This is a genomic window from Rhizobium leguminosarum, from assembly GCF_010668065.1.
Taxonomy (GTDB): domain Bacteria; phylum Pseudomonadota; class Alphaproteobacteria; order Rhizobiales; family Rhizobiaceae; genus Rhizobium; species Rhizobium leguminosarum_S.
Genome location: NZ_WUEN01000009.1, coordinates 227,971 through 277,734 on the forward strand (window position 1 = coordinate 227,971; position 49,764 = coordinate 277,734).

Below are 49,764 nucleotides of genomic sequence, written 5' to 3' on the forward strand. Positions count from 1 at the left end.
GCGGCATCGATTTGCGTGAGGACCCCGCGCTTGAGGTCGAGCCTTTCCGGCACGCTTTCCTGAACCCAGTCGGCGCCGGCGACAGCTTCCTGCAGCGTCTCGCAGAAGGTGAGCCTGCCGCGCGGCGGCAGAGGTGCGCCGGTCAGCATGGCATAGGCTTTTTCGGCGTTGGCGATGACTTCGCCGACGATGCGGCTCGCCTCCGGATGCGGGTCGAACACATCAACGTCGATACCGGCCAGCAGGAAACGCGCGATCCATCCGCCGCCGATGACGCCGCCGCCGATACAAGCCGCCTTGTTGATCCCAGTCATGCCGTCCTCAGCGCTTCGTCAGTTTGAGTTTCTTGCGAACGTCATCAGGCCCGATAATCCGGGCACCCATGCCTTCGACCACCTGCACGGCCTTTTCGACGAGCTCAGCATTGGTGGCGAGCCGGCCCTTGCCGACAAAGAGGTTGTCCTCCAAGCCGACGCGCACGTTGCCGCCGGCGAGAACGGCTGCCGCCGGATAGGCCATGGCGTTGCGGCCGATCGAAAAGGCTGAGAAGGTCCAGCTCTCAGGCACGTTGTTGACCATCGCCATGAAGGTGTTGAGATCGTCGGGCGCCCCCCATGGAATACCCATGCAGAGCTGGATCAGCACCGGGTCTTCGATCAGGCCTTCCTCGGCAAGCTGCTTGGCAAACCAGAGATGGCCGGTGTCGAAGGCCTCGATCTCGGGGCGCACGCCGAGATCCGTCATCTTCTTCGCCATCGCACGCAGCATGGCCGGCGTGTTGGTCATGACATAATCGCCGAGGTTGAAGTTCATCGTGCCGCAGTCGAGCGTGCAGATCTCAGGCAGGCATTCGGCGACATGGCTGACACGCTCGGTTGCGCCCGCCATATCGGTGCCCTTGGGATTGAGCGGAAGGGGGTTTTCGACATCCCCGAAGATCAGGTCCCCGCCCATGCCGGCGGTGAGATTGAGGACGACGTCGACATCGGCCGAGCGGATGCGGTCGGTGACCTCCTTGTAGAGATCGTTACGGCGGCTGGCGGCACCCGTTTCCGGATCGCGGACATGGCAGTGAACGACCGCAGCACCGGCCTTTGCCGCGTCGATGGCGGAATCGGCGATCTGCTTGGGAGTGATCGGCACGTGGGTGGATCTGGAAACCGTATCGCCGGCACCGGTGACGGCGCAGGTGATGAAGACATCGCGGTTCATCGCAAGAGGCATGTTTTTGTTCTCCCTCGTCTTATCCGCATTACGCGACAGGATGGATGGCGATGCGTTGCAATTTCGGAAGCAATCGATACATTATCGGAACTCACAGGAGGGGATCTTGCTGCAGCGATCGACGGAACGGCTCGATATCGACCTTCTCGTCCTGCCGGACGCGAACCTGATCCTGATCGCCTCGGTCATCGAGCCGCTGCGTGGCGCCAACCGCATCTCCGGCAGCGAACTCTATCGCTGGCGGCTGCTGACGCCGGACGGAGCGCCGGTTCTGACCACCAGCAATATTGCCGTGCCCGCGCAAGGCACTTTCATGGCGACGACCGAGGATGCGCCGTTGTTCGTGCTGGCCAGCTACAACTGGCGCCGAAGTGCTACGCCGGCGCTAAAGATGCAGCTCTCCCAGGCCGCCCGCTATCGCACGGTGATTGCCGGCATCGAGTCCGGCACCTGGCTGCTGGCCGAAGCCAGCCTGCTCGACGGACTGCCGGCGACTGTCCACTGGGAGGACTACGAGGATTTTGCGCTGGCTTATCCTGAGGTGCGAGCCGTCAAGGATCGTTTCGTCATCGACGGCAAACGGCTGACGACCTCGGGTTCGCTTCCGACCGTCGACCTGATGCTGGAGGTGATCAGGCAACGGCAGGGTTATTCACTGGCGCTCGAGGTCAGCCGGCTGTTCCGTTACGAGCAGCCTTCCTTCCATGCCGATGAGCCACTTTCCGCAGCCTCAGCCGGGTTGCGCATGCACGATCCCCGCGTGACGCAGGCAGTACGGCTGATGGAGGAGCATATCGAGCAGCCTCTGGTCCTGGCACGGCTGGCCCGCCGGGTGGGCATCAGCGCCCGGCATCTGCAGGATCTCTTCCAGCAGAGCATCGGCGCGCCGCCGCATGTGCACTATCTGGCGCTGCGCCTGAATGCGGCGCGCCGCAAGGTGATCGAGACGACAGCCTCTTTCGCCGACATCGCCGCCGCGACCGGCTTCAACTCTGCGTCGGCCTTTGCGAGAAGCTACCGGGCGAGTTTTTCCGAGAGCCCGTCGGACACCCGGCGCCGCTTGCGCCGCCGCATCACGTCATCGCAGATGCTGGGATAGGCTGGAACGCGTCCCGTATCATCTCAGCAAGTTCCCGAACGGCCTCGCTGGAACGGTAGGTGCTTCGGCGGAGCACGACCTTGGAGGAATCGACCGGCGGGAAACCGTCTTCGGCGGTCAGCTCCCGGCAGCCGGGCGGTATGTTGCTGCGGGAAAGCGTGGTCACGGCAAGGCCGGCAATCACGGCATTCTTCAGCCCTGAGCCGGTATCGGCGATGAAGGCGATCCGATAGTTGCGGCCGATCTGTTCCAGCGACCGAAGCGCAAAATCGCGCGACCAGGTGGAATTGCGATAGGTGGCAATCGGCAGGGGATCAATGTCGTGCAGCCGGTGGACCATCGACGTCACCCAGACTGTGGGATCAATACAGATGACCTCGCCTTTCGTCTCATCGCTCCAGTCGAAAACGACGGCCAGATCGAGCTCGTCCCGCTCGAGGGCGGCGAGATTGCGGACCGTATAGTCGCAGGACACGGTGACCTCGACGGCCGGGTGGCGGACAGCGAAAGCCGCAAGTGCCGCCGGCAGCACCGTCTGGCTGTATTCCTCGGGAATTCCGATGCGCACCGGCCCATCCAGCGGTTTGCTGCGGATCGTCGCGGCGGCCTCGTTCAAAAGATCGATGATCCTGCGGGCATAGGGCACCAGCTGTATGCCCTGGCGTGTGAGCAGCACGCCGCGGGCGCCGCGCTCGAACAGCGTTTCGCCGATCGTCTGCTCGAGCCGCTTGATCTGAGTGCTGACGGCCGATTGCGTCCGCCCGATGCGTTGGGCGGCGGCCGAGAAATTGGAGGTTTCGGCAACGACCAGGAAGGTTCTCAGCAGGTCGCTTTCAATCGGCTCGTGCATCGGAATAGCCATAGAAAAAATCAATGGTAGTCATCTCTACTATTCGTTTGTCTGATGTCAATTCTGGGCGCACAAAAGAGCCGCGTTCGACTTCCTTCTTTGAGAATATCTGCGTGACCATTGAAAATCCGGCCAGACGCCTCGCAGGCAGCGAGCACGAGAAGGGTGTGCTTCTCATCATTGCCGCGACGCTTGCCTGGAGCGCGAGCGGTGTTTATTCGCGGCTGCTGACCACCGACGTATGGACGGCGATCGCCTGGCGGTCGTTGTTCGGCGGCTTGTTCCTGCTGATCCCCTGCCTTTTCCTCGAAGGGGGCATCTCGCGGCAGCAATGGCGTTCCGTCTTCCATCCGTCCGGACTTGCGATGATCGCATGCCAGACCTTCAGTCAGGTATGCTTCATCGGGGCGCTTTACATGACCACCGTCGCCAATGTGACGATGATCTATGCGACCGCGCCTTTCATCGCAGCGTTGCTCGGCTGGGTCATCCTCAGGGAGAGGGTCTCCAGGCGGACGCTGATTGCCGGCGGCATCTCGCTCTTCGGCGTTGCGGTGATCGTCGCCTCGTCGATCGGGGGCGGCACCGGTTGGGGCGACCTTTTGGCGCTCGGCATGACGGCGTCCTTTGCGCTCGTCATCATCATTCCGCGCATCAATCCCGGCGTGCCGAGCCTGCCGCCGACCGTCGTCAGCGCCTTCCTGACGCTGGCCATCTTTGCCCCGTTCGGTTCGGTCGGCTCGCTCGACCTGCACAACTGGATCGTTCTCGCCGCCTTCGGTGCGACCAATTTCTCCCTGGCGCTGGTGCTCTTCCTTGCCGGGGCGAAACGAATGCCGCCGGCGGAAGCGGCGCTGATCGGCACGATGGAAATCGTGCTCACGCCCTTCTGGGTCTGGCTGCTGTTTTCCGAGCAACCGCCCGTCGCCACCTTTTTCGGCGGGGCGATCATCCTCGGCGCCGTGCTCTGGCACACGGCCATCGACGTCAACCGCAGCCGGCGACCGCATCGCGCCCAAAGCCTTTAGGCGGCGATCAAATCTTCCCGGACGATCCGGAAAACCGCCGTATTCGCGGGATCAATTATTTCCGCTACGCAGCGCTATTGCGACTTTGCCGACTGTCGTCTTTGGGTTGCGCCCATGTCGCTTTCTTGATCGCTGTTTTCCGTCAGGCATGGTTTGTTTGTGGTGTTCAAGGCGCTATCTCGCAAACTGGCGAAATGAACCAATATCCTGTGTTGTGGACACCGGGCTGCGGAGGAGGCAGTCCGGAGGGAAGGTTGCCATCGACTGCATCGGTTGCAGATCGAGGCATTCAAACAAGTGGGAGGAATCCATGAGCAAAAATAGAGGCGTCGTTTATCTCCGGCCGGGCAAGGTCGAAGTCCGCGACATCGACGATCCGAAGCTGGAAGCGCCCGACGGCCGCCGCATCGAACACGGCGTCATTCTGAAAGTGATCTCGACCAATATCTGCGGCTCCGATCAGCATATGGTCCGCGGCCGCACGACGGCGATGCCGGGCCTGGTCCTCGGTCATGAAATCACCGGCGAGATCATCGAAAAAGGCATCGACGTCGAGATGCTCGACATCGGCGATATCGTCTCGGTGCCCTTCAATGTCGCCTGCGGCCGTTGCCGCTGCTGCAAGTCTCAGGATACCGGTGTCTGCCTGACGGTAAACCCGGCCCGCGCCGGCGGTGCTTACGGTTATGTCGACATGGGCGGCTGGATCGGCGGACAGGCGCGCTACGTCACCATTCCCTATGCAGATTTCAACCTGTTGAAAATCCCCGATCGGGACAAGGCAATGGCGAAGATCCGCGATCTCACCATGCTCTCCGACATTCTGCCCACCGGCTTCCATGGCGCGGTGCGTGCAGGCGTTGGGGTCGGCTCGACCGTCTATGTCGCCGGCGCCGGCCCGGTCGGCCTTGCGGCTGCGGCTTCGGCTCGCATTCTCGGCGCTGCTGTCGTGATGATCGGTGATTTCAACAAGGACCGTCTGGCGCATGCGGCAAAGGTCGGTTTCGAACCGATCGACCTGTCCAAGAGCGACCGTCTTGGCGACATGATCGCGCAGGTCGTCGGTACCAACGAAGTGGACAGCGCCATCGATGCGGTCGGCTTCGAGGCACGCGGCCACTCGGGCGGCGAACAGCCGGCGATCGTGCTCAATCAGATGATGGAGATTACCCGAGCCGCGGGTTCGATCGGCATTCCCGGCCTCTATGTCACCGAGGATCCAGGCGCCGTCGACAACGCCGCCAAACACGGCAATCTTTCGCTCCGCTTCGGCCTCGGATGGGCCAAGGCACAGTCCTTCCACACCGGCCAGACTCCGGTGATCAAATATAATCGTCAGCTCATGCAGGCGATCCTCCACGACCGACTGCCAATTGCCGATATCGTCAACGCCAAGGTCATCCCGCTCGACGATGCCGCCAATGGATATGAGAGCTTCGACCAGGGAGCGGCGACGAAATATGTCCTCGATCCGCACGGAGAGGTGGCGAAAGCCGCATAGCGATTACGACTGAGGACTTTACCTAATAGGAATGGCCGGCGGAAAACCGGCCATTCAGCACTCACCACATGACAATTTGATTGACGAACTACTGGATGCTGAACGGGAAATATTTTGCGTTGATCATATCGTAGGTTCCGTCCGCCTTGATGCTCTTCAGCGCTTCGTTCAGGCGCGTCAGACGCTCCTTGTCATCCAGGCGCAGCGCGATACCGGCACCCTCACCGAAGTATGTGACGTCGACCAGATCCGGCCCTTTGAACTCGCAGCAGCTTCCTGCCTTGGTATTGGCAATCCAGTCATAGATGGCGAGTTTATCCTCGAGGATAATGTCGACGCTCCCATCCGCCAGACCCTTGTACAATTCAGGCGAAGACCGAAAAATCGTCTTTTTCATCTCCGGATAGAGATGGTTGGCAAAGGACTCCTGCGCTGTCGACGATGTCACCCCAAGTTTTTTGTCGCTGAGGGCGGCGGGGCTGATGTCGTTGATCGACGTATCCTTGCGAACGATGAACACCGACGGGCTGTTGTAGTATTTTTCAGTGAAGGCAACCTTTTGACGCCGCTCGAGGCTCATCGACATGGATGAGATGATCGCGTCATATTTGTCGGCAACGAGATTGGGAATGATGTCGTCCCACTTCTCGATGATGAATTGGCATTCGAACTTGCCGACCTCGCACAGCGCATTGGCAATATCGATATCGAAGCCCTGAAGCTTGTTATTTGCATCGAGATAGTTGAAGGGCGGAAACGCACCTTCGACGGCAATTCTGATCGGCGTGCGATCTTGGGCAGCCACCTCGAGCGGCGAGGCCGCCAAAAAGATACCGATCCCGCCCGCCATCAGCGCTCCGCGCAATATAGTCTGAATGGATATGCGCAACATCGTCGGGAGCTCCTTGGGGCATAGTCGATCTCGCGCCATAGTGGATCACAGCTTTTAATTCTACGTGAACGCTTCTTTGTTAGCATCGACGAATGCGCCCGCGTCGTGGTGTTCAGGGGTCTACGCTTGCACATCGTTCTTCCTTCCAGCTCCAACACGTTTCAGCAATCCTGGATCGCTTCGGGAAGAATTCTGTTTCTTATTGCCGTCAGCGGGCTTGGAGCGATCGGACTTGTCGTGCTTTCGGCGCTCTGGGCGGGAACGGAGAGCGACGCTGCCGCCCTTGATCGACAGCGTCAGCTTGTGAACGCCCGCCTGCGGGAACAGGTCGATCAAGTCGCGCATGTTATCGGCCAGTTCGGCAATGGTTACCTCGCACGTGTCTATCCTGCCGCCCTGCCGACCGAAGGCTCCTCCAGCCTCGATGCCGTTTTGACGGCGGCAGCCGGGAGTGCGATCAGCCAGACGGCGATGTCCGCGTTCGGCTACGATCAGGCCTTTGTCGTCGACGAAAAGGCGCAACTGCTCATGCTGGCGGACGCCCAAACGGAGAAGCGGTACCGCTGGATGAAGCCTCTCTTCTTGCCTCTCCTTAAGGATGCCCGCTTTGGCGTCAGGCGAAGCACGGCTTTGAACGAACGAACGCCATCCTCAATGGAAGCCCGCCTTGTCAATGCCGCGCGTTCCAACCGTGCTCTGGCCAATCTGATGCGGCTGGAGGGCCGGCCGACCATCGTGGGCGTCGTCGCCATTAACGAGGCTGCCGGGGGACAGCAGCAGCCGATGCGGCAATTCTTGATCGTCGTGCGCTTTATCGATGGCGCGGCGCTGGACGAATTGAGCCGGGAGCAGGGCCTCAATGGTGCCCGCTTCGCGCGCACGGCCGATGCAGACGAAAACGAGGTTGCGTTCCAGATCGACGCCACGGCAAACGGCGAACCGATCGGCTTCATCGTATGGCGGCCCGATCTTCCAGGTTCGAGGGTAATCGGCCGATTGATGCCGGCGCTTTCGATTGCCGCCTTGGTAATCGCGATCCTGTTCTCGGTCTTGCTGGTGCGCCTGCGAAGCAGTCTCGGCGAGCTGAAGAGAAGCGAGCTGCATGCAAGGCAGCTTGCCTTGCATGATGTGCTGACCGATCTTCCCAACCGCGCCTTGTTCGCGATGAGGTTCGACGAATGCCTGGCCGAGACGCAGAATTCGCCCGAGCGCTCGGCAGTCGCGCTTCTCGACCTCGACCGCTTCAAGGCGGTGAACGACACGTTCGGCCATGCCGCCGGCGATGAACTCATCAGGATGGCTGCGGAGCGGATCCGCTCCCAGCTTCGTCCGGGCGACACGCTTGCCCGGCTCGGAGGGGACGAATTCGCCCTGCTTCTCCGTGACATCAAAGATCATGACCACGTTTTGCCGGCAATATGCGAGGCGATCGTTGCCGAACTTGGCAAGCCCTTCCCGCTTTTGAGCGGCGAGGCGGTCGCGCGCGTCGGCGGCTCGATCGGCGTGACCGTCGTGCCGGACGCCGGCCGGAATGCCGATGACATCATGCGCTACGCCGACGTCGCACTGTACGAGGCAAAGATGGGGGGCAGGGGCCAGTGGCGTCTCTATTCACCGTCCATGGACGGTGGCCGGAATGCGCGCGACATTCTCAAGAATGAATTGCGGGAAGTTCTGGCCAAAGACGCGGCCTCATCCGCCGACGGTCCGCAATCCGATCCGATTGTAAACAGGCCGGACTTCGGATCGCTTGAGGTCTATTACCAAACGGTACATCGCGCTGAGGCAGGATACGCAGCGTCGGGCGCGGAGGCTCTGGTGCGTTGGCGTCACAGCCAGCGCGGGCTCTTGACGCCTGCGAGCTTCATCCCTGTCGCCGAGGAGGGCGGCCTCATCGACGCTCTCGGTTTCTGGGTCTTGCGCGAAGCCTGCAGAGCCGCCCGCGAATGGCCGGAGGAGACATTCGTTGCGGTCAACGTGTCTCCCGCCCAGTTGAGAAGACCAAATTTCGCCGAGGAAGTCTTCGCCGTACTCGAGGAGAGCGGCCTGCAGCCGTCCCGGCTCGAGCTCGAGCTCACCGAATCCTCGCTCATCGAGGACAGCTCGGATGTTTATACGGTGCTGAAGTCGCTGCGCAGCCGGGGTGTTCAGGTTTCGCTCGACGATTTCGGAACCGGCTTTTCATGCCTCAGCCATCTGGTGCGCTTCGATATCGACCGCATCAAGATCGATCGTTCGTTCGTCTCACAGCTCGGCACCAAAGCCAACGGGGCAGCAATCATCGGCGCCATCGTCGCGCTCAGCCGCAACCTCGGTATCTCGACGACGGCTGAAGGGGTCGAAACCGAATATCAACGCGACTTTCTGGCCGCCCTCGGCTGCACCGACCTCCAAGGCTACTTCTTCTCCAAACCCGTTCCTCTTGGCGACCTTGATAGTTTCCGGAACGCTGAGAGCGCCACTGGGTTACTTACGACCGCCCGAGGCGCCGTCGCGTGAGAGGCTTCGGATCTTCCGCAGATTAGGGGAACTTTCGCCCCGCGTCGCGGTTGACGCCCGAAGACCGGATGGAGGATCTGATGGGCGAGGTCGGGGAATGGCGGCACCTTTGCGTCGACATGCAGCGGATGTTTGCCGAAGACACGCCGTGGCACGTTCCCTGGATGGCACGGATCTCTCCCCAGATCGAGGAGCTGGCCGGGCGGCATCCGTCCCGAACGTTCTTTACCCGCTTTCTGCCGCCCGAACGTGCGGATGACATGCCGGGGAAATGGCGGGATTATTACCGGAAATGGTGGATGATGACGGGTGAACATCTTCCGCCCGGCCTCATCGATCTCGCTTCATCGCTGGCATCGCTGGTTCCGCCGGCAAGGCACTTCGACAAACGCACCTATTCCCCTTGGATCGACGGCCGCCTTCATCCGATCCTTCAGTCGGAGCGGGTCGATACGCTTGTGATAACGGGCGGTGAAACGGATGTCTGTGTGCTTGCCACGACGCTCGGCGCAATCGATCTCGCCTATCGTGTCATCGTCCTAAGAGACGCCGTGTGCAGCGGCGCCGACGATACGCATGACGCGTCACTGGAACTTCTGCACGATCGGTTTTCCGTGCAGCTCGAACTCATGGAGACCGAGGAATTCTTAAGCGGGGTTGGTTAGAGCCTGGTGTGGCGATACAACCTTCGCAGCAATACTGCTCATCGCCACGAATGACATGGAGATGACCGCGAGGTCGGCCTTAGCGTTTGCCGATCGAGGGACTAAACACCGTGAGGCTCAGAATCTCAAAGAGCACTTGTGCTGCGGCGTGCGCGGTGTTGGGGTCATATTGCGGAGCCACTTCGACGACGTCCCCGCCCACCAGGTTGATCCCTTTCAGCCCGCGCTTCACGTGTGGTCAATCCACCGACCTCGGGCGTGCCTGTGCCGGGCGCAAAGCTCGGATCGAGGCTATCGACGTCGAAGGAAAGATAGGTCGGGCCGTCGCCGACGATGGATTTTGCCTTGGCAATGACGGCAGGAATCCCCATTCCGTTGATGTCCTCTGTGTGGATCACTGTCATTCCCGAGGCATAGGATCCATGGGGATCCCGGTAATCGCAACCTGGAGATTGCCGAAGTCCGGATCATGGGCTGCGACCTGCATGTAAGGCGTGTTGAGGAAGGTGCACTCCGGCGTATGGCGCCAGTCTCGTGCCGCTCTTGGAGATGATCTTCTCCGCCACTTTGGGAAACTTCTCATCGAATATCTCGCCGCCATTGGCGTCTGCAAATTCTGCGCGCAGATGTTCCAGCCGCGTTTTGCCCCACACCATGCGCATGTGTCTCCGCTTCAGGTCCGTCTCGCCAGACAAAGAGGTTGAGAAATCAATTGGTATCGTTGTAGCAATCGGTATCAAAGAGAAATCGATATGATTGCTGCAAAACCCAATACCCTCGTTGCCCGCCTCTCTGCTCCGCCCATTCCTTCCGTCGTCGCCTGGAGCCGCGAGTATAAAGGAGAAAAAGGGCCGCTCATCGATCTGTCGCAAGCCGTGCCTGGCTATCCCGCTCATCCGGAGATGCTTCGGCTTCTTGGCGAGGCGGCTGGGCAACAGGCCATGACGGGTTACGGGCCGATCGAGGGTGAACCTTTATTGCGCAAGGCCTACGCGGCTCATCTTGCCGAGCTTTACGGCGCCGACCTTTCCGCCGGCAATATCCACATTACCGCCGGCTGCAATCAGGCGTTCATGTGTACGGCGATCGCGCTTGCGGGCGCGGGCGATACGGTGGCGCTGACCAATCCCTTCTATTTCAACTACGACACGACGTTGTCGATGCTTGGGATCGGACGCCGATTGGTCGATTGTGACCCCGCCAGCGGGTTTCTTCCCGATCTAAATTCTGCTGAGGCGGCCCTTGCGGCCGGCGCGAAGACGCTTGCCGTCGTGACACCCAACAATCCCACCGGGGCAGTGTATCCACCGAGCCTGCTGCATGAGCTTTTTGTGCTTTGCCGGAAATATGGCGCCTGGCTGATCCTCGATGAAACCTATCGCGATTTCCTTGGCGAGGGTTACGGACGGCCGCACTCTCTTCTCTCGGAGCCGAACTGGGAGGATACGCTCGTCCTTCTCTACAGCTTTTCGAAATCCTTCTGCATCCCCGGTCATCGGCTGGGTGCAATCACGGCAGGCCCCAAACTTGTCGCCGAGATCGCCAAGGTGATGGACAATATGCAGATCTGCGCACCGCGCCCGCCTCAGATCGCCGTTGCATCGGCGATCCCGGCGCTCGCCGATTGGCGGGCCGGCAACCGGCTGGAGATCGCTCGCCGGGCGGACGCTTTGAGGCAGGCCCTTTCCGGGCTGGCGGATTGGGAGATCGGAGCGATCGGCGCCTATTTCGCCTTTGTCCGCCATCCCCACGCCGATCGATCGTCTTCCGAGGTTGCCGAAAAGCTCGCCAAGGAATCCGGCATCGTTTGTTTGCCCGGCGCCTATTTCGGCGAGGGCCAGGAGCGTTACCTCAGACTTGCCTTTGCCAATGCGGATGTCGCCTCGATAGGGCTATTGTCCGAGCGCCTTCGCTAGACCGTTTTGATCAACCTCCGCCGGAAGTTCATGATAGCCGCCGCGCCAGTAAAGCAGCGGCCCTATGCCCTGCCGGATTTCCATCGCGCAGACATGTCCGACCAAAACGGCATGGGAATTGTAGTGGAATGCGGTTTCGAGCTTGCAGTCCAGGACCGTCAGGGCATTTTCAAGGACCGCCGCGCCGGTCTTGAGGCGATACCATCCTGCATCGCCGTAGCGTTCGGCGCCCTTTCGCCCGTCAAGACCGGCAAAGGATTGTGCCACCTGCTGCTGGTCGGCGGCGAGCACGTTGACGCAGAAGCAGCCGTACCGCTGCAGCGCCGGCCAAGAGGAAGATGCTCGGTTGACGCTGACGATGACGGACGGCAGCTCCGCCGAAAGCGAAGAGACCGACGTTGCCGTGAAGCCGGTGCGGTGTTGCCCGTCGCCGACCGTGATCACGCTGACCGCACCCGCCAGATGACGCATCGAAAGCTTGAAGTTCGCTTCGCTGATCAAAGCCTCGACACTCATCGGGCGGGCTCTTTCGTTTTGACAAAGCGGTTTACCGGCATTGAAAGACCGAGGTTTTCGCGCAAGGTCTTGCCCTCGTATTCCTCACGGAACAACCCGCGGCGGCGAAGCTCCGGCAGGACAAGCCGCACGAAGTCGTCGAGGCTGGACGGCAAGGTGGGGAACATCAGGATGAAGCCGTCGGCGGCGCGCGTCTCGAACCATTCCTCCATGAAGTCGGCAATCTGGGCCGGCGTCCCCGTCATGCCATTTCCGGTATGCTTCTCGGCATAGTGCCGGATAAGTTCGCCGACGGTGCGGCCGCTTCTGACGAAGTCGACCAGCTCGTCGAACAAGGCGCGTGATCCCTTGGGTGCTGCCGGCAGCCGATCCATGGGGAAGGGCTTGTCGAGAGCGACATCGCGCAGGTCCGCCTCGAGGAATTCGGAGAGCATCAACCGGCCGACATCCGGATGCATCTTGTCGATCAGATAGTCCACCTTTGCCTTTGCCTCGGCTTCGGTTTCACCGACGTTGATCACGATGCCCGGCATGATTTTCAGGTCGTCCGGATCGCGCCCATGGGCCGGCATCCGGCGCTTGACGTTTTCGTAAAAGGCCCGGTTGCGCTCGATATTCGATGCAAGGCTGAAGACGATCTCGGCCGTGCGTGCCGCCATGTCCATTCCAGGTTCCGAACCGCCCGCCTGGGCGATAATGGGGCGGCCCTGGGGCGTTCGCGCGATGTTGAGGGGTCCGCGAACCTGGAAGTGCTTGCCTTTGTGATTGAGCGTGTGATGTTTGTCCTTGTCATAGTAGACACCGTTTTCACGGTCGAGCAGCAGCGCGCCTTCCTCGAAGCTGTCCCAGAGGCCGAACACGACATCGACGAACTCGTTGCCGCGCTCGTAACGCAGTGCATGCGGGTCCAGCCCCTCGCGATTGAAATTGTAGCCGGTTTCGTCGTGGTCTGACGTGACGACGTTCCAGCAGACGCGTCCCTTGCTCAGATGGTCGATCGAGGCGAACAGGCGCGCGACATTGTATGGCTCGTAGTAGCTCGTCGACACCGTCGCCACGAGACCGAGATCGTTGGTGGTGACCGCGAGAGCCGAAAGCAGCGAGAGCGGTTCGAAACGGTTCATCTTGGTCGGAATGCGGGCAAGCGCTTTCGGATCGCCGACGGCGGCGGCAGGAGAATCCGCCATGAACATGAAATCGAACTTGGCCGCTTCGGATCGTTTGGCGACATCGAGCAGATGAGCGAAGTCGTTGGCGCCATTGACATCGCTTGCCGGATGCAGCCAGGAGGCAGGATGAAAGCCGAACGTATAGACGAAAGTCCCGAGTTTCATCTTGTCAGTTCGCGCCATCGAGCTCTCCTGCTATGTCGGCCACGCCGCCAACGGTGGAGGGCGACTGCGCAAATTATCGCCAGGCGCAAATTTTCATCAATATCGCTCAGCTAGGTTCCGTTTTAGTTTTTCTAAAGGTTCGACTTAGGCGCGGACGCCAGGGCCTGCTGACGGGAAATAGCAATGAGCCAATCGCGGAATTCGCGCCCGTGGGGCTTCTGCAAGGCCGCCCGATCCCAGGCGAGGAAATAGCTTTCGCGCAGTGCAATGCGCAGGTCGACGGGAATGGCGAGCGTTTGCGCCTCGAGCTCATCTGATATCATCGACATCTGCGCGAGAACGACGCCGCGCTTGTTGACGGCCGCGTCAATCGCACTGCTCGACAGGGTGAAGGAAAGGCCTGGCGTTGACGCGTCGAAGGAGACACCGGCCTTGGCGGCGAACTCCGCCCAGCTCGGGTAGGGGGTGAAGTGCCGTTCCCACTCGACATGGAGGAGGGGCAGTTCGAAGAGATCGCGAGCCGCATGCGCGCGATCCTGCATCAGCGCCGGCGAACAGGCAGGCACCACCCAATCGCGAAACAGTTCGGTATAATGTTCGTGCTGCAGCACGTCCGACCCGTAGCTCACGCGGAAATCGATATCGTCGAAGCCGATGCGGGGCTCTCTGTCGCGTCCGATGATCCTCACCTGCACGTCGGGATGAAGCGCCTGCCAGTCGAAGATGCGCCTGCCGATCCATTTGTTGACGACGGAGGAAAGCGCACTGAGGACCAATGCTGTCTCATTGCGCGCCTTTTCCAGCAGTTGCCCGGCGAGCGCGAATTGCTCAAATCCCTTCGATATCTCCTGGTGGTAGAGCCGGCCCCAGGCAGTCAGCTCGACGGTTCGCCCGCTACGCTCGAGAAGCGAAACGCCAAGGAAACTTTCGATTTTGTGAACCTGCTGGCTGATGGCTCCCGGCGAGACGTTGAGCTCCAGTGCTGCGGCCGTCACGCCGCCGCAGCGCCCCACCGCCTCGAAGGCCTGCAAGCCCTTAAGCGGGATCGTCTTGAAGCGCTCATCGGTCACTTGCGGAGCCTCTCGTGATTTTCGCCAGCTCAAATTGCCGTCGGGTGAAACGTCCCTGCAAACTGGAAGCGATCGCCTGGATGGGTAATCTCGACATATGTCACCGTGCGCCCGTTCTGCCAGGTCTGGCGGATCAGGCTAAGGCATGCCTCGCCCCTCTCCGTCTGCAGGATCCGGGCCGTCACGGTATCGGCCGAGACGGCACGAATGACATGTTTGGCCTTGGACCAGGGCACCTGCTCAAGCAGCCATTTGCCGGGCGGGATCGAGGCGAAGCTCTCATCTCTCGCCCGTGGCACGGCATCGAGCATGATGATCCGCCGCTCGATGGCATTCGGTCTGCCATCGACGATATGCAGGCATTGAAGCCTGAGGACTTCCGCATCGGCAGGCTCCGACAGCTGCTGCGCCTCCGCCTCTCCAAGGCGCTCGATCTTGCGGGCGAGGATTTCGAAGCGGTGTTCGTGCCCGGCCAGTTCCGCTTCGGTGCTGATATCTTGAATATCCATCACGGTGCGGTCGATCTGGGGCGATGCGACGAACGAACCGGTCTTGCGCCGCCTGACGATCATGCCGCGCTCGGCCAGCGCCGACAGCGCCTTGCTGACCGTCATGCGCGAACACCGATATTCCGCCACCAGCTCGTGCTCGACGGGAATGCGGTCGCCGGGCCGCCAATCACCGCTGATGATCTTCGTCTCGATATCCGTGAAAATGCGCTGATAAATCGACACCAAGCCCGTACCTCATCCGGCGTCAGCGACCATGAATCCGCAACGGTCATGCCAGCGAGATTAACGCCATCCGGCACAAATTTTGCGTTCCTCGTCTTTTACATTGACACTCTAGGCCAGCCTATATCTATTTGTATAGTCAAAAGCGGAGCACAGAAGTCCGCGCAGAGGAAATCGAAGTCGGGAACAAAACTCCTCCGCCGGGGGAATAAAAACTGGAGAGATGATCATGAAGGCACATTCACTGCTGAAGGGTCTGGTCGGCGCTGCGTTCCTGTTCGGAGCAGCCGTTTCCGCCCATGCAGCCGACACGCTGGCAGCCGTCAAGGCAGCCGGCACCCTCAAGGTTGGCACCGAAACGGCTTTCGCACCGTTCGACTATATCGACGCCGGTGAACACACAGGCCTGAACGTCGACCTCTTTGCCGAGATCGGTAAGGAACTCGGCGTCAAGATCGAATGGGTAGCCCTTCCCTGGGATGGCGTCTTCCCGGCGCTCGAGGCCGGCAAATTCGATGTCGTCGCAGGCCCTGCAACGATCACCAAGAAACGCTTGGAGCGCTATCGCTTCACGCCGCCGATCGCCGAAGCGACGATTGCGATCCTGAAAAAGGCCGGCGATGCGACGATCAGCAAGCCGGAAGATATTGCCGGCAAGAAGATCGGCGTCGGCAAGGCAACTGCTCAGCTCGACCAGTTGAAGGAATTCTCCGACACGCTGCCGACCAAGGTCGATGTGCGCGAATATCCGGCCTTTACCGAATCCTACGCCGATCTCGCAGCCGGCCGCATTGCCGGCGTTGCCAACTCGCTGCCGAATATCGCCTTCGTCGCCAGCCAGCGAAAGGGCACGTTCGAAGTCATCCTGCCGCCATTCGGCAAGAAGTCCTATTTCGGCTTCATCGGCCTCAAGGATGCCGATCATGCCCCGCTGATGGACGCGATCGATGCCGCGATGCTCAAGATCAAGGCAGATGGACGCATGGCTGAGCTGCAGAAGAAGTGGTTCGGGGCATCTTTTGATACGCCTGATGCTGTCAAGGACCCGGCATTCTGATTAGCCGCCGGTGAAACGAACGCGCCCCGCCATCGGTCGGGGCGCAATCTGCCGTGGCATCAGAGTTCACGGCCGCAGCGCCCAGGCAAACACCGCCCATGTCCATCAAGCTTTTCGAACTGCTTCTGCAAGCCGCGATCTACACGGTGACGATCAGCGTGGTTTCTATCCTGATCGGCTTTGCAATTGCCATCGTCGTTTCCGCCATGCTGCTGTCGCGGCAACGGCTCTTGGGGCTGCAGGCGCGGATTTTCATCAGCTTCTTTCGTGGCGTGCCGCTGCTGGTGCAACTGCTGCTGATCTATAACCTGCTGCCGGCGATCGGCATCAACGTGCCGAGCATCGTTGCGGCCATCATTGGTCTTTCGCTGTGTACTGCAGCCTATCAGGCTGAAAATCTGCGCGGCGGTTTTTCCAGCGTTCCCGCGGGCCTGGTCGAGTCTGCCGAAATGGTCGGCATGACACCCGTTCAGATCTTCCGCCGCATCAAGGCGCCGATCGCCCTGCGTTTGACCTTTCCGGCGCTCGTCAACGAAGCGATCCTTATCCTGAAGGCGTCTTCGCTGGTCTCGGTCGTCGGGGTCATCGAGTTGACGCGCATGGCCCAGGACCTTGCCGGCAGCACCTTCCTGCCGCTCGAGATTTTCGCTTCCGCCGGGCTGATCTATCTCGTCATCAATTGGATCGTTGCCCTTGCAGGCGGCCTGATCGAACGCTCCCTGCCAGGAGTGCCGCGATGACCTTCGACATCAATGTGATCTTCAGCAACTTGCCGGAAATCCTCAGCGGTGCATGGGTCACCATCGTCATCTGGATCATCACCACCCCGGCCGCTGCCGTGCTCGGCTTCCTTGTCGCCGTTGCCAGACGTTTTGGCGGGGTGATCCTGGACAAGGCGTTCGGCATTGTCATCGCGGTGCTCCGCGGCACGCCGTTCCTGATTCAGATATTCCTCGTCTACTACGGCGGGCCATTCGTCGGATTGTCTCTCGATCCGATCCCGGCAGGCGTCATCGGCCTTTCCATCTACGGCGCGGCTTATTTCAGTGAGATATTCCGCTCGGGCTTTGCTGCCGTCCCGAAGGGACATATCGAAGCCGGGATATGCGTTGGCCTGACACAAGGACAGATCATCCGACGCATATTGCTGCCGGAAATGACCATGCTGGTGTTGCCGCCTTCGATCAACATGACGATCATCCTCATGAAGGAGACGGCCGTGCTGTCCATCATTACCGTGCCGGAGTTGACGGCGACGCTGAGTGCCATCGGCTCGCAGCAATATGCTTTCGTCGAGGCGCTCTTCGTGCTCGCCCTGTTCTACTGGGCCTTGGTCGAAATCACCGGTTGGCTCGGTCATCTCGCCGAAACGAAACTCACCAGATTCAGGTTTTTCAACATATGAGCGTCCCTGCGATCACAGTCAAAAATCTCGTCAAGACTTTCGGCGGCTCCACCGTGCTGCACGGCATCGACCTCGATATCGTTCAGGGGCAGGTTTCCTGCGTCATCGGCCCGTCGGGTTCCGGCAAGAGTACGCTGCTGCGCTGTATGGCCTTTCTCGAAGAATCGACGAAGGGGACGATTACCGTCAATGGCGAGGTGCTTGGCTTTGCGGAAAACGCAAAGGGTGTCCGTGAGCGGGTACCGGCTGCTGTGAACCGGCAAATTCGATCGCAGATCGGCATGGTTTTTCAGCAGTTCAATCTCTGGCCGCATATGACGGCGCTCGGCAATGTCAGCGAAGCGCTGAAGACCGTTCACAAGATGAGCCGCAAGGATGCTGAGGAGCGGGCAATGGCCCAGCTCGTCAAGGTCGGCCTCGAGGGCAGGGCAGGGCACTATCCGTCGCAGCTCTCGGGAGGGCAGCAGCAGCGCGTCGCTATCGCCCGGGCGCTTGCCCTGAACCCGAAGATCATGCTGTTTGACGAGCCGACCTCGTCACTCGATCCCGAGCTGACCGGCGAAGTGCTCAACGTCATGCGCGATCTCGCCGCCGAGGGCATGACGATGGTCGTCGTCTCCCACGAGATCGGATTTGCCGCAACGGTCGGCCAGCAGATCGTCTTTCTCGATCACGGCAAGGTGCTGTTCACCGGTCCCCCGCAGGACGTCTTCAAACGACCGAGAAACCCCCGGCTCGAGCAATTCCTGGATACCTATATCGATCGCGGGGCCTCGATGCTGCTATGACGTTCATGTCCTTCACGATCGTCGGACAGACTTCCACGGCCGATTTCGGATTCACGCAATTTCCTCTTCGAGTATTTTCACGGGCCGGTCCCACTGGATGAGCACGATACAGCCGGTATCGCTCCAGACCGAGTGCTCGCTGCCCGGCGCGTTGACGATATAACTGCCGCTGATGTAATCGCCCGTCTCGTCGGATTGAACGCCATCGAGCACCAGGATGGTTTCGAGCCCCTCGTGGCGATGGCGGGGAACAGAGGCGCCGGGCTCATATTTCAACAGTGCCACGCCCGGCTGATCGCCCTCGAAGGGGCGGATCCAGTGGATGGTGACAGCATCGCGGAAAGGGCCGAATTCCAGCTCCTTCCAGCCGCCTGACGTCAGGCGTTCGCGGATCGTTTCAGGCATGGGCGATGCTTTCCAGAATGTCGTCGACATGGGCGGTCCAGCCGACGATTGCGCCCTGGGCGCGGATCATGGCGATGGCGGCGGCTTTGAATTCGGGGAAATAGCTTTCCGTCGCCTCCTCGGCGAGCAGGCATTCATAGCCGCGGTCGTTTGCTTCGCGCATCGTCGTCTGCACGCAGACTTCGGTGGTGACACCGGCAAAGACGAGCTGCTTGATGCCCTTCTGCTGCAGCACGGTGCCGAGTTCGGTCGCGTAGAAGGCGCCTTTGCCGGGCTTTTCGATGACGACTTCGCCCTTCACAGGAGCGAGTTCCGGAAGAATTGCCGTGCCGGGCTCCCCCGAAATCAGGATGCGGCCCATCGGGCCTTCGTCGCCGATCCGGAGCGCAGGATTGCCGCGGTCGCGTTTGGCCGGCGGCAGGTCGGAGAGATCAGGCCGGTGGCACTCCATCGTATGGATCACAGGCAGGCCGGCATTGCGGAAGCCCTGGATGAGGCGTTTGACGTCGGGCACGATCCTGGTGATGCGGCTGACGTCATTGCCGAGGCTGGCGCCGAAGCCGCCGGGCTCGGCAAAATCGCGCTGCATGTCGATGACGATGAGGGCGAGCTCATCGTGCTTCACCGGAAAGGCGAAAGGCTCTGCCTTGATCTCGATCATCAGTGATGTCCCGCCATGTGGGCGCCGATCACGCCGATATCGGCCGAACGCGCCGGTGTCTCGTAAACCAGCTTGCCTTCCGAAATGACCATGATGCGGTCGGACATCTCGAGCAATTCGTCGAGGTCTTCGGAAAGCAGCAGCACGGCAGCTCCCGAATTGCGGGCCTTCATGATCCGGGCGCGGATTTCGGCAACGGCCGAAAAATCGAGGCCGAAACAGGGGTTCGAGACGATCAGCAGATCGACATCGCCGGTCAGTTCACGGGCTAGTACGGCACGCTGCACGTTGCCGCCCGAAAGTGCTGCGATCGGCGAGGAGGAAGAGGCCGTCTTGACCTTGAAGTCGGAGATCAGCGCCGAGGCACGCTTCTTCATGCTGCCCTTGTTCAGCCAGATCGCGTCCTTGCCGTCCAGCTTCAAGTCGAAGGTGCGGAACGCAAGGTTCTCGCTCACGGTCATCTTGGGTGCACAGGCATTCTGCAACGGCTCTTCGGGGATGAAACGCACCTTGTTCTTGCGGGTCTCCTCACGGGTGGCGCCGTAAGTCTCGCCATTGACCATGACCTCGCCGCTATCGGTCGGGCGTTGGCCGGCCAGAATTTCCGTCAGCTCCTTCTGGCCGTTGCCGGATATGCCGGCGATGCCGACGATCTCGCCGGAGCGGACCGTCAGCGCGTCGATCTCGATCGTCTTCAGGCCGGAGCGATCCGGAGCTTTCACCTGGCTTACAGTGAGCACGGATTTGGCCGCTTCCGCCACTGGCAGACGGCTGTCGAGCTCGGCGAGCTTGACGTCGCCGATCATCATCCCCGCCATCTCGGCGGTGGAGAGCTCGCCGACCTTGCCGGTGCCGACCAGCTTGCCGCGCCGCAGGATCGAGACGGCATCAGCGAACTTCGTCACCTCGTGGAACTTGTGGGAGATCATCAGCACGGTGAGCTCGCCGCGCTCGGTCATCCCGCGGACGATGCCGAGCATCTCATCGGCTTCGGCCGGCGTCAGCACCGAGGTCGGCTCGTCGAGCACGAGGAAGGAGCGGCCGAGATAGAGCTGCTTGACGATTTCGAGTTTCTGTTTTTCGCCGGCCGCAAGCTCGCTCACCGGCCTGTCGAGCGGGATCTTGAACGGCATGCGTTCCATGAAACCCGCCAGATCCTTGCGTTCCCTGGCCCAGTTGATAACCGCGGGTACTTCGGTACGGCTGATGACCAGGTTTTCCGCGCCGGTCAGAGAGGGAACCAGTGTGAAATGCTGGTAGACCATGCCGAGCCCATAGGCGGCGGCATCCTTGGGTGAGGCCACCGCCACCTCGCGGCCGTCGACCGACAACGAGCCTGACGTTGCGTGATAGAAGCCCATGATGCATTTGACGAGTGTCGACTTGCCGGCGCCGTTTTCGCCGAGAAGCGCGTGAAAAGACCCGGCCGGAACGGCGATCGAGACGTTGTCGAGCGCGGTGAAGCTGCCGAAACGCATGGTCATATCGAGCGTCTCGATGCCGACGGCCTTGCCGGCTTGCGGAAGGGGCGTGTCGCGGACTGTGCTCACTTCATTGCTCCTTTTCGACGATGATGGCGACGGGACCGCCGCCGGGCGGACCCTGGTGTTCGGCGCCGCCGGACACATAGAGATCGGTAATGCCGAAGATGCCGGCGAGAACGCCGCCGACGAAGGCACGGGCATGGCGGGTGCCTGCAATATCCGAGTCATCGAGCATCGTGTGGCGCCTGCCGCCGATCCTGCCGGACGGGTCCGGCTCGGCCTTGGCGAGAACCGCCGCCAGCCGGCTGTTTTCCGGCAGGCGTTCGCGGGCTTTCCTGACGGAATGCGCGTCGATCGCATCCCGCATGACCGCGTGGTCGATCGACAGCGGACCGGACCATTTTGCGCTCATGCCGAGGACGATGATTTCGTGATCGGTGAGTTCGACCCCGGACGAGGTTGAGGCGCAGCGGGAAAAGAGATCGAAACGTGTGCAGATGTCGGCATCGTTGATCGATGTCGCATCTATCTCGCCGAGTGCCACGGCGACGCCGAGAGCCGAAGCGCCTCGCGAGAGGCCCATGGATTTCAGCGTGTCGTGGGTTGCGACCGTCCTGCCTGCTGCCTCGGCCTCGGCAATCCGGCGCGAGGTGAGCAGCGGACACTTGATCTGCACGAAATGGGCATCGGCGGGATCATCGATGCCGGCATCCCTCATCGCGGACTTCACGCCTTCGGCAACGAGCAGGATCTGTTCCCGGCGCCCGAGATGTTCGGGGGGCAGCGCGGGGGTACGCGACACACCAATGGCCAGCGCCCGTTCGCCCGGGGTTTCTACGGTTTCACGCGCAAAAACCGTCCAATGCGGCGAGAGTGCACCCTCGGTGCCGCCGGACATGATGATCGAGACGCCGTCGACGCCATATCTACTGAACAATGTCTCGAAGCTGCGGGTGGCATAACCGCGGGTAAAATCATTGACGCAGCCGTTGCCTTCCGTCTTGCCGAGAACGGCGACGATGTTGTTCGCCTGAAGGCCGCTGGCAAAGAGCGCCTCGACGCCGGCAACGTCATCGGGGCCGTCGGCTGGCACGCGAAAGACATGGGCACGCAATGACGGCATCAGGGTAGCGCCTCGACTAGAGCCGCGGAATTGGAGACTGAGCCGAAGACGCCGCCCTGCATCTTCACCATCTTGATGGCGGCGAGGTGGTTTCCGTGGTCGGTCGCACCGCAGCAGTCCTCCAGCAGCAGGCATTCGTAGCCGCGGTCGTTCGCCTCGCGCATCGTCGTCGAGACGCAGACATCGGTGGTGATTCCGGTGAGGATAATGTTCTCGATGCGCTTCTGGTTGAGGATGAGTTCGAGGTCGGTGGCGCAGAACGAACCCTTGCCGGGCTTGTCGATGATCGTCTCGCCTTCGATCGGGTAGAGTTCGGGGATGATGTCCCAGCCGGGTTCGCCGCGCGTCAGGATGCGGCCGCAGGGGCCGGGATCGCCGATGCCGGCGCCGATCCGCTGCGAGCGCCAGCGTTTATTGGCCGGCAGATCGGCGAGGTCCGGGCGATGGCCCTCGCGGGTATGGATGATGTGATAGCCCTTGGCCCGCATGGCGGCAAGCACACGTTTGATCGGTTCGATCGGCGCCTGCACCAGCGACAGGTCGTAGCCCATATGGTCGACATAGCCGTCCTTGCCGCAGAAATCGGTCTGCATGTCGATGATGATGAGGGCGGTGTTATCAGGCCGCAGAGCACCGTTATAGGGCCACGGATACGGATCGGCGTCGATAAAATGTCCTTCGGTTTCGACCATCGCGTCCATCATTCTCTCTCCTATTCCGCGGCAGGTTTGAGGGGTTCGCCGTAACGGCGCATCGGCTTGTCAAATCCGCAGGACGTGCCGTCCTTGACCTTTATCTCGTCTTCCCATGGCAGGCGGTATTTGCCGGCGACAAGGTCGTGCATGTAGGTGTAGGGCGCATCCTGGGCGCCGCCGGCGACGGCGACATAGCCGCGATGGCCAAACTGGTAGATATTGTTCTCCACCCCCCAGCCGAGCCGGGCCTCGCGCACCAGGTCAGGGCGCACCTCGGCGGTGATGATCTCGTTGGGCCGGCCGGAGGTGCCGTGGGCGATGATCGTGCCATCGAAATTGCACACCATGCCTTCACCCATGGAATCGAACGTGCCGTCCGAACCGCACATGCAGACATTGGCGGTAACCATCAGGTTGCAGAAGGCGTTGGCCTGGTTGGTGAAGCGCCAGGCGTCGCGGATCGGCGCCGTGTAGCCGGCGGTGCGGATCATGATTTCGGCGCCCTTATAGGCGCATTCGCGCGCCATCTCCGGGAACATGCCGTCATGGCAGATGATCAGCGCGAGCTTGGCGCCCCGCGGGCCCTCGATGACAGGGATGCCAAGATCGCCGGGCTCCCAAGGCTCGACGGGGATCCAGGGATGCATCTTGCGGTAATAGAGCTTCAGCTCGCCCTGGTCGTCGATGACGATGCCGGAATTGTAGGGCATGCCGCCGGGATTGAGCTCCATGATCGAGAAGCAGCCCCAGATCCGGTTGTCGCCGCAAGCCCGCTTGAAAGCCGCGACCTCCGGCCCGTCGAGCGTGCACATGATCTCCGGATTGATGTCCATGGAGAGGCCGTGCAGCGCGTATTCGGGAAAGATGACGAGGTCCATGCCCGGCTGGTTGCGCCGCGCCTTGGCCACCAGATCGACGATCACCTGCGTCTGTTTCGCCAAGTCCGCTTTGGTGACGGTCACCGGCAGCTGGAGCTGAACGAGGCCGATGCCGACGCCGTGTTCGGATTTGTTGAGACCGCCTAGTCCGTTCATCGGAAAGCTCCGTTATTTCGTGAGCGACAGCGCGCCCGGCGCACCGGCGAGCGAGCGGGTGGGCGAAGAGGTGGCGATCAGGATGACGAGGGTGAGCACGTAAGGCGCTGCATAAAAAAGGTAGTAGCCTTGTGTGACGCCGACCGATTGCAGCGCCGGGCCGAGCGCGCCGGCGCCGCCGAAAAGCAGGGCAGCGAGGAAACAGCCGATCGGGTTCCAGCGGGCGAAGATGACGAGGGCCACGGCCATCAGGCCCTGGCCCGACGAGATGCCTTCGTTCCATGAGCCCGGATAGTAGAGCGAGAGATAGGCGCCGCCGATTGCCGCCAGCGAACCGCCCACTGCCGTCGCCAGCAGGCGAACCCGGTCCGGATGGATGCCCATGGCCCGGGCCGCGTCGGTGCTGTCGCCGACGACGCGCAGGATCAGGCCGATGCGGGTGTTCTTGAAGGCCCAGAACAGGAAGAGGGCAAGTGCCGCGCCGATGAAGAACAGCACGTTGATATTGAGCGCCGCCTGGATCTGCGGAGTGCTCGACCAGCCGCCGAGCGGGATCGAGGGCAGTTTCGGCGCCACCGGCTGGATGAAGGATTTGCCGAGGAAAAACGCCATGCCGAGACCGAACTGCATCATGGCGATGCCGATGGCGATGTCGTTGACCTTCGGGAACTTGCAGATCCAGCCGTGGATGAGGCCGAAGATCGCGCCTGCCACCATTGCGGCCAGCACGCCGAGGGTCGGCGAGCCGGCCATGACAGCCACCGCATAGGCCGTCATGGCGCCGAAGACGAGCGTACCTTCCAGGCCGAGATTGATGCGGCCGGAGCGTTCGGTGATCGTCTCGCCGAGGCTGACGAAGATGAAGGGGGTGGAAACGCGGATGGCGCCTGCGAAGATCGCCAGCGGCACGCCCCAGATGCCGATGCCTGTCTCTTCCATCAGAGGCTCCTTTTCCAGAGGTCGGGATTGAAGATCTTGAAGCGGCCGTAGAAGGTCTCGCAGAACAGAATGACGATGAAGAGCGTGCCCTGCAGCACCAGAACCGTCGCATCCGGCAGGCCCATGCGCCGCTGGATGAGGCCGCCCGAGGCGTCGATGCCGCCGAGCAGGATCGCGACCGGAATGATCGCCAGCGGATTGTGCCTGGCGAGGAAGGCGACGAGGATGCCGGTATAACCGTAGCCGGCGGCAAGCGAGGCGTTGGCGCTTCCCTGCACCGCCGCCACTTCGATCATGCCTGCCAGACCGGCAAAACTGCCGGCAAGCGCGGTAAATCCGGCGATCAGCTTGCCGACCGGCAGTCCCTGGATCTGGGCGGCGCGCACGTTGCCGCCGGCGATGCGGGCGGCAAAACCGTAGCTCGTGGCCTCGATGACGATCCAGGAGACCACGCAGGCGAGGATGCCGATGACCAGGCCCCAATGCACGTCCATGCCGGGAATATTGCCGAGCATGTATTCCGCCGGCAGCGGCCTGGTCGACGGCTTGTTGAGGCTTGCCGGATCGCGTAGCAGCCCTTCGACGAACTGGTTCATCAGGGCAATGGCGATATAGGAGAGCAGCAGCGACGAGATGGTTTCGTTGACGCCGCGGTAGTGGCGCAGGAAACCGGCAAGGCCGATCCAGATGCCGCCGACCACCATGGCGGCGATCGCCATCAGAATGAGGGTGAGGAAGACAGGCGCGGTGCCGGCGAGCGGCAGAGCCATGGCCGCGGCGGCAACGCCGCCCAGCACGACCGCTCCTTCCCCGCCGATGATGACGAGGCCGAGACGGGCGGGCAGGGCGACGCAGAGTGCCGTCAGGAGAAGGGGTGCGGCACGACTTAAGCTGTTCTGCACCGAAAACCAGCTGCCGAAGCCGCCGGTATACATCAGTTGAAAGAGGGTGGCCGGCGACTTGCCGACCGCCAGAATGAAGAGGGAGAAGAGCGCAAGACCGATCAGTATGGCCGCGAGGCCGATGACAACAGGCTCGGCCCGCCGCGCGATCCATTCGAGGACGGGGCGCAGGGAAGCCGGTTTTTCCGCGATGGCTATTGCGGGATCATTGGCCTCGATGGTCATGGCGCTTCTCCCTTCGCGGTTTACGCCGTGGACCCGACGACGCCCTCGACCAGATAATTCATGCTTTCGAGCTCGATCGCGTCTTCGGCGTAGCTCTTGTCGGCGGTGACGACGGTGTCGCCCTTGTTGTCCTTCAACGGTCCCTTGAAGACCGAGAAGCCGCCCTTCATCATGTCGGCCTGCGTGGCTTCGAAGGCCTTGCGGCCCTCGGCGGACACACCGGGGCCAAGCGCGCTCATCTTCACGAAGCCGTCCTTCAGGCCGCCACGCACGAAATTGCCGAGCTTTTCGCCGGCCTGCGCCTTCTTGACGAAGTCGCTGTAGACGTTGCCCCAGGCCCATTCGGCGCCGGTGAGATATTTTTCAGGAGCAAGCGGGCTCTGGTTGGCGTGATAGCCGCAGACGAAGGCGCCGCGGCCGGCAGCCGTCTCGACGACCACTTTGGGGCTGTCGACGTGGCAGGTGATGACGTCCGCGCCCTGGTCTACCAGCGCGTTGGTGGCTTCGGCCTCTTTGACGGCAAGCGACCATTCGCCGGTGAAGATCACCTGGCAGGTGATACCAGGATCGACTGTGCGCGCGCCAAGCAGGAAGGCGTTGATATTCTGCAGAACCTGCGGGATCGGCTTGGCGGCGACGAAGCCGATCTTCTTGCTCTTCGTCGCATGGCCGGCGGCAATGCCGTTCAGATACTGGCCCTGGAAGATATAGCCGAAATAGGAGCCCGTATTGGCCGGGTTCTTGCCTTCCTGCCAGAGGCCGCCGCAGTGGCGGAACTGGACGTCGGGATGTTTGGCGGCCACGGCCAGCATGTGTGGGTCGAAGTAGCCGAAGGAGGTCGGAAAGAGCAGGGTCGCGCCATCCAGATTGATCATGGATTCCATCGTCTTCTGAACGTCGACCGTCTCCGGCACGTTCTCTTCTTCGACCAGCGTCACACCCGGCATCGCCTTGATGACGGCCGCACCTTCGGCATGCGCCTGGTTGTAGCCGTAGTCGTCCTTGGGGCCGACATAGATGAAGCCGACGGTCAGCGCGGTTTGGGCTGCGGCGGAGGAGGCGATCAGACCCGGCATGGCGCCGGCAAGCGCACCGGCAGCGGAAGCCTGGAGGAAATTGCGGCGGTTCATGGAAAGGAGTTTGGTCATCGGAAGTGCTCCTTGCGGCGCTGGGCCGGTTGTGAACGGGTACAGAAAAGTGCATGCAATGCATGTGCCAGAAATTAATATGTTGTTTTTTATAGTTTATCCATTCCAGCAAGACTTGCGCATTGCAAAGTGCATACAGATTGATCGAATTCTTGCGCAAAAAGTAATCAATAGATATTTCTTGTTCATTGTGACTGCGTAGTTGGCACAGACTCGAGTTACCCGAGGTATCTCCTGCATCAGAAAGCGAACATTTAACAATATCTTCGCCGTCCGATTTGACTTATCGAGTCTCGAACGTCATCTGTATGCAGAATGTTGAGGTGAGCAGATTCGTATCGTGAAGCAGACCAGGCGCAGAGAAGTGATCCGCACCGGAACCACCGTCGAACAGATGGTGCGCGCGATTGCCGACATGATCGTTACGGGTGAACTCCTGCCGGGCGCGAAGCTGGACGAAGTGTCGCTCGCGGCTCGTTTCGACGTTTCGCGCACGCCGGTACGCGAGGCTCTGCGTGAGCTGGGCGCCATGGGATTGATTGCGCGCGAGCCGAACCGCAGTGCCGTCGTGACCAATGTCACCGAGGCTTATCTGCATTCGATGTTCGAGGCGATGGCGGAGCTCGAAGCGATCTGCGCCAGGCTCTCGGCCGAGCGTATGACGGTCGATGAACGGCGCGCGCTGGAGTTGGAACATCGGGGATCGGTGAGGCTCGTGCATGCCGGCGCGGAAGAAGAATATTCGGCTCACAATACCGAATTTCACACCCGGCTTTATCGCGGCGCGCATAATGATCATGTCTTCGAGATGGTGACTCAGACACGGGCGCGGCTCGCGCCTTTTCGACGGGCGCAGTTCCGTCTGCCCGGGCGTCTGGCAAAATCCTATGAGGAGCACGGCCGGATCGTCACGGCGATCATGCGCGCGGACGCCGCAGCCGCGGGGCAGGCGGCATATTCCCATGTGGAAATTGTCAGCGATGCCAGCGCGGTCTTTGCAACGCCCGGGGAGTAAAGAGGGCACGACGCCTGAAATCAGGCGCCGCTACGAAGGCGAGAAAACCACGACCGGCAAACGCCGCGGTTATGTCCCGGTCTCTACTCCGCCGCTTCGATGAAGCGGTGGCGTTCGTAGAGGAACTTCAGCACGGCTTCACGGCATTTGAGATATGCGCGGTCGGAGGCGAGTTCGATGCGATTGCGGGGACGGGGCATGATCACATCGAGCACTTCGCCGATGCGGGCCGCCGGGCCGTTGGTCATCATCACGATGCGATCGGACAGCAGCACCGCCTCATCGACATCATGGGTGATCATCACCATCGTGTTGCCAAGGCGGGCGTGGATTTCCATCACCGCGTCCTGCAGATGAGCGCGGGTCAGCGCATCGAGCGCGCCGAAGGGTTCGTCGAGCAGCAGGATCTTCGGCTCCATTGCAAGCGCGCGGGCGATGCCGACGCGCTGTTTCATGCCGCCTGAAATTTCCGAAGGCCGCTTATCCCTGGCATGCGCCATCTGCACGAGATCGAGGTTGGCCATCACCCAGTCATGCCGCTCGGCCTTGGTCTTCGTTCGGTTGAAGAGTTTGGAGACGGCGAGATTGACGTTCTCGTAGACCGTCAGCCAAGGCAGCAGCGAGTGGTTTTGGAAGACGACGGCGCGTTCCGGACCGGGTCCGTTGACCTCACGGTTTTCAAGCAGCACGGCGCCTGCCGAAACCGGGGTCAGGCCGGCGATGAGGTTGAGCAGGGTGGACTTGCCGCAGCCCGAATGGCCGATGATCGAGACGAATTCGCCTGCGGAAATCGTCAGGTTGATGTCCTTCAGGACCTCGGCGCGCACGCCGCCCCGATCGAAATGTTTGTCGATATGGTCGAGCTTCAGATAGGCGTTCATAGGTGCGTTCCTCAGTTGGCCATGGCGCCGCGGGTGATGAGTTTGCCGAGTGCTGCCACCAGCTTGTCGAGGGCGAAGCCGACGATGCCGATATAGGCGAGCGCGACGATGATGTCCGGAAGGCGCGACGAGTTCCATGCGTCCCAGATGAAGAAGCCGATGCCGACGCCGCCCGTCAGCATTTCGGCCGCGACAATGGCGAGCCAAGAGAGGCCGACGCCGATCCTGAGGCCTGTGAAGATGTAAGGCGCTGCCGAAGGCAGCATGATCTTCCAGAAAAACTCGAACTGGTTGAGGCGCAGCACCTCGGCGACATTGCGGTAATCCTGCGGAATATTGCGGACGCCGACGGCGGTGTTGATGATCACCGGCCAGATCGACGTGATGAAGATCACGAAGATCGCCGAGGGGTTGGAATCCTGGAAGGCTGCGAGCGACAGCGGCAGCCAGGCGAGCGGCGGAACCGTGCGCAGCACCTGGAAGATCGGATCGAGGCCACGCATCGCCCAGACCGACTGGCCGATGATCGCCCCGATGATGACGCCGGTGACCGCGGCAAGCCCAAAGCCATAGAGAACGCGCTGCAGCGAAATGAGCACGCGCCAGCCGAGCCCGATATCCTGGGAGCCGTAGTTGAAAAACGGATAGGCGATCAGGTCATAGCTATCCTGCCAGACCCGATGCGGCGAGGGCAAAGACGCATCCGCCGACGAACAGAGCACCTGCCAGACGAGCAGGATGAGTGCCAGCACGACGACTGGCGGAACGACGTTGCGAAGGGCGGTCAGTGCCGCTCGACGAAAATCGATCCGCGATCCATGCTTGCCGGAAAATGGCAGAACCTTTGCCGCCGGCTTGGCAGAGGCGGCCGTGGAGGGATTTTCTTTATTTGCCAGGGCGGACATCAACGTGCTCCTCACGTGAATGAAAGGCCGGCGCGCCCGTTGCGCGCCGGAGCGGGTCAGGAGACAGCCTTGATCGAAAGGCTGTCGAGATAGGCCGAGGGATTTTCAGGGTCGAAGACCTTGCCGTCGAAGAAAGTCTCCTTGCCGCGAGAAGACGATGCCGGAATGTCGGCCGCCGCGACGCCGAGATCCTTGGCGGCCTCGCGCCAGATGTCTTCGCGGTTCACCTGGTTGACCAGCGCCTTGATGTCGGTGCTCGCCGGCAGATTCCCCCAGCGAATGTTTTCCGTCATGAACCAGCTATCGTGGCTCTTGAACGGGTAGGAGGCGCCGTCTTTCCAGAACTTCATATAGAGGTCGGTGGCTTTGGCCTCGCGGCCGTTGCCATAATTGATGTCGCCCTTGAGGCGGCCGAGCACGTCCTTCGTCGGAACGTTGAACCATTGGCGTTTGCCGAGAATGTCAGCCATCTCCGCCTTGTTTTCCATGCTTTCGCACCACTGCTGCGCCTCCATGACGGCCATCAGGAGGGCCTTGGCAGCATTGGGATTCTTTTCGATCCAGTCGGCGCGCAGTCCGAGCGCCTTTTCAGGATGACCCTTCCAGAGCTCGCCCGTGGTGGCTGCGGTAAAGCCGATGCCCTGGTTGACGAGCTGCTCGTTCCACGGTTCGCCCACACAGAAGACGTCCATGTTGCCGACCTTCATGTTGGCAACCATCTGCGGCGGCGGCACGACGATGGTCGAAACGTCCTTGTTCGGATCGATGCCGCCGGCGGCGAGCCAGTAGCGGATCCAGAGGTCATGGGTGCCGCCCGGGAAGGTCATGGCGGCCTTGATCTCCTTGCCCTCCGCCTTCTTTTTCTCGAATGCGGCCTTCAGCTTGGAGGAATCGAGCTGCACGCCGGTTTCGGCATATTCCTTGGCGACGGAAATACCCTGGCTGTCAAGGTTGAGCCGGGCGAGGATAGCCATCGGCACCGGCTTATTGTTCTGCGTCACCTTGCCGGTATGCATGAGATAGGGGAGCGGCGACAGGATATGGGCACCGTCAATGCCGTTTGCTGCACCGCCCAGCACGAGATTGTCGCGGGTCGCACCCCAGGATGCCTGCTTGGCCACATCCGTTTCCGGAAGGCCATGCTTGTCGAAGAAGCCCTTTTCCTTGGCGATGATCAACGGTGCGGAATCGGTGAGCGCGATAAAGCCGAGCTTGGCACCTTTCACCTCAGGGCCTGCTCCGGCTGCGAAGGCGCCGGACGGAAAGGCCGTCTTGACAGCGCCGATGAGGGCAGCCGCTGCGGTCGTCTTGAGCATGCTGCGGCGGGTAATGCCGGTTGTCGAAATTCCAGTCTGCAAATTCTTTGTCATGCGCAGGTTCCCTCTGCTGGCTGAATTTGGACACAAAAAAACGCCGCCGGAAATTGCGTCCAGGGGATGGGAGAATCCCGGAGCAAAGACCTTGCGACGTCGGTGTCTATTGTAGGCGCTTATGCCGCGCCTATCCGCGCCGGTCGCCATTGACCGATGCTTCTCAGAACTTGCAAGCAGCGTGCCAAATTCGAGAGGCGTTGATAACGGCATGAAGTAAAAGGAGAAATGCAAAGAATTGACGAATGCCTATTTCTTCGGCCGCGCTTCTTTCTGCTTCCGTTTTGTGCGATTGCTAACGGAATCGCAGTCATGGGAGCGCTCTATTTGTGCAGCGCACGCAATATGGAAGTCGCGATCAAGCAGACCGCAGAGCGGATTCTGCCCGCCTTATTCGTCGGTATTGCCACCGGCAAAGCTCAGGAGGGGAAGGTCAATGCGTGGCGATTGGCCTCGCCATCACTTCATTTCATTGCAGCAAGGATACGAGGCCGTAGAACGCCGCGGATATTGCTGCAGCCGCCGGCATCGTGACGATCCAGGCGATCACGATGTTGCCGGCCAATCCCCAGCGCACGGCTGAGACACGACGAGCCGCGCCCACTCCAACGATTGCTCCGGTGATGGTATGCGTCGTCGAAACGGGAATACCGAGCCACGTCGCTCCGAAGAGTGTCAATGCTCCGCCCGTCTCCGCGCAGAAACCTTGCATGGGGTTGAGCCGGGTGATCTTCGACCCCATGGTATGAACGATCCGCCATCCGCCAAAGAGCGTACCGAGAGCCATTGCCGACTGGCAGGTAATGACCACCCAGAAAGGCACGTAGAATGTCGGGCCAAGATATCCCTGGCTGAACAGGAGCACCGCGATGATGCCCATCGTCTTCTGCGCATCGTTTCCGCCGTGGCCCAGCGAGTAGAGCGAAGCGGACACGAACTGCATGATGCGAAATGTGCGATCCACCGCAAACGGTGTTTGCCGGACGAATAGCCAGGAGACGGCGAGCACCAGCACCAGGGCAAGCAGGAAGCCGATGGCTGGCGATACGAAAATAGCACCGACGGTTTTTAGAAGGCCGTTCCAGACGATCGAGTTGAAGCCCACCTTTGCCAGACCGGCCCCCACCAGCCCACCGACAAGCGCATGCGACGAGCTCGATGGAATCCCGAAAATCCAGGTGATGATATTCCAGATGATCGCGCCCATGAGTGCTGCGAAGATCACTTGTGGCGAAACGATCGCAGGATCGATGATGCCGGTCCCCAGTGTTTCGGCCACATGCAGGCCGAAGAACAGGAATGCGATGAAATTGAAGAACGCCGCCCAGGCGACCGCATATTGTGGCCGCAGGACGCGGGTCGAGACGATCGTGGCGATCGAATTGGCCGCGTCATGCAGACCATTGAGAAAGTCGAAGAACAGGGCGATAACGACCAGGCCGACCAGCAGCGGCAGAGCGAGGGAGGCATCCATCAGACGTTCTCGATGAGAATGCCGCTGATTTCATTGGCGACATCCTCGAAGCGGTCGACGACTTTTTCCAGCTCTCCGTAGATTTCGCTTCCGATCATGTAGGCCATCGCATTGCCGCTGGCGCCATGACGCAAGAACAGATCCTTCAAACCCTGGTCGTAGAGCTCATCGGAACGTCCCTCCACTCGGGTAACTTCCTCCGCGATGGCCGTGAGACGCTGCGCATTGGCTCCCAATCTGTCGAGGAGAGGTATCGCTTCCGCGACAAGATTTGCCGCCTTGACGATTTCACTGCCCATCTCCTGCATGAGCGGATCGAAGCTCGATTGCTCGAACAAACGGATCGTCTTGACTGCCTTGTGCATCATGTCGATCGCATCATCCATCGACTGAATAAGGTCCTTGATGTCACCCCGGTCGAAGGGCGTGATGAAGCTTCGTCGAACGGCCAGAAGAACCTCACGCGTGACATCGTCGGCCTCGTTTTCCAACGTGACGATGCGTTCGCAGTTTTTCTCAACGTCATTGCCCTTCAGGAGTTGGTCGAGGGCGTGCGCGGCGGCAACGACGGTCTTCGAGTGCTTGGAAAACATCTCAAAGAATCTGTCTTCCCGTGGCATCAGCTTGCGAAAAATGCTCATCATGCCTGGGAACCTTCCTCCTGCGGCCGATTGTCATAAATCTGTCATAAACACGCCCAGGCAATTGAAGCAACAAGCAAATTCGGTAATTCATTCGTTATGACGCCGAGCAAAAAAAGCAGGAAGCCTCGACCGGACAAGTCCCAGCCACTGCTGCGGTCCTGAAACGCTGTTCGCCGGTGCATTCCGTCAACAATACGGCGCACTTTGCTTCCGCCACGGCAATTCCGGATCCGACGTCGAAATCCTGGTGATCACATCGCGCGAGAGTGGGCGCTGGGTCATCCCGAAAGGGTGGCCGATGAAAGGGAAAAAGCCTTTCGAAGCAGCAGCAATCGAGGCCTGGGAGGAGGCAGGCGTGCGCGGGGTGGTGAAGAAGAAGCCGGTCGGCCGCTATACTTATCTGAAAGAACTCGACAATGGCGATGTGGCGCCCTGTATCGTCGACATGTTTCAGATTGAAGTCACGGACATCAGCGGCGATTTCAAGGAGCGGGGTCAGCGTATTCTCGAATGGGTCAGCCCGGATGAAGCGGCAAGACGCGTTCGCGAGATTGAACTCAAGTCGCTGCTCGTCCAATTTGAGGCGCACGGCCGCAAGAAACGCGATCGCGGCTGACCACGGACTTCTTCGCCGGCGTTGAAGCGCCGCGCGTCTTTATCGCTCGAAAGGTTCGCCGAGCGAAGCGACGCCGTTCAGTTTCAGCAGGCGACGGTCGGCGGAGATGATGCCGAGCACGATGATCGTGACCAGATATGGCAGGCTCGAGAGCAGTTGCGAGGGAACATCCAACCCGGTTGCCTGGGCTGCAAGCCCCATCAGCGAGACTGCGCCGAACAGGCAGGCGCCGAGGAAGATACGGCCGGTGAGCCAAGTCCCGAAGACGACGAGGGCGATGGCGATCCAGCCGCGCCCGGCGATCATCCCATCGGCCCAGAGTGGTGTATAGACCACCGACGCATAGGCGCCGGCGAAGCCGGCCATCGCGCCGCCGAAGGCGATGGCGAGGACGCGGACGGATATTACCGAATAGCCGATGGCGTGAGCGGCCTTGGGATTCTCGCCGACGGCGCGGACGATAAGACCAAGCTTGGTGTAGGCAAATATCGCCCACAAAGCCAGCGTCGCGGCGAGCGAAATCCACACGACGATGTCCTGGACGAAAAGGCCGCCGACAACCGGCAGTTCCGAAAGCCCGGGAAGGGCAAGCTTCGGAAGTCCCCTGACCGTGAGGCTTTCATAGGTCTTGCCGAAAAGCGCGGAAAGGCCCTGGCCGAGAATGCCGATGGCAAGGCCCGCCGCCACCTGATTTGCCCGGAATCCCAGCGTGACGAAGGCAAAGAGCAGGGAAAGGGCAGCGCTGCCGAGCCCGGCGACGACGAAACCCAGAAGATGTCCGCCGCCCTGATAGACGACGATGAAGCCGAGTACGGCACCGAAGGCCATCAATCCCTCGACCCCGAGGTTGAGGACGCCGGCGCGCTCGGCCACCAGTTCGCCGAGGGCTGCCAGAAGAAACGGTGTCGCAGCCGCAAGCATGCCGGCAAGAATGAACTCGATGGCGTTCATGAGGGGCTCCGGTGAGCGGCACGGCGCCATTCAAGGCGATAGCGCACGAAGGCGACGGCGATCAGGTAGGCGAGTAGCAGGCTGCCCTGGAAGACACGGACGGCGGCGATCGGCAGGTTGGCCGAGACCATGGCATTGTCGCCACCAATATAGATGACCGCCATGACCAGCGCCGAGATCACGATGCCGATCGGATGCAGGCCGCCGAGATAGGCGACGATGATGGCCGCATAGCCATAACCGCTCGCGACCGAACGCTGCAGCTGACCGAGCGGGCCGGCAACTTCGGCGGCACCGGCAAGACCGGCTGCAAAACCGCCGATCAGCAGCGAAAGCCAGATCGCCCAACCTTCCTTAAAGCCGGCATAGCCGGCAGCCCGCGGCGCCAGACCGCCGACCTGCAGCTTGTAACCGATGAAGCTCCTCTGCATGAAGACCCAGGCCGCAACCGACAAAGCGAGCGTGATGAGGAATGAGACATTGACGCGGGTACCGGCAATCAGGGTCGGCACCATAGCATCGTACTGAAACATCACCGACTGGGGGAAGTTGAAGCCATTCGGATCTTTCCAGGGGCCAAGCAGCAGATAGTTCAGCAGCTGCGCTGCAACGAGGCTCAGCATCAGCGAAACGAGGATCTCGTTGGCGTTGAGGCGCACGCGCCAGAAGGCAGTAAGAGAAGCCCAGAGAGCGCCGCCGATGGCGCCGAGCAACAGCATCGCCGGCCAAATCCACTGGCCTGTTGCCTGGGGAAACCAGACCGGAATGGCAGAGGCGAAGATCGCGCCAAGAATGAATTGGCCTTCGGCGCCGATGTTGAAGACCTTGGCGCGAAAGCCGATCGCCAGCCCCTGTGCGATCAGAAGGAGCGGTCCTGCCTTGAGGAGTACTTCCGAAAATGACGCCCAGGAAAGGAAAGGCTCGAAAAGCATCGCATAGACAACAGCGACAGGGTCGCGGCCCATCAAAACGTAGAGGCCGAGATTCAGTGCGATCGCTCCCCCAAGCGCTATGACAGGTGCGCACAGGGCCGCGGCAATCGATGCGCGCTCCCGGCGGACCAGAGTGGGAACGAAAGCAAGGGACCAAGCGCTCATATATGGACTTTCTCGGGCGAGGCTTGTGCCCCGATCATGTATCGGCCGATCTCCTCGGGCTTCGTGTCCCGCGTTGTGAGCGGCGGGCTGAGCTGGCCGTGATGCAGCACCTGGATGGAATCGCAGAGCTCGAACAGTTCTTCCAGCTCCTCGGAAATGACGAGGATCGCCATGCCCTGATTGCGCAATGCGACCAAGCGGCTGCGGATGGCGGACGCGGCGCCGATATCGACGCCCCAGGTCGGCTGCGCCAGGAAAAGCAATTTGGGAGACAGCATGATTTCGCGGCCAACGATGAACTTCTGCAGATTGCCGCCGGACAGGGTGCCGGCTTCCGCATCCGGGCCCGGTGTGCGCACATCATACTGGCGGATGCAATCATCGGTGAACGCCAACGCCCGCGCTCTGTCGACGAGACCGTGGCGCAAAAGCTTGAGCGGATGGGCCGTCAGCAGGCTGTTGAGGACGAGCGACATTTCGGGCACGGCGCCGCGTCCGAGCCGGTCTTCCGGAACGAAGGCAAATCCGAGCGTCCGCCGTGCGGCGGCATCGAGCCTGCCGACATCCATCCCCATCATGTAGATCCGGTCGCGCTGGTCGCGCCCCAGCACCGTCTCGCCTGAAATCAACGCGGCAAGCTCGCTTTGGCCGTTGCCCGAAATACCGGCGATCCCGAGGATTTCGCCGGCACGCACCGCGAGGCTGATGCCGGAGAGCGGCACCGCGAAGGGATCGTCGGACTGATAGTCCAAACCGATGATCTCCAGCCGCTTTTCGCCGCCAGACAGTGGCAGCGCCGAGATGGGTGCCGGCATGTCATGGCCGATCATCATGCGGGCAAGGTCATGAGCATCGTGTTCACGCGGGTCGACATCCCCGGTCACGCGTCCGCCGCGCAGGATCGTCGCCCGGTCGCAGATCGCCCGGATTTCTTCGAGCTTGTGGGAGATCAACAGGATGGAAACGCCGCCGTCGCGCAGCCGACGCAGCGTGTCGAAGAGCCTCTCCACCAATTGCGGCGGCAGGACAGAGGTCGGCTCGTCGAGGATCAGCAGTTTCGGATTGGTCATCAGGCTTCGGATGATCTCCACCCGCTGCCGTTCGCCGACGGACAGCGCATGCACATGGGCAAGCGGATCGACTTCGAGGCCGAATTCCCGTCCAAGCGTCCGAATACGTTCCTTGAGCTCAGCCTTGCGGCCCGGCACGACCAGCCGAATATTCTCCAGGACGGTCAGGGTTTCGAACAGCGAGAAATGCTGGAAGACCATGCCGATGCCGTGGCGCCTCGCCTCGGCGGGGGAGGCGAGGCGCAACGGGTTTCCTTCCCAGACGACCTCTCCGTCGTCCGGTTGCTCGACGCCGTAGATCAGCTTCATCAGCGTCGATTTTCCCGCCCCGTTTTCCCCGAGGATCGCATGGATCGATTGCGACGCCACGTCCAGATCGATGGCCTGATTGGCATGGATCTGGCCGTAGCTCTTCGAAATGCCGCGCAGCGACAGGAGCGGGGCCATCATGACTTATTTCGGCAGCGGCGTGGACACGCCCTTGACGTGCCAGTTCATGGCGATGATCTCGGGGTCGGCCATGGTCGCACCCGATGCGACAGCTTCGCTGCCGTCGGCCTTGGCGATCGGCCCGGTGAAGGGCGAGAAGCTGCCGTCGGCGATCTTTACCTCGATCTCCTTGATCTTGGTCATCACGTCAGCCGGAATATCCGGGTTCCAGTCGACCACTTCGACGACCTTGTCGGCAACGCCGAGGAACGCATTGGCGCCCTTGAACGTACCGGCGAGATGGGCATCGACCGAAGCCTTGAAGAACGGCGACCAGTCCGTCGCGATGCAGCCGAGATAGGTTTTGGGCGCATATTTCTTCATCGAGGAATTGAGGTTGAAGGCGTAGACGCCGGCTTCCTCACAGGCCGAGATGACAGACGGCGTGTCCTGGGCGTTGGAGAAGATCACGTCGCACTTCTGCGCGATCAGCGCCTTGGCGGCTTCCTGCTCCTTGGCCGGATCGAACCATGAGTTCACCCAGACCACCGAGACCTCGATATCGGGTTTGACGGCCTGGGCGCCGAGCGTAAAGGCGTTGATCGAGGTAATGAGCTCGGGGATAGCAAAGGCCGAGACAGAGCCGAGCTTGCCGGTCTTGGAAAGTGCTGCCGCAGCCATGCCGAGCAGATAGGTGCCCTGGAAATATTTGGCGGCGAAAGGCGAGAAGTTCGGAGCGACCTGGAAGCCGGAGGCGTGCAGAACGGTGACGCTCGGATCGCGGCGGGCGATCTGCAACGCGCCGTTCTGATAACCGAAAGAGCCGGCGACCAGGAACTTGTTTCCGTCGGCGACGGTCTTGTTCATGATGCGGTCGGCATCCGGACCTTCCGCGATATTCTCAAGCACGGTGACCTTCACCTTGTCGCCGTAAGCGGCCTTGATCGGCTCGAGGCCGGCAGCAAGTGCATGCCCCCAGCCAACGTCGCCGACGGGCGAGGGGATTACCAGCGTGATGCCGAGCGGCTCGTCGGCGGCGAAAGCAAGCCGGCTGCCGAGCGCGCCGGCGAGGCCGGTGGCGGCAGCGGCCGTCATCAGGTTTCTGCGGGTCAGTTTGGTCATGTTCTCAGTTCCCTCTTTTGGTTTTTTTAAAATTCCACGGTGGATAGTGCGGCATCGGCATCGGCAGCCAGCTTGGCCTCGTCGAGCCCGGGAAATTCGCCCTTCTGCCAGACGATGCGGCCATTGATCATGGTCATATCCGTCGCCATGCCGATGCCGACGCGGGCAATCAGGCTCAGTGGATCGTGGCGCGTGCCGACATAATCCATACGCCGAGTGTCGATCGCAAACAGGTCGGCAGCCATGCCCGGCGCGAGCCGGCCGATATCGCGCCGGCCGAGCAGGCTGGCACCCCCGGTCGTGCCGTAGCCGAGAAAATCGACCGGCGGCGGCACGGGATGGGCACGGCTGGAGGAGACGAGACATTGCAGCATGTAGGCGGAGTGCAGGCAGTGCATCAGGTTGGAATTGTCGTTGGAGGCAGCGCCGTCGCAGCCGAGGCCGACACGCAGGCCGAAGGCGGCCATGGCGGGAATGTCGGTGACCTCAGCGCCGACCAGATAGACCGGTTCCGGGCAATGCGCGACGCCGGTGCCGCTGGCGGCCATCTTCCTGAGTTCGTCGTGAGTGAGCTCCCAGCAATGGGCATAGAAAGTATCAGGCCCGGCAAAGCCAAGTTCTTCCAGATAGTCGACCGTGCGCATGCCGTGGCGCGCCTGAATGACCGGGCTTTCGCCTTCGCCGACATGGGTATGCATCATGACGCCGCGATCGCGCGCCAGTGCCACCGATTCCAGGAAAGTCTCGCGGTAGCAATTGACCGGCTGACAGGGGGCGACCACGACCTGGCGCATGCTGAAGGGGCTGGTATCGTGATAGGTGTCGATCAGCCGGGCGCAGTCGGCGATGAATTCGTCGGTCGTTTCCAGCATTTCGTCGGGAATGGTCGAGCCTTCCGACTTCGGCAGGGTATTGCCGCCGCGGCCGGCATGGAAACGCATGCCGAGCAGCTCGGCCGCCTCGAACTGGCGGTCGATCAGCCGCTTCCCGGCGTGCCGGGGGAAATTATATTGGTGATCCAAGGCCGTGGTGCAGCCATGCTTGATCATCTCGGCCATCGCCGTGACGGAGGCGTGGTAAAAGCACTCCTCGTTGAGCTGCGAAAAGATCGGGTAGATGCGGTCCAGCCACTCGATCACCGAGAGCTTCGTCCAGTCAAGATCGGCACGGTTGCGCACGAAGCACTGGAAGAAGTGATGATGGGTGTTGACGAGGCCCGGATAGACGAACCAGCCGGCAGCATCCTGTACGGTCGTGCCGGCAGGCAGCGCGTCCGCCCCCAGATTTTCGCCGATCGCCACGATCGCCGGACCGTTGGTCAGGAGATCGACATTGCGATGGACGACCGGCCCTTTGCCCTCGTCGACGATCACGGCAGCGCAGTTCTTCAGGAGATAACCAGCCATCTCACGCCTCGCCCGGTTCGATCTGGGGTTCGGGCTTCAACTCGTGCAGTCGGTGAATGCCAGGCATTTCGATAAATTTGTCGAGGGCGCGCAGCGCGCGGGACCAGAGCCGGATCGCAGGATAAGCATCCAGCGTGACGCCGCCATCGGGCGCCAGCGCCACATAGGGAAAGCAGGCGATGTCGGCAATTGTCGGCCGGCCGGCGGCGAGGAAACGCATGCCGCGAAGACCTTGCTCGACAAGCCCGGCTTCAAGCTCGCGAAGGGCGGCGATGCCCTGGGCCTGCAGCGCGCCGATATCGCCCGGCCGCAGCAGCATCTCATGGAGCCGCGCTGCCCCGAGGCTTGCCGTCAGCCGGCCGGAGAACGACAGCCATTGCTGCACCCGCGCCGCTTCCTCGGCCGTACCGTTGTCGAGCCATTCGGGTGCTGCCTTGGTGGCGAGATAAACGAGGATCGCCGACGATTCCGTCAGGATCAGGTCGCCATCCTCCAGGATCGGAATGGAGCCTGCCGGATTGAGTGCAAGCAGCTCGGGGCCTCGATGCTCGGCGCCGGGATGGAAATCCACCGGGCGCAAGTCAAGCTTCACGCCGGTCAGCGCCGCCATCAGGCGCACCTTGTAGCAACTGGGCGAGAGAATATAGTCGTAGAGCTTCATTGCGCCACCAGCTGTGCGCCGTAGGTATAATTGTGACGCTTCAGCCAGCGCCGGTAAGCGATCGATGTCAGATCGGCCCGCGTCGGAATTTCCATGCCGGGGTCGAGCGGCAACAGCCGCGGGATCTGGTTTTCGAGGATCGACCGGTCCTGCAGAAAGATCGTCTGCTGGAAATGGATGAGGTCGGTCATCGCGGTCTCGTCATCGAAGAGCGCCATCCACGGCCAGACGTCGCAGAGGTCTTCGGCCAGCGGCTGCACGAAGAGCGTGATGACATCCCATTCGCTCGGGCGCGGCGGGCAGGTCTTGTAAAGCACGGAGCAGGTGGGCGCCGGCACGCGATACATGTATTCCGTGGTGATCCCGCCGCTTGCCGACTTGGCGGCCTGCGGCTGGTAGAATTTCACCTGCGTCGCCCAGACCTCGTCTTCTTCCTCGCGGATCTCGACCTTGTAGTTCTGGACCTCCGTATGCGGCTCTGCGCCGAGAATATCGGTGTGAACGAAGGGGAAATGGGCGATGTCGAGGAAGTTCTCGACGGCGCGGAGCGGCGAGCAGCGCACGCGCACCACGCCGACATCGACGAAGCGGCGGCCGGGCTGGTCGGCCTCGGGAATGGGGAAAAGTTCCTTCTTCGGCTCGCCGAGGGAGGACCAAACATGACCGTAACGGACGCGCACCGGCAGAACGCGGCCATCGCCGCCCGTCACCCGCGCATTGCCATCGGCATCGCGCGCCACTTCGATCGGCTCGCCCATCAGCGCCGTCTTACGGCCGGCGCTGTCGAGCTGGCTAAAAAGCCCGACCGGATACCATTCATCGATCATCGCCTGCATGGTCATTGCGCGATCTCCCTCTGAAGACCCTCAGCCCGGCGGCGCAGGCTTTCGGCGGCCCGTGAAGCACCGATGCCCGCAGCAAGGCTGGCATCACCCTTCAGCAGCACATGGATCAGCGTCTGTCCGTCTTCTTGGGCGGATAATAGCAGACAGACGGCCCCGGTGGATGCGTCGATCTCGACAAGACCGTCATCGCTCGCCTTGCTGCCGGCCGCCGCCTCGATCGCGGCGATGCCGGCGAACGCCGTCAGGGAGCGCAGGGGAATGAGACCCTCGAGCCCCGGCGGCTTCGATGCGGGCGTGCCCACGGCCACCCAGATCACGCTGCCCACTTCCTCGACATCATGGGTGGCGACGCGGATGGTTTCCGGTGGCGTCAGCCCCGGATGGGCGGGGATGCGCAGACAGTTTCCGGCTTGGCCATAGCTCCAGCCGTGATAGATGCAGGAAAGCGCCTCGCCACGCACGAAGCCGTGAGACAGGCGCATGCCGCGATGCGGACAGCGATCCGCCGATGCCGATATGTGCCCCGAAGCGCTGCGCCACAGGGCAATCGATCCGGCTGCCGTCCGTGCCGGCATGACGGTTCCGGCCGGTAAATCCCGGGAAAGGGCGACTGGCGTCCAAAAGCCCGTCGTATCGGAAGGCATGACTAGAATTCCCAAACAAAACCAGATGCTTGCCGATCAAGTTCCGCGTCGGCGCCGCGGCAATTCCGCCGCAACCCTATCAGGTTTGCATAATTATTTCGCATTGGCAACATTGAGTAAATAATATGCACGGAGGAAATATCCTACAGCCCGGCACTAGGTGTTTTCGCGCTGAGCGCCGTGCGTTCTATCCTCTCGACCCATACGTCGATGGGCCCGAGAGAGCATCCCATCTCCATCATGTCGATCAGTTCCTCCGGCCCAGCAACCTCAAGTTCGATCCGCATGGAACTCGTATGAGATATGGTGTGCGAGAGCCCAAGCTTGGCGGCATGACGCCGGATCCAGGGAACGAAGGAGGCAGCCTCCAGATCACCGACAATCGTCATCCGCTCCAGAAGGTGGTTTGTCTCTTGTCCCATGCTCGCCCTTGCTTTCCTACACCACAGCGCCTGAAGGAACTTGGGGAAGGGGTAATCGTCAAATACGAGAATATGGCGTCGGAATTTCCTTTGCAAATCCCTGCGGCAACATACCAATTCCTGCCACCGTATACCTGCGCGTTGGCGCAGTCTGAGCCACGCTAGCAACTACCAGTCAGCATTGCGACAAAAGCCGTGACCTTGGGCGGACGAAACCGAGCTGCCGGATAGACGACATAAATTCCTCCGGCAGGCAGGGTCCAGTCCGGCAACAATCTTATCAGTCGGCCAGCCTCTATATGCTCTCCAGCCAGAAAATCCGGCAGGACAGATATGCCTGCCCCCGCAAGCGTGGCCGCGAGAACCGCAGGCGTCGAATTGCTCATGAGGCTCTGTTGCATCCGCACGGTCCGCCGGTCGAAATCGCCCTGGATAAACCTCCAGACCACCGGCTCCTTGAGGGCCAGGTTGGCGATAAACGGCTGGCCCGCCGCATCCTCTGGACTGTTCAAACCGAGCGTGCCAAAGAAGCTGGGGGACACCACAAGAAACTGCCGGAACGAACCGATCCGTCTCGCTTGGTGACTGGAGTCATCGAGCCATCCAACGCGGATCGACAGGTCGATCTGATTGGCGAGCAGATCCATCTTCGTATCAGCGAGCAGAAGCTCGACCCTGCAAGCGGGGTACTTCCGGATAAAGGCCGCAGCAATGGGAGCGATCGTGCTCGCACCATAATCATTGGGCGCAGCAATGCGTAGCATGCCTGTCGGCTCGGCATTTGCGCGGGTGATTTCATCGACAGCGTCCCCGGCTTCGCGGAAGATCATGACGCAGCGTGCGTAGAGAAGCTTGCCGGCCTCAGTCGGCTCGACGCGTCGTGTTGTCCGGAGAAGCAAGCTAGTTTTCAACTCAGCTTCCAGCCGCGCAACCTGCTGGCTGACGACCGTCTTCGTGATCGCGAGGCGCTCGGCAGCTTTCGTGAACGAGCCGGTATCGACGACGGCTGCAAAATAGGCCAGCCGATTGAGGTTGACAGCCTCCATAGCCTTCTTCCATTTGATTGTAAGTTTTTGACATACATTCTGTCACATTTAACAATATTTATCACTCAATAGAAGTGCACTATCTGTTGTCCATCGCTTCAAGGATGGTCCGACATGCATCTTACCTATCTCTACGATCCGCTTTGCGGCTGGTGTTATGGTGCGGCGCCCGTGCTCGACAAATTGGCCATGCTCGACAACCTCACCGTCGAGCTTGCGCCCAGCGGGCTTTTCGCGGGCGAAGGCGCCCGTCCGCTGGATGAACGCTTTGCAGCCTATGCCTGGCACAATGACCAGCGGATCAACCGGCTCACGAGGCAGGTCTTCAGCCAGCTCTATCGCGATCAGGTTCTCGGGGGCGCAGACGGTATGTTCGACTCAGCCCCTGCGACGCTTGGGATCATAGCCGTCGGGGTGACGCAACTCGACAGGGAAGGCGATGCCCTGAAGGCACTTCAAAGCGCTCGCTATGTTGACGGCCGCAATACCTCGGAGATCGCTGTCGTGGCCGACGTTCTCGATCGAGCCGGGTTTCCCGATGCCGCCGCCCGTGCCCGGGCTCCGGACGAGGCTCTGCTCGATATCTATCGCAACAGGATCGGGAAGTCCCGCCAACTCATGGCTGCATTCCGGATGGATGGTGTCCCCGCGCTTTTTATTGGCGAGGGCGATAAGCGCCACATGCTGCGCAGCGATGCCCTATTCGGCGGCTTTGACCGACTTGCTGCCGAGCTTCAGGCGGCGTGATCGTTCATTTTCAGCAGACCGTTCCATGAACCTACCGACAAACCCCGTCGCAGGGGCAAACACTCGCAGCAGAAATCGAAACTGAAGATCATCGGAGACAACCATGTACTCAAGGAGAGAAATCATGAAAGCCACGCTCGCAGCCGGCGCCGTTGCCGTTTTTGCGCCTGCCGGCCTCGGCAACGCGACGGGATCAAAGCTGGCGTGGAAGCACTTCCCCGCCGGTCAGAATGGCTTCTTTCGCGCTCCGGCGCTGCTGACCGGCCCCAGCGAAGCGTTGCTGATCGATGGCGGGTTCAGCTATCCCGACGGCCGTGCGCTGGCGGAAGCCATCAAGGCCACGGGAAAGACGCTGAACGCGATTTATGTCAGCCAGTCCGATCCGGACTATTACTTCAGCCTGAAGCCGGTCCTCGAAGCCTTTCCCGGCACACAAGTGCTGGCAGCTTCCGATACGATTGCAGCGATCAAGGGCAACGTCGAGAAAAAGCTTGCCGTTTGGGGGCCGCAGCTCAAGGAGAACGGCCCGCAGACCCTTGCAGACATCGTCATGCCGGAAGCCTTCGACGCTCCAAGCCTCACAGTCGATGGTGAAACCGTCGAGATTGTCGCGGCCGAAGCAGGATTAAGCAATCGCCGGTACCTGTTCGTGCCATCGCTGAACGCTGTTTTCGGAGGCGTCATGATTTTCTCCGGCGTCCACGTGTGGACGGCCGACACCCAGGCTCCGGAACAGCGTGCCGCTTGGGTGGCCACCCTCGACAAGATCAGCGCCCGCAAGCCATCGATCGTCGTTCCCGGCCACATGATGCCGGAAGCGGCAACCGATCTGTCCGCCGTCGAACACACGAAGAGCTATCTGCTCGCTTTCGAGGAAGAACTCGCCAAGGCCGCCGATTCCACCGCGCTGAAGGCCGCCATGGAAGCCCGCTTCCCCGGTCTCGGCATGGGCGTTGCGCTCGACATCGGCTCCAAGGTTGCCAAGGGAGAAATGAAGTGGGGCTGAACGGCCGATCTTCAAACTGATCCGAAGGGCCTGGGGGGGCCCGGTGAAATTCAGTCCTCACCGGGCGCAATTCTTGAAAAGCACATTGCTGGGATGGATCAGGCGCTCAGAACCTGACCCTGAACCCCGCCGTGCCAGTCACATAATAGCTGTCGCCAAAATTGCCCAGGCTGGTATTGGCTGTCACTTCGGTGTGGAGTGCGTATTTGTCGTCGGCCCAGCTATAGCTGCCGCCGACGCCGACGCCGCCCCAAAGCGGCTCTTCCTCGCTGGTGAGTTTTACCCCGGCGAGATCCGTCTGCGCGCCGGAGAGGAACTCATAGTGGATATTGGCGATGCCATAGGCATGCAGGCGGCTGGTTTGACCGGAGGCGTCGGTCAAGGCGGTCTGGTAGTCGGCGGAGATACCCAATCGCCCCTTAAGGCTATCGCCGTCTAGCAGCGACACGGAGGCTCCGAAGGCATCGGTGAAATCGTCATAGTCGACTGCCGAATGGACCAATTGTACCTGGGGAGTGATCGACCAATTGGCCCCGAGCGTGATCTCCTGGCCCATTTCCAATCCCAATGCATAGCCAAAGCCATCTATGCCCGAGGCGAGGCTCGTGGCCGCGGTCGTCGAGGACAGGTCGCTGTCGTACCAAGTCAGATTGGCCTGCGCATCGAGATAGAAGCCAGTTTCGGCCTGCCATGTCAGCGTCGCACCCACACCATAGCCGGTCGCACTAATGCTGCCGGCCCCATACGGGGAGGTGATGTCGGCCGCAAGCGTGCCATAACGCGCCCAAACGCCGCCGGTCAGTTGGCCGGCCGTCCCGTCATCGAGCAGCCCATCGGCTCCTGCCTGGAGCTGCCAGATGTCGACATCATATGCCGCGTCGGTCGTCGACGTTTTGGGGTCGATGCGTAGATGGCTACCAGTAATCCGGCCCCAGATGCCGCTTCCCGACGCGGCCGCGTCAGGCAGGGTGCCGGTATCGACGACGTCACTCGTCCAGGACCGGTTGCCGACGCGCTGGCGCAATGTCTCGAGGCTATTGAAGCTCTGCAGCACATTGGCATAGGCCTCGTAGACGGGCGCGCCTGGCTGGTAAAGCGGCACCGTTGGGACGCCCGGGATCGAGGGATCAAGCAGCGCCGAACGCAGATACCAGTCGCCATCAGCCGGCGTGCTGACGCCATCCTTGTAGAGTCGATAGCCATAGGCACCAGCCACGACGGCCTGTTCGCCCTCGAAGATATAGCTGCCCAAAAGCGCGAAGGTGCCATTCGATGCTCCGCCGATATCAACGATCTTGATGCCTTCAATGGTCGGGGCGCCGATGCCGCCAAGATTGATGACGTTGACGCTGGTAACACCGGCCGTATCGCCGGTGACGATCAGCCTGTCGGCCGGCGAACTGTCGCCGCCCAGCACGGCTTCGATTTCCAGATTGCCGCCTGTGCCGATGTAATTGCCGTTGATGGTCAGCGTACCAATAGAATTGCCCGGTGCGATCAAGCCGCCGGCTTCATTGGTTGTCGTGCCGACCGTGCCGTTTCCCATCAGGGTGCCGCCACCGGCAACGGTCAATGTGCCGCCCAATTGACCATTCACGGACAATATGCCCGCAGAGATGCGGGTCTGTCCTACGAATGACGAGCTGTTCGCCGTCAGCGTGGTCATGCCGGTCCCCAGCTGACGGATTTGGCCGATGCCGGAGATGACGCCATTGAAACTCATGGCATCCGACCGTCCAAAGGCGAGAATGCCGGCATTGCTGACATTGCCGGCCAGGGTGCCCGACGTGCCGCCATTGCCGATCTGCAAAGCACCAGACGTGATGATGCTGCCGCCCGTATGGGTATTGGCTCCAATCAGAACTGTGGTGCCCAAGCCGCGTTGCACCAGGCTGCCGACACCGCTTGTGGCGCCGGCAAAGATCGAATCGTCCGAGCGATCGAAGGCGAGAACGCCGGCATTGGCGACATTGCCTGCCAAGCTGCCGGTGGTGCCGCCATTGCCGATCTGCACGGTGCCGGCGTTGATCGTCGTACCGCCCGCATGGGAGGCGGCACCGGCAATGATCAGCGTGCCGCTCCCAGCTTTGTCGAAACTACCGGCGCCCGAAACGGCACCGTTTAGGGTCAGTGTCGTGCCGGCATCGGTCAGCAATCCGCCGGTGCTGGGCATGGTGAGCGTGCGGGCTGTGGCGATATCGGCAGTCGTGCGCAACGTGCCTCCGTCAAGCACAAGATTGCCGGAGGCAGCGCCGAGATTGAGGTCGTCCGCGATGATCAGGGTGCCGCCCTCGATCGCCGTGCCCCCCGTATAGCTGTTAGTGCCTCCCAAAACCAAGGTGCCTAGATCGGTCTTGACCAGTTGCGATGCGCCGGTGAGTTCGGAGTCTATGGTTGCACTGATAGCTGCGCCGCCAACTGTGCCGTCGCCGACGCGAATGATGGACGAGGGGGAGCCCGACAGGGTGATCACCCCGCCAACGAGCTGATAGCCATCAGTGGCGAACTGCATGCCAGAACTATCGACGGCTCCAAGGCTGTTGTCGACCGTCACTGTGCCTGGCGTGCCGGCGAAGATCGCGAAGCTTGCATCCTGGTAAGATCCGTTGAGCGCGCCAGTGCCCTCCGTCCAGTTGTCATTGCCCGCGGAGGACTGCCAAGTGCCGGTCCCGCCGTCCACCACGCCGTTGTTCCTGGGTATGGTACTGCCGTCCCAATAACTCAGCGTCAGGCCTTGCGTGTTGACCAGGTTGACCTGATTGGCAATCGAGGTCTGCACGTAGGAGCCGGGAGCTGGGATCGTGCCGATCGTCAGGCCGTTATCGGTGAACGTGCCGGTATAACTGATAAGCCGGTAGATGCCGGGATCGAATGTGCCCCCTGCCGATACCGCCACATTCAGTGTGCCGTCGAGCGTGAGATCACCGCCAACTGTGACCAGGTCGTTGAAAGCACCGCCGACCGTATAGGCCTGGCCAAGATCGTAATCGAGTATCGATCCGCTGGAGACGAAGAGATCTCCCAGGATCGCGAGGGTGCCTGGCTCCGTGTCGAGAGCGCCCGGCGATAGCGTCGCGCCATTCCCGATCAGGACATTGCCGCCAATCATGCCGTTGCCGCCCAGCGTCGCACTGGCATCGACAGAGATTTCACTTGTAGCAGCGCCAAACGTGCCGACGGTATTGTTGACGAGGAGCCCGCCGGCGGCGACCGTAACGTCGCCGATATAGGTGAAACTATCGCCGCTGACCGTCAGGTCAGCCGCACCATTCTTGATAAAGCCGCCAGTCCCGGTGAACACACCGGCATAGGTCTGGGCAAGCGATTGGGCGATCGTCAGATCGGCGTCCAGATTAATGGTTCCGCCAGTCCCCGATAAGTTTGCCTTGGCCTGTGCGACGTCGATATCCAGAGTGCCGCCATTGACGACGAGCGCGCCCGTCGAGGTGCCAAGCGCGCCGAATGATGCTGCGCGCAATTGGCCCGAATTGACGGTGGTCGTGCCGCCATAGGCGTTTGCGCCGGTGAGCGTGATCAGGGCCGAGCCCGTCTTGGTGATCGAACCGCTTCCCAAGATAGTGTTGGCCACGGTTGTATCGACGCTCGACTGATCGAAATCCAGACCGCCCGTGACCGAGAGGGCGCCGATCAAACCGGAGGTCGCATTGGCAAAGGTGAGGCTATTGGCTCCGCCGGTAAAGGTGATCGCATTGGCCCCGGCACCGGCTGTGACCAGACCGGCCCCACCCATGGTAATCGCAAGGTTCTGGCCGACGATGCCGGCCCCACTGGGGCCTACGGCTCCCAAAGAAAAGCCTAGGCCACCGGCGCCGCCGATGCCTCCGGTTATGCCCGCCCCGATGGTCAATGTCGTGGTGCCTCCACCACTGACCAGCAAGCCGATGCCACCATCTCCGCCTGCCCCGCCAACGATGCCCGCGCCACCAGCGCCGCCGGCTCCGCCCGTAATGCCAGCATTGATGATAAAAGACTGGGCGGTGCCGCCGATGAGAGAAAGACCGACGCCGCCATCGCCCGCACCCCCGCCGAAAGCGTTCACAGACGCGCCGCCCACACCACCCGCGCCACCGGTCACCCCGACGCCGAGCGTTCCAACGGCTCCCGTGTTGACCGCTCCAAAGCCGCCCGCGCCGCCGCCACCGCCACCGCCGCTTCCTGGAGCCGCCCCACCGGCTGCGCCGACGCCGCCCGTTGCTCC

General features: G+C 61.3%; 46 protein-coding genes and 2 pseudogenes (1 of these 48 only partly in view). 14 read left to right on the forward strand and 34 right to left on the reverse strand.

The annotated features are described in order from the left end of the window. Both GR198_RS23790 and GR198_RS23795 read right to left on the reverse strand, forming a co-directional pair. Positions 1–314, reverse strand: the 5' portion of a protein-coding gene (locus GR198_RS23790; protein WP_164069683.1) for a carnitine 3-dehydrogenase. It extends 1,177 nt beyond the left edge of the window; the window shows 314 of its 1,491 coding nt (coding positions 1–314); its start codon is at positions 312–314; its stop codon lies beyond the left edge, outside the window. A gap of 7 nt (positions 315–321) precedes the next feature. Beyond that, positions 322–1,224 (reverse strand): 3-keto-5-aminohexanoate cleavage protein, encoded by a 903-nt coding sequence (locus tag GR198_RS23795; RefSeq protein WP_164069684.1) that lies wholly within the window; start codon positions 1,222–1,224, stop codon positions 322–324. Here GR198_RS23795 and GR198_RS23800 point away from each other — a divergent pair. Then, entirely contained in the window at positions 1,223–2,323 is a 1,101-nt protein-coding gene (locus tag GR198_RS23800) for a GlxA family transcriptional regulator (protein WP_164069685.1), read from the forward strand. The genes GR198_RS23795 and GR198_RS23800 overlap by 2 nt on opposite strands. Here GR198_RS23800 and GR198_RS23805 read toward each other — a convergent pair. After that, on the reverse strand, positions 2,298–3,173 hold the full coding sequence (locus GR198_RS23805; protein ID WP_164069686.1) for a LysR substrate-binding domain-containing protein: 876 nt from the start codon (positions 3,171–3,173) through the stop codon (positions 2,298–2,300). The two genes, GR198_RS23800 and GR198_RS23805, sit on opposite strands and share 26 nt — an antisense overlap. 113 nt (positions 3,174–3,286) lie before the next feature. Here GR198_RS23805 and GR198_RS23810 point away from each other — a divergent pair, with 113 nt between their 5' ends. Both GR198_RS23810 and fdhA read left to right on the forward strand, forming a co-directional pair. Then, positions 3,287–4,201: a DMT family transporter gene (locus GR198_RS23810; protein WP_029873618.1), complete on the forward strand. Its 915-nt coding sequence runs from the start codon at positions 3,287–3,289 to the stop codon at positions 4,199–4,201. Between the two features lie 310 nt (positions 4,202–4,511). Beyond that, the gene (gene fdhA, locus GR198_RS23815) at positions 4,512–5,702 is read left to right on the forward strand and encodes a formaldehyde dehydrogenase, glutathione-independent (RefSeq protein ID WP_020047878.1); all 1,191 of its coding nucleotides are present in this window, start codon (positions 4,512–4,514) and stop codon (positions 5,700–5,702) included. Between the two features lie 88 nt (positions 5,703–5,790). Here fdhA and GR198_RS23820 read toward each other — a convergent pair whose 3' ends face one another. After that, on the reverse strand, positions 5,791–6,594 hold the full coding sequence (locus tag GR198_RS23820) for a transporter substrate-binding domain-containing protein (RefSeq protein WP_029873619.1): 804 nt from the start codon (positions 6,592–6,594) through the stop codon (positions 5,791–5,793). A gap of 105 nt (positions 6,595–6,699) precedes the next feature. Between GR198_RS23820 and GR198_RS23825 the strand changes: the two genes are divergently transcribed. Next, on the forward strand, positions 6,700–9,093 hold the full coding sequence (locus GR198_RS23825) for a putative bifunctional diguanylate cyclase/phosphodiesterase (RefSeq protein WP_029873620.1): 2,394 nt from the start codon (positions 6,700–6,702) through the stop codon (positions 9,091–9,093). Positions 9,094–9,173: 80 nt separating this feature from the next. Then, positions 9,174–9,758 (forward strand): cysteine hydrolase family protein, encoded by a 585-nt coding sequence (locus GR198_RS23830; protein ID WP_029873621.1) that lies wholly within the window; start codon positions 9,174–9,176, stop codon positions 9,756–9,758. A 79-nt stretch (positions 9,759–9,837) separates the two neighbouring features. On the opposite strand, the pseudogene GR198_RS23835 reads toward GR198_RS23830, so the two are convergent. Next, positions 9,838–10,414 (reverse strand): annotated as a pseudogene (locus GR198_RS23835) (arginase family protein). A gap of 96 nt (positions 10,415–10,510) precedes the next feature. Here GR198_RS23835 and GR198_RS23840 point away from each other — a divergent pair. Next, positions 10,511–11,674 (forward strand): aminotransferase, encoded by a 1,164-nt coding sequence (locus GR198_RS23840; RefSeq protein WP_164069687.1) that lies wholly within the window; start codon positions 10,511–10,513, stop codon positions 11,672–11,674. Here GR198_RS23840 and GR198_RS23845 read toward each other — a convergent pair. From GR198_RS23845 to hutC, 4 genes are all read right to left on the reverse strand, one after another. Continuing rightward, entirely contained in the window at positions 11,651–12,190 is a 540-nt protein-coding gene (locus GR198_RS23845; protein ID WP_029873623.1) for a flavin reductase family protein, read from the reverse strand. The genes GR198_RS23840 and GR198_RS23845 overlap by 24 nt on opposite strands. Then, on the reverse strand, positions 12,187–13,542 hold the full coding sequence (locus tag GR198_RS23850) for an LLM class flavin-dependent oxidoreductase (protein ID WP_029873624.1): 1,356 nt from the start codon (positions 13,540–13,542) through the stop codon (positions 12,187–12,189). The genes GR198_RS23845 and GR198_RS23850 overlap by 4 nt, the downstream gene beginning before the upstream one ends. Before the next feature lie 113 nt (positions 13,543–13,655). After that, positions 13,656–14,594, reverse strand: coding sequence for a LysR family transcriptional regulator (locus GR198_RS23855; RefSeq protein ID WP_164069688.1), 939 nt, complete (start codon positions 14,592–14,594; stop codon positions 13,656–13,658). 29 nt (positions 14,595–14,623) lie between these two features. Then, positions 14,624–15,331 (reverse strand): histidine utilization repressor, encoded by a 708-nt coding sequence (gene hutC / locus GR198_RS23860; RefSeq protein WP_164069689.1) that lies wholly within the window; start codon positions 15,329–15,331, stop codon positions 14,624–14,626. 226 nt (positions 15,332–15,557) lie between these two features. Between hutC and GR198_RS23865 the strand changes: the two genes are divergently transcribed. From GR198_RS23865 to GR198_RS23880, 4 genes are all read left to right on the forward strand, one after another. Continuing rightward, entirely contained in the window at positions 15,558–16,385 is an 828-nt protein-coding gene (locus GR198_RS23865; protein WP_164069690.1) for a transporter substrate-binding domain-containing protein, read from the forward strand. A 98-nt stretch (positions 16,386–16,483) separates the two neighbouring features. Next, positions 16,484–17,125, forward strand: a complete 642-nt coding sequence (locus GR198_RS23870) for an amino acid ABC transporter permease (protein ID WP_164069691.1) — start codon at positions 16,484–16,486, stop codon at positions 17,123–17,125. After that, on the forward strand, positions 17,122–17,790 hold the full coding sequence (locus tag GR198_RS23875) for an amino acid ABC transporter permease (RefSeq protein ID WP_065284647.1): 669 nt from the start codon (positions 17,122–17,124) through the stop codon (positions 17,788–17,790). Before GR198_RS23870 ends, GR198_RS23875 begins: the two co-directional genes overlap by 4 nt. Then, entirely contained in the window at positions 17,787–18,578 is a 792-nt protein-coding gene (locus tag GR198_RS23880) for an amino acid ABC transporter ATP-binding protein (protein WP_164069692.1), read from the forward strand. The genes GR198_RS23875 and GR198_RS23880 overlap by 4 nt, the downstream gene beginning before the upstream one ends. A gap of 51 nt (positions 18,579–18,629) precedes the next feature. On the opposite strand, the gene GR198_RS23885 is transcribed toward GR198_RS23880, so the two are convergent. Genes GR198_RS23885 through GR198_RS23925 form a run of 9 tightly spaced genes read right to left on the reverse strand, consistent with a single transcriptional unit; the run spans position 18,630 to position 27,194 of the window. Continuing rightward, on the reverse strand, positions 18,630–18,983 hold the full coding sequence (locus GR198_RS23885; RefSeq protein ID WP_025398324.1) for a cupin domain-containing protein: 354 nt from the start codon (positions 18,981–18,983) through the stop codon (positions 18,630–18,632). Further along, the gene (locus tag GR198_RS23890; protein ID WP_164049306.1) at positions 18,976–19,644 is read right to left on the reverse strand and encodes a cysteine hydrolase family protein; all 669 of its coding nucleotides are present in this window, start codon (positions 19,642–19,644) and stop codon (positions 18,976–18,978) included. Before GR198_RS23890 ends, GR198_RS23885 begins: the two co-directional genes overlap by 8 nt. Continuing rightward, a complete protein-coding gene (locus tag GR198_RS23895) occupies positions 19,644–21,194 on the reverse strand; it encodes an ABC transporter ATP-binding protein (RefSeq protein ID WP_164069693.1) in 1,551 nt (516 codons plus the stop codon). Before GR198_RS23895 ends, GR198_RS23890 begins: the two co-directional genes overlap by 1 nt. A gap of 1 nt (position 21,195) precedes the next feature. Then, entirely contained in the window at positions 21,196–22,251 is a 1,056-nt protein-coding gene (gene atzD / locus GR198_RS23900) for a cyanuric acid amidohydrolase (protein WP_020047894.1), read from the reverse strand. Further along, complete coding sequence (gene biuH / locus GR198_RS23905) at positions 22,251–22,952, reverse strand: biuret amidohydrolase (RefSeq protein ID WP_164069707.1); 702 nt, start codon at positions 22,950–22,952, stop codon at positions 22,251–22,253. Before biuH ends, atzD begins: the two co-directional genes overlap by 1 nt. A gap of 11 nt (positions 22,953–22,963) precedes the next feature. After that, positions 22,964–23,980, reverse strand: coding sequence for a formamidase (locus GR198_RS23910; protein ID WP_164069694.1), 1,017 nt, complete (start codon positions 23,978–23,980; stop codon positions 22,964–22,966). A 12-nt stretch (positions 23,981–23,992) separates the two neighbouring features. Then, positions 23,993–24,919: an ABC transporter permease gene (locus GR198_RS23915; protein WP_164069695.1), complete on the reverse strand. Its 927-nt coding sequence runs from the start codon at positions 24,917–24,919 to the stop codon at positions 23,993–23,995. Next, positions 24,919–26,046, reverse strand: a complete 1,128-nt coding sequence (locus GR198_RS23920) for an ABC transporter permease (RefSeq protein ID WP_029873636.1) — start codon at positions 26,044–26,046, stop codon at positions 24,919–24,921. The genes GR198_RS23915 and GR198_RS23920 overlap by 1 nt, the downstream gene beginning before the upstream one ends. Before the next feature lie 20 nt (positions 26,047–26,066). Continuing rightward, positions 26,067–27,194: a BMP family ABC transporter substrate-binding protein gene (locus GR198_RS23925; protein WP_164069696.1), complete on the reverse strand. Its 1,128-nt coding sequence runs from the start codon at positions 27,192–27,194 to the stop codon at positions 26,067–26,069. Positions 27,195–27,534: 340 nt separating this feature from the next. Here GR198_RS23925 and GR198_RS23930 point away from each other — a divergent pair, with 340 nt between their 5' ends. After that, positions 27,535–28,209, forward strand: coding sequence for a GntR family transcriptional regulator (locus GR198_RS23930; protein ID WP_032987207.1), 675 nt, complete (start codon positions 27,535–27,537; stop codon positions 28,207–28,209). Between the two features lie 83 nt (positions 28,210–28,292). On the opposite strand, the gene GR198_RS23935 is transcribed toward GR198_RS23930, so the two are convergent. From GR198_RS23935 to GR198_RS23955, 5 genes are all read right to left on the reverse strand, one after another. Beyond that, positions 28,293–29,090, reverse strand: coding sequence for an ABC transporter ATP-binding protein (locus GR198_RS23935; RefSeq protein WP_164069697.1), 798 nt, complete (start codon positions 29,088–29,090; stop codon positions 28,293–28,295). An 11-nt stretch (positions 29,091–29,101) separates the two neighbouring features. After that, positions 29,102–29,995: a nitrate ABC transporter permease gene (gene ntrB, locus GR198_RS23940; RefSeq protein WP_138334651.1), complete on the reverse strand. Its 894-nt coding sequence runs from the start codon at positions 29,993–29,995 to the stop codon at positions 29,102–29,104. A 56-nt stretch (positions 29,996–30,051) separates the two neighbouring features. Then, a complete protein-coding gene (locus tag GR198_RS23945; protein WP_138334650.1) occupies positions 30,052–31,365 on the reverse strand; it encodes a CmpA/NrtA family ABC transporter substrate-binding protein in 1,314 nt (437 codons plus the stop codon). A 469-nt stretch (positions 31,366–31,834) separates the two neighbouring features. After that, positions 31,835–32,839: an inorganic phosphate transporter gene (locus tag GR198_RS23950; RefSeq protein WP_029873640.1), complete on the reverse strand. Its 1,005-nt coding sequence runs from the start codon at positions 32,837–32,839 to the stop codon at positions 31,835–31,837. Further along, positions 32,839–33,483 (reverse strand): DUF47 domain-containing protein, encoded by a 645-nt coding sequence (locus tag GR198_RS23955; RefSeq protein WP_164049302.1) that lies wholly within the window; start codon positions 33,481–33,483, stop codon positions 32,839–32,841. Before GR198_RS23955 ends, GR198_RS23950 begins: the two co-directional genes overlap by 1 nt. A gap of 96 nt (positions 33,484–33,579) precedes the next feature. Between GR198_RS23955 and GR198_RS23960 the strand changes: the two are divergent. Continuing rightward, positions 33,580–34,099, forward strand: a pseudogene (locus GR198_RS23960) (NUDIX hydrolase). Positions 34,100–34,138: 39 nt separating this feature from the next. Here the strand turns inward: GR198_RS23960 and GR198_RS23965 are convergent. The 10 genes from GR198_RS23965 to GR198_RS24010 form a co-directional block, all read right to left on the reverse strand. Further along, complete coding sequence (locus GR198_RS23965) at positions 34,139–35,050, reverse strand: ABC transporter permease (protein WP_164049300.1); 912 nt, start codon at positions 35,048–35,050, stop codon at positions 34,139–34,141. Continuing rightward, complete coding sequence (locus GR198_RS23970) at positions 35,047–36,147, reverse strand: ABC transporter permease (RefSeq protein WP_164049299.1); 1,101 nt, start codon at positions 36,145–36,147, stop codon at positions 35,047–35,049. The genes GR198_RS23965 and GR198_RS23970 overlap by 4 nt, the downstream gene beginning before the upstream one ends. Continuing rightward, complete coding sequence (locus GR198_RS23975) at positions 36,144–37,667, reverse strand: ABC transporter ATP-binding protein (protein WP_164069698.1); 1,524 nt, start codon at positions 37,665–37,667, stop codon at positions 36,144–36,146. Before GR198_RS23975 ends, GR198_RS23970 begins: the two co-directional genes overlap by 4 nt. 3 nt (positions 37,668–37,670) lie before the next feature. Further along, positions 37,671–38,768, reverse strand: a complete 1,098-nt coding sequence (locus tag GR198_RS23980; protein ID WP_017958144.1) for a BMP family ABC transporter substrate-binding protein — start codon at positions 38,766–38,768, stop codon at positions 37,671–37,673. Positions 38,769–38,794: 26 nt separating this feature from the next. After that, a complete protein-coding gene (locus tag GR198_RS23985; RefSeq protein ID WP_164069699.1) occupies positions 38,795–40,174 on the reverse strand; it encodes an amidohydrolase in 1,380 nt (459 codons plus the stop codon). 1 nt (position 40,175) lies between these two features. Next, positions 40,176–40,835, reverse strand: coding sequence for a glutathione S-transferase family protein (locus GR198_RS23990; protein WP_164069700.1), 660 nt, complete (start codon positions 40,833–40,835; stop codon positions 40,176–40,178). Continuing rightward, positions 40,832–41,677: an aromatic ring-hydroxylating oxygenase subunit alpha gene (locus GR198_RS23995; protein WP_164069701.1), complete on the reverse strand. Its 846-nt coding sequence runs from the start codon at positions 41,675–41,677 to the stop codon at positions 40,832–40,834. The genes GR198_RS23990 and GR198_RS23995 overlap by 4 nt, the downstream gene beginning before the upstream one ends. After that, complete coding sequence (locus tag GR198_RS24000) at positions 41,674–42,324, reverse strand: Rieske 2Fe-2S domain-containing protein (protein ID WP_164069702.1); 651 nt, start codon at positions 42,322–42,324, stop codon at positions 41,674–41,676. Before GR198_RS24000 ends, GR198_RS23995 begins: the two co-directional genes overlap by 4 nt. Before the next feature lie 143 nt (positions 42,325–42,467). Continuing rightward, positions 42,468–42,746, reverse strand: coding sequence for an acylphosphatase (locus GR198_RS24005; RefSeq protein WP_164069703.1), 279 nt, complete (start codon positions 42,744–42,746; stop codon positions 42,468–42,470). 161 nt (positions 42,747–42,907) lie between these two features. After that, the gene (locus GR198_RS24010; RefSeq protein WP_029873651.1) at positions 42,908–43,792 is read right to left on the reverse strand and encodes a LysR family transcriptional regulator; all 885 of its coding nucleotides are present in this window, start codon (positions 43,790–43,792) and stop codon (positions 42,908–42,910) included. Positions 43,793–43,906: 114 nt separating this feature from the next. Here GR198_RS24010 and GR198_RS24015 point away from each other — a divergent pair, with 114 nt between their 5' ends. Together GR198_RS24015 and GR198_RS24020 are read left to right on the forward strand one after the other, a co-directional pair. Next, the gene (locus GR198_RS24015) at positions 43,907–44,539 is read left to right on the forward strand and encodes a DsbA family protein (protein ID WP_029873652.1); all 633 of its coding nucleotides are present in this window, start codon (positions 43,907–43,909) and stop codon (positions 44,537–44,539) included. 103 nt (positions 44,540–44,642) lie between these two features. After that, on the forward strand, positions 44,643–45,545 hold the full coding sequence (locus GR198_RS24020; protein WP_164069704.1) for an MBL fold metallo-hydrolase: 903 nt from the start codon (positions 44,643–44,645) through the stop codon (positions 45,543–45,545). Between the two features lie 106 nt (positions 45,546–45,651). Here the strand turns inward: GR198_RS24020 and GR198_RS24025 are convergent. Next, on the reverse strand, positions 45,652–49,764 hold a 4,113-nt coding region (locus GR198_RS24025), incomplete at its 5' end, for an autotransporter outer membrane beta-barrel domain-containing protein (protein WP_164069705.1).

Bases quoted from the DNA above. Each gene is read 5' to 3' on its own strand.
- GR198_RS23800 (WP_164069685.1), top strand. From the start codon at position 1,223: ATGTTTTTGTTCTCCCTCGTCTTATCCGCATTACGCGACAGGATGGAT.
- GR198_RS23795 (WP_164069684.1), bottom strand. From the start codon at position 1,224: ATGCCTCTTGCGATGAACCGCGATGTCTTCATCACCTGCGCCGTCACC.
- GR198_RS23805 (WP_164069686.1), bottom strand. From the start codon at position 3,173: ATGCACGAGCCGATTGAAAGCGACCTGCTGAGAACCTTCCTGGTCGTT.
- fdhA (WP_020047878.1), top strand. From the start codon at position 4,512: ATGAGCAAAAATAGAGGCGTCGTTTATCTCCGGCCGGGCAAGGTCGAA.
- GR198_RS23820 (WP_029873619.1), bottom strand. From the start codon at position 6,594: ATGTTGCGCATATCCATTCAGACTATATTGCGCGGAGCGCTGATGGCG.
- GR198_RS23830 (WP_029873621.1), top strand. From the start codon at position 9,174: ATGGGCGAGGTCGGGGAATGGCGGCACCTTTGCGTCGACATGCAGCGG.
- GR198_RS23840 (WP_164069687.1), top strand. From the start codon at position 10,511: ATGATTGCTGCAAAACCCAATACCCTCGTTGCCCGCCTCTCTGCTCCG.
- GR198_RS23845 (WP_029873623.1), bottom strand. From the start codon at position 12,190: ATGAGTGTCGAGGCTTTGATCAGCGAAGCGAACTTCAAGCTTTCGATG.
- GR198_RS23850 (WP_029873624.1), bottom strand. From the start codon at position 13,542: ATGGCGCGAACTGACAAGATGAAACTCGGGACTTTCGTCTATACGTTC.
- GR198_RS23865 (WP_164069690.1), top strand. From the start codon at position 15,558: ATGAAGGCACATTCACTGCTGAAGGGTCTGGTCGGCGCTGCGTTCCTG.
- GR198_RS23870 (WP_164069691.1), top strand. From the start codon at position 16,484: ATGTCCATCAAGCTTTTCGAACTGCTTCTGCAAGCCGCGATCTACACG.
- GR198_RS23875 (WP_065284647.1), top strand. From the start codon at position 17,122: ATGACCTTCGACATCAATGTGATCTTCAGCAACTTGCCGGAAATCCTC.
- GR198_RS23880 (WP_164069692.1), top strand. From the start codon at position 17,787: ATGAGCGTCCCTGCGATCACAGTCAAAAATCTCGTCAAGACTTTCGGC.
- GR198_RS23885 (WP_025398324.1), bottom strand. From the start codon at position 18,983: ATGCCTGAAACGATCCGCGAACGCCTGACGTCAGGCGGCTGGAAGGAG.
- GR198_RS23890 (WP_164049306.1), bottom strand. From the start codon at position 19,644: ATGATCGAGATCAAGGCAGAGCCTTTCGCCTTTCCGGTGAAGCACGAT.
- atzD (WP_020047894.1), bottom strand. From the start codon at position 22,251: ATGCCGTCATTGCGTGCCCATGTCTTTCGCGTGCCAGCCGACGGCCCC.
- biuH (WP_164069707.1), bottom strand. From the start codon at position 22,952: ATGGACGCGATGGTCGAAACCGAAGGACATTTTATCGACGCCGATCCG.
- GR198_RS23910 (WP_164069694.1), bottom strand. From the start codon at position 23,980: ATGAACGGACTAGGCGGTCTCAACAAATCCGAACACGGCGTCGGCATC.
- GR198_RS23915 (WP_164069695.1), bottom strand. From the start codon at position 24,919: ATGGAAGAGACAGGCATCGGCATCTGGGGCGTGCCGCTGGCGATCTTC.
- GR198_RS23920 (WP_029873636.1), bottom strand. From the start codon at position 26,046: ATGACCATCGAGGCCAATGATCCCGCAATAGCCATCGCGGAAAAACCG.
- GR198_RS23925 (WP_164069696.1), bottom strand. From the start codon at position 27,194: ATGACCAAACTCCTTTCCATGAACCGCCGCAATTTCCTCCAGGCTTCC.
- GR198_RS23935 (WP_164069697.1), bottom strand. From the start codon at position 29,090: ATGAACGCCTATCTGAAGCTCGACCATATCGACAAACATTTCGATCGG.
- ntrB (WP_138334651.1), bottom strand. From the start codon at position 29,995: ATGTCCGCCCTGGCAAATAAAGAAAATCCCTCCACGGCCGCCTCTGCC.
- GR198_RS23945 (WP_138334650.1), bottom strand. From the start codon at position 31,365: ATGACAAAGAATTTGCAGACTGGAATTTCGACAACCGGCATTACCCGC.
- GR198_RS23950 (WP_029873640.1), bottom strand. From the start codon at position 32,839: ATGGATGCCTCCCTCGCTCTGCCGCTGCTGGTCGGCCTGGTCGTTATC.
- GR198_RS23955 (WP_164049302.1), bottom strand. From the start codon at position 33,483: ATGATGAGCATTTTTCGCAAGCTGATGCCACGGGAAGACAGATTCTTT.
- GR198_RS23965 (WP_164049300.1), bottom strand. From the start codon at position 35,050: ATGAACGCCATCGAGTTCATTCTTGCCGGCATGCTTGCGGCTGCGACA.
- GR198_RS23970 (WP_164049299.1), bottom strand. From the start codon at position 36,147: ATGAGCGCTTGGTCCCTTGCTTTCGTTCCCACTCTGGTCCGCCGGGAG.
- GR198_RS23975 (WP_164069698.1), bottom strand. From the start codon at position 37,667: ATGATGGCCCCGCTCCTGTCGCTGCGCGGCATTTCGAAGAGCTACGGC.
- GR198_RS23980 (WP_017958144.1), bottom strand. From the start codon at position 38,768: ATGACCAAACTGACCCGCAGAAACCTGATGACGGCCGCTGCCGCCACC.
- GR198_RS23985 (WP_164069699.1), bottom strand. From the start codon at position 40,174: ATGGCTGGTTATCTCCTGAAGAACTGCGCTGCCGTGATCGTCGACGAG.
- GR198_RS23990 (WP_164069700.1), bottom strand. From the start codon at position 40,835: ATGAAGCTCTACGACTATATTCTCTCGCCCAGTTGCTACAAGGTGCGC.
- GR198_RS23995 (WP_164069701.1), bottom strand. From the start codon at position 41,677: ATGACCATGCAGGCGATGATCGATGAATGGTATCCGGTCGGGCTTTTT.
- GR198_RS24000 (WP_164069702.1), bottom strand. From the start codon at position 42,324: ATGCCTTCCGATACGACGGGCTTTTGGACGCCAGTCGCCCTTTCCCGG.
- GR198_RS24005 (WP_164069703.1), bottom strand. From the start codon at position 42,746: ATGGGACAAGAGACAAACCACCTTCTGGAGCGGATGACGATTGTCGGT.
- GR198_RS24010 (WP_029873651.1), bottom strand. From the start codon at position 43,792: ATGGAGGCTGTCAACCTCAATCGGCTGGCCTATTTTGCAGCCGTCGTC.
- GR198_RS24015 (WP_029873652.1), top strand. From the start codon at position 43,907: ATGCATCTTACCTATCTCTACGATCCGCTTTGCGGCTGGTGTTATGGT.
- GR198_RS24020 (WP_164069704.1), top strand. From the start codon at position 44,643: ATGTACTCAAGGAGAGAAATCATGAAAGCCACGCTCGCAGCCGGCGCC.